Source organism: Variovorax sp. E3 (assembly GCF_016082275.1).
GTDB lineage: Bacteria > Pseudomonadota > Gammaproteobacteria > Burkholderiales > Burkholderiaceae_C > Variovorax.
In genome coordinates this window covers 1-55089 of sequence record NZ_MOWM01000006.1, presented here as the reverse complement: position 1 = coordinate 55089, position 55089 = coordinate 1, and the positions used below count along the sequence as shown (strand labels likewise).

The 55089-nt window shown below is 62.7% G+C and carries 62 protein-coding genes and 3 pseudogenes (1 of these 65 only partly in view); 37 read left to right on the top strand and 28 right to left on the bottom strand.

Annotated features, from left to right (window positions below; translation table 11 throughout):
• The 3 genes in view from BMG07_RS03770 to BMG07_RS03760 are tightly spaced (at most 41 nt apart) and all read right to left on the bottom strand, a layout consistent with a single transcriptional unit that may run on beyond the window.
• A protein-coding gene (locus tag BMG07_RS03770) for a Rieske 2Fe-2S domain-containing protein (protein ID WP_269758613.1) crosses the window boundary here: on the bottom strand, positions 1-333 show its start. The gene continues 978 nt to the left of window position 1, outside the view; only the first 333 of its 1311 coding nucleotides appear in the window; its start codon is at positions 331-333; the stop codon falls past the left edge of the window.
• 41 nt (positions 334-374) lie between these two features.
• Positions 375-692, bottom strand: a complete 318-nt coding sequence (locus tag BMG07_RS03765) for a non-heme iron oxygenase ferredoxin subunit (RefSeq protein ID WP_307866860.1) — start codon at positions 690-692, stop codon at positions 375-377.
• Positions 689-1513: an aspartate dehydrogenase gene (locus BMG07_RS03760; protein ID WP_198083418.1), complete on the bottom strand. Its 825-nt coding sequence runs from the start codon at positions 1511-1513 to the stop codon at positions 689-691. The genes BMG07_RS03765 and BMG07_RS03760 overlap by 4 nt, the downstream gene beginning before the upstream one ends.
• Before the next feature lie 310 nt (positions 1514-1823).
• On the opposite strand from BMG07_RS03760, the gene BMG07_RS03755 reads away from it, so the two are divergent.
• The 8 genes from BMG07_RS03755 (at position 1824) to BMG07_RS03720 (ending at position 8628) form a co-directional block, all read left to right on the top strand.
• Positions 1824-3101 carry an MFS transporter gene (locus tag BMG07_RS03755; protein ID WP_269758612.1) on the top strand — a complete coding sequence of 426 codons (1278 nt, stop codon included), beginning with the start codon at positions 1824-1826 and terminating at the stop codon, positions 3099-3101.
• 130 nt (positions 3102-3231) lie between these two features.
• Positions 3232-4317: a porin gene (locus BMG07_RS03750; protein WP_198083416.1), complete on the top strand. Its 1086-nt coding sequence runs from the start codon at positions 3232-3234 to the stop codon at positions 4315-4317.
• 142 nt (positions 4318-4459) lie between these two features.
• Positions 4460-4780 carry a non-heme iron oxygenase ferredoxin subunit gene (locus BMG07_RS03745; RefSeq protein WP_198083415.1) on the top strand — a complete coding sequence of 107 codons (321 nt, stop codon included), beginning with the start codon at positions 4460-4462 and terminating at the stop codon, positions 4778-4780.
• 32 nt (positions 4781-4812) lie between these two features.
• Positions 4813-5790 (top strand): LysR substrate-binding domain-containing protein, encoded by a 978-nt coding sequence (locus BMG07_RS03740; RefSeq protein WP_198083414.1) that lies wholly within the window; start codon positions 4813-4815, stop codon positions 5788-5790.
• Positions 5791-5825: 35 nt separating this feature from the next.
• Entirely contained in the window at positions 5826-6728 is a 903-nt protein-coding gene (locus tag BMG07_RS03735) for a hypothetical protein (RefSeq protein ID WP_198083413.1), read from the top strand.
• A 93-nt stretch (positions 6729-6821) separates the two neighbouring features.
• Entirely contained in the window at positions 6822-7163 is a 342-nt protein-coding gene (locus BMG07_RS03730; RefSeq protein ID WP_198083412.1) for an alpha/beta fold hydrolase, read from the top strand.
• Complete coding sequence (locus tag BMG07_RS03725) at positions 7115-7594, top strand: alpha/beta fold hydrolase (RefSeq protein WP_198083411.1); 480 nt, start codon at positions 7115-7117, stop codon at positions 7592-7594. Before BMG07_RS03730 ends, BMG07_RS03725 begins: the two co-directional genes overlap by 49 nt.
• A gap of 47 nt (positions 7595-7641) precedes the next feature.
• Positions 7642-8628, top strand: coding sequence for a tripartite tricarboxylate transporter substrate binding protein (locus tag BMG07_RS03720; protein ID WP_198083410.1), 987 nt, complete (start codon positions 7642-7644; stop codon positions 8626-8628).
• Positions 8629-8649: 21 nt separating this feature from the next.
• On the opposite strand, the gene BMG07_RS03715 is transcribed toward BMG07_RS03720, so the two are convergent.
• Positions 8650-9303, bottom strand: coding sequence for a GntR family transcriptional regulator (locus BMG07_RS03715; protein WP_198083409.1), 654 nt, complete (start codon positions 9301-9303; stop codon positions 8650-8652).
• Positions 9304-9522: 219 nt separating this feature from the next.
• On the opposite strand from BMG07_RS03715, the gene BMG07_RS03710 reads away from it, so the two are divergent.
• The 10 genes and pseudogenes from BMG07_RS03710 (at position 9523) to BMG07_RS03665 (ending at position 17406) form a co-directional block, all read left to right on the top strand.
• Positions 9523-10305, top strand: a complete 783-nt coding sequence (locus BMG07_RS03710) for a 2-keto-4-pentenoate hydratase (RefSeq protein WP_198083408.1) — start codon at positions 9523-9525, stop codon at positions 10303-10305.
• 50 nt (positions 10306-10355) lie between these two features.
• Complete coding sequence (locus BMG07_RS03705) at positions 10356-10628, top strand: hypothetical protein (RefSeq protein ID WP_198083407.1); 273 nt, start codon at positions 10356-10358, stop codon at positions 10626-10628.
• A complete protein-coding gene (locus tag BMG07_RS03700) occupies positions 10612-11424 on the top strand; it encodes a hypothetical protein (protein WP_198083406.1) in 813 nt (270 codons plus the stop codon). The genes BMG07_RS03705 and BMG07_RS03700 overlap by 17 nt, the downstream gene beginning before the upstream one ends.
• A gap of 33 nt (positions 11425-11457) precedes the next feature.
• On the top strand, positions 11458-12318 hold the full coding sequence (locus tag BMG07_RS03695; RefSeq protein ID WP_198083405.1) for an alpha/beta fold hydrolase: 861 nt from the start codon (positions 11458-11460) through the stop codon (positions 12316-12318).
• A 19-nt stretch (positions 12319-12337) separates the two neighbouring features.
• Positions 12338-13510 carry a Rieske 2Fe-2S domain-containing protein gene (locus BMG07_RS03690; RefSeq protein WP_269758610.1) on the top strand — a complete coding sequence of 391 codons (1173 nt, stop codon included), beginning with the start codon at positions 12338-12340 and terminating at the stop codon, positions 13508-13510.
• A gap of 37 nt (positions 13511-13547) precedes the next feature.
• Positions 13548-14492 (top strand): acetaldehyde dehydrogenase (acetylating), encoded by a 945-nt coding sequence (locus BMG07_RS03685; RefSeq protein WP_198083404.1) that lies wholly within the window; start codon positions 13548-13550, stop codon positions 14490-14492.
• A 47-nt stretch (positions 14493-14539) separates the two neighbouring features.
• Positions 14540-15528 (top strand): annotated as a pseudogene (gene dmpG, locus BMG07_RS03680) (4-hydroxy-2-oxovalerate aldolase).
• A gap of 280 nt (positions 15529-15808) precedes the next feature.
• Positions 15809-16756, top strand: a complete 948-nt coding sequence (locus BMG07_RS03675) for a glyoxylate/hydroxypyruvate reductase A (RefSeq protein ID WP_198083403.1) — start codon at positions 15809-15811, stop codon at positions 16754-16756.
• 35 nt (positions 16757-16791) lie between these two features.
• The gene (locus BMG07_RS03670) at positions 16792-17211 is read left to right on the top strand and encodes a VOC family protein (protein WP_374221228.1); all 420 of its coding nucleotides are present in this window, start codon (positions 16792-16794) and stop codon (positions 17209-17211) included.
• Between the two features lie 21 nt (positions 17212-17232).
• Positions 17233-17406, top strand: a complete 174-nt coding sequence (locus BMG07_RS03665) for a hypothetical protein (protein WP_198083481.1) — start codon at positions 17233-17235, stop codon at positions 17404-17406.
• A gap of 304 nt (positions 17407-17710) precedes the next feature.
• Here BMG07_RS03665 and BMG07_RS03660 read toward each other — a convergent pair whose 3' ends face one another.
• The gene (locus BMG07_RS03660) at positions 17711-17854 is read right to left on the bottom strand and encodes a hypothetical protein (RefSeq protein ID WP_198083401.1); all 144 of its coding nucleotides are present in this window, start codon (positions 17852-17854) and stop codon (positions 17711-17713) included.
• A gap of 301 nt (positions 17855-18155) precedes the next feature.
• Here BMG07_RS03660 and BMG07_RS03655 point away from each other — a divergent pair, with 301 nt between their 5' ends.
• On the top strand, positions 18156-19145 hold the full coding sequence (locus tag BMG07_RS03655; protein ID WP_198083400.1) for a tripartite tricarboxylate transporter substrate binding protein: 990 nt from the start codon (positions 18156-18158) through the stop codon (positions 19143-19145).
• Positions 19146-19155: 10 nt separating this feature from the next.
• Positions 19156-20184: an alpha/beta fold hydrolase gene (locus BMG07_RS03650; protein WP_198083399.1), complete on the top strand. Its 1029-nt coding sequence runs from the start codon at positions 19156-19158 to the stop codon at positions 20182-20184.
• A 31-nt stretch (positions 20185-20215) separates the two neighbouring features.
• Here BMG07_RS03650 and BMG07_RS03645 read toward each other — a convergent pair whose 3' ends face one another.
• Positions 20216-21151: a LysR family transcriptional regulator gene (locus BMG07_RS03645; RefSeq protein ID WP_198083398.1), complete on the bottom strand. Its 936-nt coding sequence runs from the start codon at positions 21149-21151 to the stop codon at positions 20216-20218.
• 325 nt (positions 21152-21476) lie between these two features.
• Here BMG07_RS03645 and BMG07_RS03640 point away from each other — a divergent pair, with 325 nt between their 5' ends.
• Genes BMG07_RS03640 through hpaI form a run of 3 tightly spaced genes read left to right on the top strand, consistent with a single transcriptional unit; the run spans position 21477 to position 25338 of the window.
• The gene (locus BMG07_RS03640) at positions 21477-23003 is read left to right on the top strand and encodes a UxaA family hydrolase (protein ID WP_198083397.1); all 1527 of its coding nucleotides are present in this window, start codon (positions 21477-21479) and stop codon (positions 23001-23003) included.
• Positions 23004-23036: 33 nt separating this feature from the next.
• Positions 23037-24506, top strand: coding sequence for an NAD-dependent succinate-semialdehyde dehydrogenase (locus BMG07_RS03635; protein ID WP_198083396.1), 1470 nt, complete (start codon positions 23037-23039; stop codon positions 24504-24506).
• Between the two features lie 28 nt (positions 24507-24534).
• A complete protein-coding gene (gene hpaI / locus BMG07_RS03630; protein ID WP_198083395.1) occupies positions 24535-25338 on the top strand; it encodes a 4-hydroxy-2-oxoheptanedioate aldolase in 804 nt (267 codons plus the stop codon).
• A 20-nt stretch (positions 25339-25358) separates the two neighbouring features.
• On the opposite strand, the gene BMG07_RS03625 is transcribed toward hpaI, so the two are convergent.
• The 4 genes from BMG07_RS03625 to BMG07_RS03610 form a co-directional block, all read right to left on the bottom strand.
• Positions 25359-25592 carry a 2-oxoadipate dioxygenase/decarboxylase family protein gene (locus BMG07_RS03625; RefSeq protein ID WP_269758620.1) on the bottom strand — a complete coding sequence of 78 codons (234 nt, stop codon included), beginning with the start codon at positions 25590-25592 and terminating at the stop codon, positions 25359-25361.
• A gap of 158 nt (positions 25593-25750) precedes the next feature.
• On the bottom strand, positions 25751-26218 hold the full coding sequence (locus BMG07_RS03620; protein WP_198083394.1) for a hypothetical protein: 468 nt from the start codon (positions 26216-26218) through the stop codon (positions 25751-25753).
• The gene (locus tag BMG07_RS44660) at positions 26215-26640 is read right to left on the bottom strand and encodes an alpha/beta fold hydrolase (RefSeq protein WP_198083393.1); all 426 of its coding nucleotides are present in this window, start codon (positions 26638-26640) and stop codon (positions 26215-26217) included. The genes BMG07_RS03620 and BMG07_RS44660 overlap by 4 nt, the downstream gene beginning before the upstream one ends.
• Positions 26641-26761: 121 nt before the next feature.
• Complete coding sequence (locus tag BMG07_RS03610; protein WP_198083392.1) at positions 26762-27733, bottom strand: tripartite tricarboxylate transporter substrate binding protein; 972 nt, start codon at positions 27731-27733, stop codon at positions 26762-26764.
• 71 nt (positions 27734-27804) lie between these two features.
• Here BMG07_RS03610 and BMG07_RS44655 point away from each other — a divergent pair, with 71 nt between their 5' ends.
• The gene (locus BMG07_RS44655; protein ID WP_374221227.1) at positions 27805-28761 is read left to right on the top strand and encodes a LysR family transcriptional regulator; all 957 of its coding nucleotides are present in this window, start codon (positions 27805-27807) and stop codon (positions 28759-28761) included.
• A 343-nt stretch (positions 28762-29104) separates the two neighbouring features.
• Here the strand turns inward: BMG07_RS44655 and BMG07_RS03600 are convergent.
• The 5 genes and pseudogenes from BMG07_RS03600 to BMG07_RS03580 all read right to left on the bottom strand — a co-directional run.
• Positions 29105-29305 (bottom strand): annotated as a pseudogene (locus BMG07_RS03600) (transporter substrate-binding protein); the annotation flags it as partial.
• A gap of 17 nt (positions 29306-29322) precedes the next feature.
• A complete protein-coding gene (locus BMG07_RS03595) occupies positions 29323-30189 on the bottom strand; it encodes a polysaccharide deacetylase family protein (protein WP_198083390.1) in 867 nt (288 codons plus the stop codon).
• A gap of 66 nt (positions 30190-30255) precedes the next feature.
• Positions 30256-30663 (bottom strand): VOC family protein, encoded by a 408-nt coding sequence (locus BMG07_RS03590; protein WP_198083389.1) that lies wholly within the window; start codon positions 30661-30663, stop codon positions 30256-30258.
• A gap of 2 nt (positions 30664-30665) precedes the next feature.
• Positions 30666-31382, bottom strand: a complete 717-nt coding sequence (locus BMG07_RS03585; protein WP_269758607.1) for an SDR family oxidoreductase — start codon at positions 31380-31382, stop codon at positions 30666-30668.
• A gap of 36 nt (positions 31383-31418) precedes the next feature.
• On the bottom strand, positions 31419-31973 hold the full coding sequence (locus BMG07_RS03580) for an ester cyclase (RefSeq protein ID WP_269758606.1): 555 nt from the start codon (positions 31971-31973) through the stop codon (positions 31419-31421).
• A gap of 112 nt (positions 31974-32085) precedes the next feature.
• Between BMG07_RS03580 and BMG07_RS03575 the strand changes: the two genes are divergently transcribed.
• Positions 32086-32997: a LysR family transcriptional regulator gene (locus tag BMG07_RS03575; RefSeq protein WP_198083386.1), complete on the top strand. Its 912-nt coding sequence runs from the start codon at positions 32086-32088 to the stop codon at positions 32995-32997.
• Positions 32998-33048: 51 nt separating this feature from the next.
• On the opposite strand, the gene BMG07_RS03570 is transcribed toward BMG07_RS03575, so the two are convergent.
• The 3 genes from BMG07_RS03570 to BMG07_RS03560 form a co-directional block, all read right to left on the bottom strand.
• Positions 33049-34050: a polysaccharide deacetylase family protein gene (locus BMG07_RS03570; protein WP_269758605.1), complete on the bottom strand. Its 1002-nt coding sequence runs from the start codon at positions 34048-34050 to the stop codon at positions 33049-33051.
• A gap of 63 nt (positions 34051-34113) precedes the next feature.
• A complete protein-coding gene (locus BMG07_RS03565; protein ID WP_198083385.1) occupies positions 34114-34497 on the bottom strand; it encodes a hypothetical protein in 384 nt (127 codons plus the stop codon).
• Entirely contained in the window at positions 34497-35474 is a 978-nt protein-coding gene (locus tag BMG07_RS03560) for a tripartite tricarboxylate transporter substrate binding protein (protein ID WP_198083384.1), read from the bottom strand. The genes BMG07_RS03565 and BMG07_RS03560 overlap by 1 nt, the downstream gene beginning before the upstream one ends.
• A gap of 100 nt (positions 35475-35574) precedes the next feature.
• Between BMG07_RS03560 and BMG07_RS03555 the strand changes: the two genes are divergently transcribed.
• Complete coding sequence (locus tag BMG07_RS03555; protein WP_269758604.1) at positions 35575-36531, top strand: LysR substrate-binding domain-containing protein; 957 nt, start codon at positions 35575-35577, stop codon at positions 36529-36531.
• A gap of 44 nt (positions 36532-36575) precedes the next feature.
• Here the strand turns inward: BMG07_RS03555 and BMG07_RS03550 are convergent, their stop codons facing one another.
• On the bottom strand, positions 36576-37475 hold the full coding sequence (locus BMG07_RS03550) for a LysR substrate-binding domain-containing protein (RefSeq protein WP_198083383.1): 900 nt from the start codon (positions 37473-37475) through the stop codon (positions 36576-36578).
• 263 nt (positions 37476-37738) lie between these two features.
• On the opposite strand from BMG07_RS03550, the pseudogene BMG07_RS03545 reads away from it, so the two are divergent.
• The 3 genes and pseudogenes from BMG07_RS03545 (at position 37739) to BMG07_RS43955 (ending at position 41599) form a co-directional block, all read left to right on the top strand.
• Positions 37739-40659: pseudogene (locus BMG07_RS03545) on the top strand (FAD-linked oxidase C-terminal domain-containing protein).
• A gap of 20 nt (positions 40660-40679) precedes the next feature.
• Positions 40680-41441 carry a dihydrodipicolinate synthase family protein gene (locus BMG07_RS03540; protein WP_307866859.1) on the top strand — a complete coding sequence of 254 codons (762 nt, stop codon included), beginning with the start codon at positions 40680-40682 and terminating at the stop codon, positions 41439-41441.
• The gene (locus BMG07_RS43955; RefSeq protein WP_307866858.1) at positions 41438-41599 is read left to right on the top strand and encodes a hypothetical protein; all 162 of its coding nucleotides are present in this window, start codon (positions 41438-41440) and stop codon (positions 41597-41599) included. The genes BMG07_RS03540 and BMG07_RS43955 overlap by 4 nt, the downstream gene beginning before the upstream one ends.
• A gap of 65 nt (positions 41600-41664) precedes the next feature.
• Here the strand turns inward: BMG07_RS43955 and BMG07_RS03535 are convergent, their stop codons facing one another.
• Positions 41665-42516, bottom strand: coding sequence for an AraC family transcriptional regulator (locus BMG07_RS03535; protein WP_198083382.1), 852 nt, complete (start codon positions 42514-42516; stop codon positions 41665-41667).
• Between the two features lie 168 nt (positions 42517-42684).
• On the opposite strand from BMG07_RS03535, the gene BMG07_RS03530 reads away from it, so the two are divergent.
• The 4 genes from BMG07_RS03530 to BMG07_RS03515 all read left to right on the top strand — a co-directional run bounded on the left by BMG07_RS03530 (position 42685) and on the right by BMG07_RS03515 (position 47846).
• The gene (locus tag BMG07_RS03530) at positions 42685-44235 is read left to right on the top strand and encodes a sugar ABC transporter ATP-binding protein (protein ID WP_198083381.1); all 1551 of its coding nucleotides are present in this window, start codon (positions 42685-42687) and stop codon (positions 44233-44235) included.
• 18 nt (positions 44236-44253) lie between these two features.
• Complete coding sequence (locus BMG07_RS03525; RefSeq protein ID WP_198083380.1) at positions 44254-45324, top strand: ABC transporter permease; 1071 nt, start codon at positions 44254-44256, stop codon at positions 45322-45324.
• 68 nt (positions 45325-45392) lie between these two features.
• Positions 45393-46499: a substrate-binding domain-containing protein gene (locus BMG07_RS03520; protein WP_198083379.1), complete on the top strand. Its 1107-nt coding sequence runs from the start codon at positions 45393-45395 to the stop codon at positions 46497-46499.
• A 96-nt stretch (positions 46500-46595) separates the two neighbouring features.
• A complete protein-coding gene (locus BMG07_RS03515; RefSeq protein WP_198083378.1) occupies positions 46596-47846 on the top strand; it encodes an LVIVD repeat-containing protein in 1251 nt (416 codons plus the stop codon).
• A gap of 76 nt (positions 47847-47922) precedes the next feature.
• Here the strand turns inward: BMG07_RS03515 and BMG07_RS43950 are convergent, their stop codons facing one another.
• The 6 genes from BMG07_RS43950 to BMG07_RS03485 all read right to left on the bottom strand — a co-directional run bounded on the left by BMG07_RS43950 (position 47923) and on the right by BMG07_RS03485 (position 51723).
• Positions 47923-48339: a hypothetical protein gene (locus BMG07_RS43950; protein ID WP_307866857.1), complete on the bottom strand. Its 417-nt coding sequence runs from the start codon at positions 48337-48339 to the stop codon at positions 47923-47925.
• Between the two features lie 145 nt (positions 48340-48484).
• The gene (locus BMG07_RS03505) at positions 48485-49378 is read right to left on the bottom strand and encodes an alpha/beta hydrolase (protein WP_198083377.1); all 894 of its coding nucleotides are present in this window, start codon (positions 49376-49378) and stop codon (positions 48485-48487) included.
• Positions 49379-49485: 107 nt separating this feature from the next.
• The gene (locus BMG07_RS03500) at positions 49486-49908 is read right to left on the bottom strand and encodes an SDR family NAD(P)-dependent oxidoreductase (protein WP_198083376.1); all 423 of its coding nucleotides are present in this window, start codon (positions 49906-49908) and stop codon (positions 49486-49488) included.
• Positions 49908-50234 carry an SDR family oxidoreductase gene (locus tag BMG07_RS03495; RefSeq protein ID WP_198083375.1) on the bottom strand — a complete coding sequence of 109 codons (327 nt, stop codon included), beginning with the start codon at positions 50232-50234 and terminating at the stop codon, positions 49908-49910. The genes BMG07_RS03500 and BMG07_RS03495 overlap by 1 nt, the downstream gene beginning before the upstream one ends.
• Before the next feature lie 29 nt (positions 50235-50263).
• On the bottom strand, positions 50264-51403 hold the full coding sequence (locus BMG07_RS03490; RefSeq protein ID WP_198083374.1) for an MFS transporter: 1140 nt from the start codon (positions 51401-51403) through the stop codon (positions 50264-50266).
• The gene (locus tag BMG07_RS03485) at positions 51391-51723 is read right to left on the bottom strand and encodes an MFS transporter (RefSeq protein ID WP_198083373.1); all 333 of its coding nucleotides are present in this window, start codon (positions 51721-51723) and stop codon (positions 51391-51393) included. The genes BMG07_RS03490 and BMG07_RS03485 overlap by 13 nt, the downstream gene beginning before the upstream one ends.
• Before the next feature lie 102 nt (positions 51724-51825).
• Here BMG07_RS03485 and BMG07_RS03480 point away from each other — a divergent pair, with 102 nt between their 5' ends.
• From BMG07_RS03480 to BMG07_RS03470, 4 genes are all read left to right on the top strand, one after another.
• Complete coding sequence (locus tag BMG07_RS03480; protein ID WP_198083372.1) at positions 51826-52419, top strand: TetR family transcriptional regulator; 594 nt, start codon at positions 51826-51828, stop codon at positions 52417-52419.
• 102 nt (positions 52420-52521) lie between these two features.
• Positions 52522-52758, top strand: a complete 237-nt coding sequence (locus tag BMG07_RS41400; RefSeq protein ID WP_269758603.1) for a hypothetical protein — start codon at positions 52522-52524, stop codon at positions 52756-52758.
• A 348-nt stretch (positions 52759-53106) separates the two neighbouring features.
• The gene (locus BMG07_RS03475) at positions 53107-53271 is read left to right on the top strand and encodes a hypothetical protein (protein WP_198083371.1); all 165 of its coding nucleotides are present in this window, start codon (positions 53107-53109) and stop codon (positions 53269-53271) included.
• Positions 53272-53880: 609 nt separating this feature from the next.
• Positions 53881-54153, top strand: coding sequence for a hypothetical protein (locus tag BMG07_RS03470; protein WP_198083370.1), 273 nt, complete (start codon positions 53881-53883; stop codon positions 54151-54153).
• Positions 54154-54392: 239 nt separating this feature from the next.
• Here BMG07_RS03470 and BMG07_RS03465 read toward each other — a convergent pair whose 3' ends face one another.
• Both BMG07_RS03465 and BMG07_RS03460 read right to left on the bottom strand, forming a co-directional pair.
• Complete coding sequence (locus BMG07_RS03465) at positions 54393-54740, bottom strand: hypothetical protein (protein ID WP_198083369.1); 348 nt, start codon at positions 54738-54740, stop codon at positions 54393-54395.
• 63 nt (positions 54741-54803) lie between these two features.
• The coding region (locus BMG07_RS03460; RefSeq protein ID WP_198083368.1) for an ABC transporter permease at positions 54804-55089 on the bottom strand (286 nt) is incomplete at its 5' end.

Below are 55089 nucleotides of genomic sequence, written 5' to 3'. Positions count from 1 at the left end.
GTTCGCCGGCTCGGCAGGCATGTCGACGATGTTTCCTTGGACGTCGAATTTCCAACCGTGGTACACGCAGCGCAATCCGCACTGCTCATTGCGTCCGAAATACAGGTCGACCCGCCGGTGGGGGCAATAGCGTTCGAGCAGCCCCAGGCGACCTTCGGTGTCCCGAAATGCAATCAGGTCTTCACCGAGCAAACGCACGCGCAGGGGCGTCCCGTCGCGTTCGGACAGCTCCTCTGGCATCAGAAAAGGAATCCAAAAACGACGCAAAGCCTTCCCCATCGCGGTACCAGGGCCCACGCGGGTCAGTTTTTCATTGTCTTCTTTGGTGAACATAAGCGTTTCCGAGAGATTGGTTAGATAGAAATCAACATGGCCTATTCGAAGAACCCGAAGACCGCGCCGTCCGCCACTTCGACCCGATGCGTTCGGATGGGTTGCTTGCACGGAAATTCGGTCGCCATCCCGGTGCGAATATCGAACGCACCCCCATGCAAGGGACATTGAATCTGGTGCCCATGCAATTCACCCGTCAACAGCGACACCTGGGCGTGCGTGCACAGCTCGTCCGTCATGAAGAGCGCACCATCGACCTTGTACAAAAGGTAGGCACTGCCGCGCTTCGCAGGACAGATCCGATGAGGTGAATTGGGCGGGATCTCAATGTCCGCGCAGAGAAAAATCCGCTGCGTCACGAGCCGACGCGCAGCGGTGAGCAGATCTTTTTCAACAGCGTCAGCACGCTCAAAGCAGTGATGCGCCCGGTTTTCGGGTTCTCCGAAGGAATGTTTTCTATCGTCATCGAAAAGGATGCCGAGTCCGCATCAACGACGATCGTGTGTGTATTTCTCTTCAGCGCGGGGTCCGCCCAGATGTCAAGTCGTGTCCTGTCGGGTCCGATTCCCGCCAACGACAGCGCAACGGCCACGTTCAAGTTGGCCGGAAAGCCCAGCGCTGCCTCGCGGGCACTGCCCGAAAACACTTTCATGGGCTCGGAGATATCTTCGATCGAGATGTTGTGTCGAGCCAGGTAGGGGGCGCCCAGCAGCCCTTTCACAGGCTTGCGCGTCGTCATGGTGACCGAATGAATGGTGCCCTCGGCGGCCGCCGTTACAGCGTCCAGGCCGATCAGGGCTCCGGTGGGAACAAGGATCTGGCCGCCGCACTCCTTTGCCAAGTCCAGCAGATGCATCTGCGAGAGCAAGGCCCCCGAGCTCAGGACCACCACCTTGCGGCCGGCCTTGAGTGCCGGCGTCGCGATGGCTGACACCAACTCGGCAGGGGCGCATTCGATGACGATGTCGCAATCTCGTGCCAGCCCTTCGAAGTCCGTGGTGACAGGGCGCACCGAAAGCCCGTCGATGAATTCTGCGTATTTGGAGGCGTCGCGTACCGCGACAGCGTACAGACGCAGCCCCGGGACCCCCTTGTCCAGCAGTCCGGCAAGGGACTTGCCAATCGCACCAAGTCCCGCGATCCCAACCTTCAAAGGGGTCGTAGCAAACAAAGAAGTCATTTGGATTTCCGAGCGAAGACCCGCCCTGTTCAAGTTGGGCAAATCGTAGGTCTGCAGGACGCGGGAGAACAAACGATTTTCCCGCCCTCGATGCATGACGGCCGCTCATGCATCGCATGGGGTCGTCAACAGCGTTGGCGCTGACGCGACGCCGCACCTGGCTGGTGCGGCAATGTGGACCTTCGGGTTAAACCCGATCCCGGCCGCTCAAATTTGCTGGCCCACTCTTTGCATTCTGCACGCTGGATACTGCATACAACGATCCGAGAGGGCCGTTGTTCCGTTTGCTTTCAAGAAGAAGGATCACCTCATGACTTACGGTACTCACATCTCCCCCGCGCGGGCGACGCCCGCGAATCACCTCCTGCACCCGAGTTGGCGAATGGCGGCCATCGCCTTCATCGGCATGGCTTTCGGCCAGACTTCGATGACGTTCCTCACATTCGGAACATTCATGAAGCCGCTGGGAGAGGAGTTCGGCTGGAGCCGCGGACAGGCTGCCGTTGCGCTGTCGATCATCTCCGTCGTCCTGCTGATCTTCACCCCGTTTGCAGGACGTCTGATAGACCGGCTCGGGGCCAGACGCGTGCTGCTGCCTTCGATGGCTGGGCTCGGGCTGGTGCTCTGCACCATGTACTTCCTGACCGACTCGCTCGCGCACTTCTATTTGATGTTTGCGATTCTTGGCATCGTGGGCGTTGCTGCGAACAACGTGTCGTACGTCAGGGTGCTCACCGCGTGGTTCACCACCCGCCGCGGCCTGGCGATCGGGATCGCGTCGGCTGGCACCGCAGCGGGCCAGTCGATCGGAATCGGCCTTGCCCAGTACCTGATCGGCGACTACGGCTGGCGCATTGCTTACGTCGGACTCGGCCTCGCGGTCCTGCTGGTGGGGCTGCCGATCGTCGCCCTGTTCTTGCGCGACCTGCCCAAAAACGTGGGCCTGACTCCCTACGCCAAACCAACGCACGGCGGCGCGGTGATCGACGCCGGCTTCTCGATCGAACGCAAGGACGCATTGCGCATGCCCGTCTTCTGGGCCCTGCTTGCCATCTCATTCCTGATGGCCTCAGCACTGCATGGAATTCAGATTCATTTCGTTCCGATGCTGCTGGATGCCGGCATCAACCCCGGCCAGGTCGCTGGAGTGATCGTGTCGCTCTTGACGTTCGGCGCCGTGATCGGTCGCATCGTCACAGGCATGCTGTTCGACCGCTTCTTTGCACCCCGCGTTGCAATGTTCGTTTTCATGCTGCCGCTCATTGGCTTGTTCTTCGTGCTTGAGAACGTTGGCCTCTGGGGCCTCTATGCAGGTGCATTGTTCTTCGGCATCGGTTTGGGCAGCGAATCCGATGTGCTGGGTTATTTCACGAGTCGATATTTCGGACTGAAGTCCATGGGTGAACTCTATGGCCTCGTCTTCGGTGCGTTCATGGGTGGCACGGCATTGGGGCCCGTGCTCTATGGCGTCATGCAGTCCCACTACGGCAACTATCGAGTTGCACTGTTTTGCTCGATCGGAATGCTGGCGGCCGTGTGCTTGCTGTGCGCCATGCTGCCCCGCTTCAAAGATCAGCAGCGCGTCTGATCCCGGCCGCCCAAAGCATTTCGCAGCGGCTTGGCCCCGGCTGCTTCGCCCCTTCCCAGCCCGCCGTCACTTCAGAGAACCGGTCGACGGCGCTTCACTTCGGTTTGCCCCAGCCTCGTCGGAAACATCCATGAAACAAGCAATGAAAACCTCCTTCGCCGCCGCATTGTTCGCGTGCTGCGCACCCGCCTTCGCGCAGTCCTCGGTGACCATCTACGGCATCGTCGATACCGCTGTCGCCTACATTGACAACACAAGCCGCGCTGGATTCACGATCAAGAAGCTGACGTCCAATGGCTCCACGCCATCAAGAATCGGTTTTCGTGGGACCGAGGACCTCGGCGGCGGTTACCGCGCGAATTTTGTGTTGGAAACGGGCTTCGCCCCTGACACGGGCACCCTCTCTCAGGGCGGTCGATCTTTTGGCCGCCAATCCACGGTCGGGCTTGAGACGCCCTACGGCGAAGTGATGTTCGGCCGGATGTACACATTTCGCTATGCGCTCTACGGCTCCGACTACATGGGCGACAACCTCTTCGGTGTCGGCTCCATCGATCCCTACATTCCCAATGATCGCGCCGACAATTCCATCGGCTATCGATTCACCTATGGGAAGTTCAATTACCGCGCCGTCTACAGCTTGGGGCGCGATGCAGCGGCGACTGGCGGGCCGGCCGCCACCAACTGCCCCGGTGAACTCGCCGGCGATCACAAGGCGTGTACGCAGCTTTCCATGCTCGGCACGTACGACGGCGATGGCTGGGGAGTGGCCGCCGCCTACGACAAGTTGCGCGGCGGGCCCGGCATCCGCTTCGAAGACCTGAACGCGAGCAAATACTACGACCTTCGAACCACGCTGAACGGTTACGTCAACGTGTTCAACGGCCGAATCGGCATCGGCTGGATCGGGCGCAAGCACGAGAGCGCAACGCCGTACCGACAGTCCATCAGCTGGGTCTCGTTGACGCAGGAACTGGCCCCGTTGATCCATCTGGATGCAACACTCTATCGGGTCAACCGGCGCCACAGCAACGACGACGCCTGGTTCCCGGTCGCGCGATTGCGCTACCTCCTGTCTGCGCGCACCAACCTCTACGCCACGGCTGGCTACATGGACAACCAGGGGAGCTCCGCGCTCTCCGTCGACGGGCAGTCGCCCTCGGTCGCTGGAACGAAGCAACTCGGGATTGCCCTGGGCATCCGCCACAACTTTTGACCAGATGCCGTCGGCAGCTGCTGGACATTCGTTCAATTTCTATGCATACTGCATACATAGAACATTGATGCGACCGGTGTGCACGTCTCGCGTAGCAGCGGACGCGCCGGCCGCGTTGCCCATCCCACCTCGAAATCAGCCCATGAGCACCTCTCCCATCTGGCTATGCAAGGCCGCCGATGTCGGCACCGAAAGACCGCGTCAAGTCTGCCCAAAGGGCAGCGATGAAGCCCTTGCTGTCTCGCGCATCGGCGATGACTTCTTCCTGACCGAGGACACCTGCACGCACGCGCTTGTATCGCTCTCCGACGGGCACATCGAAGACGGCGTGCTGTACTGCCCGCTGCATGGCGGCGCCTTCGATATCCGCAGCGGCAAGGCGCTGGAGTTCCCGTGCACGAAGGCACTCAAGACCTATGCGATCGAGCGCCGGGGCGACGATCTCTACGGCGTTCTTTCGTAGTTGATTCAGCCCGCCTCAGAACGTGAGTGGTCGTGAGCCAATCTCTTCGACTTCCGCCGCTTCCTGCATTGCGCGCCTTCGAGTCCGCTGCACGCCAGCTGTCGTTCACCGAGGCTGCGCATGAGCTGCACATCACGCAGGGTGCCGTCAGCCGGCAGGTGCGAACGCTCGAGCAATTCCTTGGAGTGCGTCTTTTCGACAGATTCACCAGGCGCATTGAACTGACCGAGAAGGGCCGCAACTACTTCTGTGTCGTCCAGGACTCTCTGTGCAACATAGAACAAGCCACAAAGCTGACCATGGGCGATGCGCACCGGCGCATTACCTTGGATGTGTTGCCGACGCTTTGCACCCTTTGGCTCATGCCGCTGCTGCAAGAGTTCACGGAGGCGCATCCGCAGATCGAACTTCGGATTGACTCTTCACTGGACCCCGTCGACTTCCGCTCCCACCAGGCAGACGTCGCGATTCGCGTGGGCCGGCTGCCTGGGCGGCAATACCCGGCCGATGCGCCGCGCATCGACCTCGACCTCGCGCAGAGCTGGAAGGATGTGCAGGCGGACTTTCTCTTCCCCGATGTCCTCGTTCCCGTGATGTCGCGCAAGTTGCTCTCGCAGGGCCGACCGGTGGAATCCGCCGCCGACGTCTTGCACTACCGGCTTATCCATACGGCGAATCGCAAACATGCCTGGGCGGACTGGCTGGCCCAGCATCGGTTGGGATCGCCCGCCAGAGCACCCTCTTTGGATTTCGGCCATTTCTTCATGGCCATCCGAGCGGCCAAGGACTGCAAAGGCATCGCCATCGTGCCCAAGATATTTCTTGAAAGCATTCTGGTGGACGCCGAGATGGTCTGTCCGTTCGACTCGCAGCTCGAGAGCGCCGGTGCCTATTACATGCTGACCCGGCAGTCGTGCGCGAACGATCTGGCCGTGCAACAAACCAGGCGATGGATCTTGTCCGTTGCCAACCGCTTTTCCGATCGCGCCGAAGCCGTCCCGGGCGCGTGAACATCTCCTGAACCTCTATCAACCAAAGGAATCCTATGGCCAAAGTCACAATGGGAATTGCGTCTTCTCACAGCCCAGCGCTGCTGATGGAGCCGTCCGCATGGCTCGCGCGCGCGGCGCAAGACGACCAGAACATCTTTGCGCTGCATGATTTCGAGGGCAAGCGCGTCTCCTACCAGGAACTGCTTTCGAAGGCAGACCCCGCGCTGAAGGAGCAGATCGTTCCAGAGCTCATGCAGCAGCGCCATCATGCGAATCAAGCGGCAATGGCTGAACTGACCCGCCGCCTTGATGCGGCGGCACCGGACCTTCTGATCGTGCTCGGGGATGATCACAAGGAAGTGTTCGACGAAGACAACATGCCCTCCATTTCCGTGTTCTGCGGCGATGCCCTCCCCTACAAAGCGCAGGGCATCATGAAATGGAAGTACGACCCGCGACTGAACCAGGAGCTGTGGTATCCGCAAGAGGAGAAGAACTATCCGGTGGATGCGGCGCGGGCGTTCAGACTCATCGAAGACCTGATGGCTGCTGGTTTCGATCCGGCACATTCTCGCTACATGGCGCCCGGCCAGGGCATGAGCCACTCCTTCGGATACGTCTACTACAAGATCATGTCCGAGCGCACCTATCCTGTGATTCCGATCAGCATCAACACATACTATCCGCCGACCCAGATCACGCCGCGGCGCGCCTACCAGCTCGGCCAAGCCATTCGCAAGCTCGTCGAGTCTTGGCCGGACGACCTGCGCGTGGCGATCGTGTCCACCGGCGGGTTGAGTCATTTTGTTGTGGACGAACAGTTCGACCGCGATTTCCTGCGCGTGATGGCATCCGAAGACATCGAGCAGCACGCGGCATTGCAGCTGGAAAAGCTCCAATCAGGGAATTCCGAGTTTCGCTGCTGGTCGCGCTCGCCGGCGCGGTGGAGGGAATGAAGATGGATCTCATCGATTACATCCCCTGCTATCGCAGCCCGGCCGGTACGGGATGCGCCATGGCGTTCGCCACCTGGGAATGAGGCTCTCCACGTGCCCTACCTGACCATCGGTGAAAGCCGAATCTATTACGAGCAACACGGCGAAGGTCCGAACCTTGTGCTGCTTCATGGTGTCGGCGGCAATCACGCCAGCTGGTTTGCACAGATCGCCGGCCTGAGCCATCGATACCGCCTGACCACCGTTGATTTCCGCGGATTCGGCAATTCAAGCGATGTGGAGCAGGCGGGCCGGGAGGGTTTCGCGGGCGATCTGGTCACCATCTGGCGCGAATTGCAGCTCGACGGTGCGGTGCTCGTCGGCAGTCGATGGGCGGTGGTGCCGCCATGGCTTTTGCAGCCGAGCACGGGGCGCGCCTGCGCGCATTGGTGGTAGCCGATTCGCTGGTTGGTCTTGAGTTGCCGCTTGCCGCACGCGACCGAATGGACATTGCAGAGCGTGCCACGGCCGCGCTCTCTCAGGTCGAGCGGGTCCTTGGCGCGCGCGCGCGCCGAGACCATCCCGAACGCGTCGCGCTCTATCAGCAGATTGCAAGCTTCAACAGCGTCGCCTTGCGAACACTCAAGGGCGCACCACGCCGCGTGACCCTCCAGGGCCTCGAAGACAGCGGACTGCCCATCCTGTTCATCGTCGGCCAGGATGATGTGCTCTTCCCGCCGCAAGCCGTGCGTGCTACCCACGAGCAGCTGACCCACTCGACGTACGCAGAGATCGAAGGTGCGGGCCACTCGGCGCACTTTGAAAAACCGGACGCCTTCAATCAGGTGCTCATCGACTGGCTCGATCGGCTTGCGCTCCCACGGTAGCGGTGGAGCAAAAGCTTGTCCTTTTCGCAACCTGGGCTGACAAACCGATGAGCCGCCCCTTGAACTGCCATCCCAGGCGCAGAAGGATTCTTGCCGGGACTGCGCTGATTGCCGTGACTGGCGCGGCATACGGCCTCACAGCCGCGCCGCTGCGCCTGGTCATTCCCCACAGCGCTGGAACCACCCCGGACCTGGTGGCGCGTCTACTTGCCAGCAAGCTTTCGGCACAGCTCGAACAGCCGGTCTTCGTGGACAACCGAGCGGGCGCCTCCGGCCTGATTGGCTATGAGGCCGTCGCGCGCTCCGCACCCGACGGCAACACCTTGATGCTGACGGCGTCCTCGCTGTCGACCATCGGGCTGCTCTACCCTTCAACCCGCATCGATGTCCTGACAGACTTCACACCCATCTGCCTGGTGTGCTCCACCAGCTTCGCACTGTGTGTCCACCCGCAACTGCCAGCACAAGATTTCCAACAATTTCTGGCCCATGCCAGACGCCGGGGCGAAGGCCTGGACTACGGTTCGCCGGGCAAGGGGACTCTCCAGCATCTGTGGATGGCGCAACTCGCCGCGATGTCAGGCGCCGATCTCAGACACGTGCCGTACAAGGGTGCCAGCCAAGCGATCAATGACCTGCTGGCAGGCGTCATCAAGGCCATGTTCGTGCCACTTCATGCGGCCGTTCCGCTTCGCAAGGAGGGCCGCATCAGGATACTGGGAGTCATCAGTGCTTCGCGCGATCCCTACCTGTCGGAGGTTCCCACCCTGGCAGAGTCTGGTCTGCCTGGATTCACGGGCGATGCTTGGTACGGCGTCCTGGGCCCCAAAGATATCTCGGCATCCCGCGTGGATGAATTGCACCGTGCCTTGATGTCCGGCCTCGGCGATCCCGACATCAGGTCCGGCTTCGCCAGGCAGGGGCTGCTGCCACGCCAAGACAGTCCTCAAGAGATGCGGGAGATCGTAAGAACGGAGCAGGCCAAGTGGATGAGGATTGCAGAGGCGAACCATCTGCAACTGAAGCTGGACTGAGCTACGCGCCCGACCTTCCCGTCATGACGCGACCGTGAATTTTTCGATCAGTTCCTGCATATAGACGCGCGTGCACTCCTCCGCCCCGTCTGCGTCGCAGCGCTCGATCGCGGCAAACACACGCTCATCGTGGAAGACGGCCAATGCGCGATTGGCAGGGTCTCGGTAGAACTCGTTTCGAACTGCCAGGAACTGGTCTTCGAGCATCAGTGCGCAACGAAGCAAAGGAACGTTCCCGCACATCTTTCGCCAGGTGAGTCGGAACTGATAACTGCTTTCTGCGAACGCGGCAAATCGATTGGCCTGCTGCGCCTGCTGTTCCTTCTCAAGCGCTTTTCCCAACAACTTGATGTCCTCCGCGCTTGCATTCGTTGCGGCGTGGCGCGCCACGCGGGGGTCGATCAACAAATGCGCCTCCAGTCGATGAGCGATGTCGCGCGGCGTGTCCGCCGGCAGCATGAAACCCCGCTCGCTGGTCACGATCAGCCCGTCACGAGCCAGCTGAAAGAGCGCTTCTCGCACGGGGGTGCGTGACACGCCGAAGCGTGCAGCCACCTCGACCTCGAGAAGTCTGGCGCCCGGAGTGATCGTGCCGTTGCGAAGCTCAAGCCTCAGCGCGTCGTAAACCTGTTCGCGCAAGGGAGCGCTTTGGACTATGAGAGAAGCACGTGCCATGGGAAGAACTCGTTGGAAAAGCAAAAAAATGGATGCGACACCCTGGGTAAACCCGTGCTCGCTCGCACAAACGACGAAAACGCGCGCTCATTCCATTGACAACGGAATGTTCACTGCATACAGTACACAGAGCGCGAAATTCAGAACATCGCGGACACAGCAGTTTACCTTGATGTAGTTGGTCGGGCTCCCGAAGGAATCCGGCAGAAAGCAAATGCTATGAACAAATTGGCCGTCTTTGCAGATGTCGCTCAGCGGATCCGGCAGGCGTACGAAGGTGACCCGATCGCCCCTGTGAGCGCCGAGATCGGGTCTGCGGACCTGGACGGCGCCTACAAGGTCCAGCAGTTGAACACCGCCTTTCGCCTGCGCTCGGGCGAGGTGATTGCCGGGCGCAAGATCGGCCTGACATCGCCGGCGGTTCAAAAGCAGCTGGGCGTGGACCAGCCCGACTACGGCGTCCTCTTCGAGAGCATGCGTGTGGCAAGCGGCGCCACCGTGGACCGGTCGACGCTGCTGCAGCCGCGCATCGAAGGCGAGATCGCCTTGGCCTTTCGCACCGACATGCGGGTTGCGCCGACCTCGCTGCAGGCGCTTGTGGACGCGGTCGACTGGCTGTCCCCGGCCCTGGAGATTGTGGACAGCCGGATCCACAACTGGCAGATCGGCATCGTGGACACGATCGCGGACAACGCCTCTTCGGGGCTGTTCGTCATCGGCAATCAACGCCTGCGTCCCCACGAGGTCGACACCATCGGCTGCACGATGCAGTTGTACGCAAACGGAGAAGTCGTCTCGCAGGGAACCGGTGCCGCCTGCTTGGGCGACCCCTATTTGTCGGCGCTTTGGCTGGTGCGCAAGATGATCGCCTTGAACGATCCGCTCAAGGCCGGCGAAGTCGTGATGACAGGGGCGCTCGGCCCCATGGTCCCGGTGCAGTCCGCCACGCACTACCAGCTCCAGGTCGAGGGGTTTGGCGCGTGCGACGTGACTTTCTCCTGAGCCAACCGGGAGCGAATGTGACACACCACAGCCCTGCCTCGCGCCCGCCGGTGGAATTGCACCGCCTGATCTCGGCCACCGTCGGCAACCCACGCCTTGCGGCGCGCCTGGCGCAAGACGCCGAGACGGTCTACGGCGAGTTCGAAGTACCGCAGGCGCAAGCGCAAGCGCTGCTCGCCAACCCCCGGCACGCGCTCACCCAGCTCGACGTGCACCCCAATTTGCAGTTCAAGCTGCTCGCCGCGTTGGGCTTGCTGAGCCTGCCGCCGGCGTCGATTCAACCTTATCTTCAGGACCCGCACCGAGATGGCAAAGATCGTTAGTGGCGCCGCCACGTCCCATACGTTCGGGCTTCCCGGCAACGCCGCGGACGCGGCACAACGCATTGCCGACGGAATGCTCGAAATCGGACGCCGGGTGCGCGCAAGCAAGCCGGACCTGCTGCTGATCGTCTCCAGTGATCACCTGACCAACTTCAACTTGGATTTCCAGATTCCGTGGGCCGTGGGGCTGGCTGACTCGTACCTTCCGCTGGGCGACCTAGGGACTCGTCGCGTGGCATACCGCGGTCATCGCGAATTTGCCACCGGCTTGATGCATTTCGCTGCCGCCAGTGGCTTTTCCCTGATCGGTGCCGAACGCCTCGCGCCCGACCACGGGATCACCGTGCCCAACGAGATGATCAATGGCGACGGCCGCATTCCCATCGTCCCGATCTATGTCAACACGGTCATGCAGCCGATTCCGACGTGTGCGCGCAGCTACGAGCTGGGCCGACTCATCGCCGACTACGTGGCCGGCATGGATGACATGACACGCGTCGCCATTGTTGCGACCGGGGGGCTGTCCCACTGGGTGTGCATGCCGGACTCAGGCCGGGTCAATGCGGAATGGGATCGGGAAATCATCGAGCTGTTGATCTCTGGCCAGGGCGAGAAGCTGGCCGAGTGGACCCCCGAACGAATCACGGAACGGGGCGGCAACGGCGGCTTGGAAATAGCCGCTTGGGCCTGCATGGCCGGAGCGCTGGGAAACGCCCGCGGAGAAGCCATCTACTACGAAGCCATGACGCCCTGGTGGACAGGCATGGGCGGCATCTTTATGACGCCGCAGGCCTGAATGTTCAAGCAAGTATCAAAACTGGAGCCAACTATGCTTTCTGCGCGTGCAAGCGACATCAGCAAGGACGTCGCCTCGATCGGCGCTCAATCCAGATTCGTCGAGCTCGACGGATTGACAACGCACTACATCGAGGCTGGCGAAGGCCCTCTGCTGGTGCTTGTTCATGGAGGCGGAGCAGGTGCCGATGCCTGGGGAAACTGGCAAAGCTGTTTGGCGGCGTATGCGCAAAAGTTTCGCGTGATTGCCCCCGACATGCCTGGATTCGGCTACACGGCCAAACCGGACCCGTCGAATTACGACTATAGCCAAGAGGCGAGAAACCGCCACCTGACGGCACTGATTCGGCATTTCAATCACGGCGCGCCGGCACACGTCATTGGAAACTCGATGGGTGGCGCCACCGCCCTGGGGGTGGCCATGAACGCGCCTGATCTGATTCGCAAACTGGTTCTCATGGGCAGTGCCGGCCTTGGGATCTCGAATCCCGACCCCGAGGCGATGCGTCCGTTTGCTGCCTACGACTATTCGATCGAGGCCATGCGAACGATCATGGAGCATCTCGGTGGTCCGCGGTTCAAGTTCGACGAGAGCCTTCTGCAATATCGGCACGGGCTGATGCAGGACCCAGCGGCAAGGGCCGCCATCGATGTGATCAAGCGCAGCAAGCTGACCTATACCGCCGAGCAGATCTCGTCGGTCAAGACGCCCACCCTGGTGGTCGGCGGCAAAGCCGACAAGGTCGCCATCCTGGCTCGTACCTACGGGTATCTCGAACTGCTCGAGAACTCGTGGGGATTTGTTCTTCCTCATGTCGGGCACTGGGCAATGATGGAATCGCCTCGCGCGTTCGTGGCGATCACGGCAGCCTTCTTCGACGAAGACCTTTTCTAAAACAAACCACGACTGAGAAATGAAAATGGAAGCCCCCATCACGTTCGTCGACGACAGCTTGCTGCGCAAGGTTCCGTCCTGGCGCACGTACTTGGCCGCAAAGCTTGGGTTTCGCAATCATTGGTATCCGATCAAGCTGTCCCGCGAGATCGGCGAATCCCAAATTGTGAAAGCCACCTTGTGCGGCGAGAACATTTTGCTCAAGCGCATTGACGGAAAAGTCCATGCGCTGCGAGACCGCTGCATTCATCGCGGTGTTCCGTTCTCGGAGAAGTTGGAGTGCTACTCGAAGGGCACGATCACTTGTTGGTACCACGGGTTTACCTACAAGTGGGAAACCGGGGAGCTCTGCGACATTCTTGCTTCACCCGACAGCAAGGCAATCGGCAGGCAGGGCGTCAAGTCCTACCCGGTCCAGGAGGCCAAAGGCGTGGTGTTCGTGTTCATGGGTGATGACGACATCGCACCACATCCGCTTTCCGAAGACGTCCCTCCGATGTTCCTCGACGAGGATCTGGCGCTGGAGGGCGACTCCTACATGGTCAAGTCCAACTGGCGCGTGGGCTGCGAGAACGGTTTCGATGGATTGCACGTCTACATCCACCGTACCTCGCCGTTGGTCAATGACACGCAGCGCTCTCTGCCTGTGGGGCACACCGCGAACTCTGGACAGATCGTCCTTCACGAGGTGGACGGTCAACCCAAAGGCGTCTATGACGAATTCGCGCATCACGTCAGCCTGTGGGAAGGTCAGGTCGAGGGAGACGTCGTGGTCCGCGGGGTGCGCAACACACGAACCGATGGCGTGCCCACTCGAACCACCGCTGCATCGCTGTGGTTGCCAGGCGTTCTGCGCGTCGACGATTTCCCTGATGCAGGGCGTCACCAGTTCGAGTGGTACGTCCCTGTCAGCGAGGATGAGCACTACTACCTGATCATGATCGGCAAACGGGTGACGACGCCGCAGGAAGCGCTCGAACATGAGCAGGAGTTCTGGAATCGCTGGAAACCCGTGTCTCTCGACGGCTTCAACAATCAAGACATCGAAGCTCGTCTCGCGCTGCAAAAGTTTTACAACCGCGACCGCGCTTGGCTCCAGGAGATGCTGATCGAGGGCGACCACCCCATTGTCAAATGGCGCGAGCTGTGCCATCGGCACAACCGCGGCGTGCAGCGGCCCGATCACCTTTGACGCCACCATCGGCTGCAAGAACCTTCATCGCAATCCAATGCAAAAATTGAAAGTCGCCGTTATCGGCTCGGGAAATATCGGCACGGACCTCATGATCAAGATCATGAGGAACTCCAGGCATCTGGAGATCGTTGCCATGGCCGGCATCGACCCGGAGTCCGATGGCCTCGCGCGCGCGGCCCGACTCGGCGTCGCGGTCACCGCCCAGGGCATCGATGGACTCATCGCCATGGCCGAGTTCAAGGACGTCTCGATCGTCTTCGATGCAACCTCGGCGCAGGCGCATCTCGTCAACGCGGCGCGTCTGGCGCCAAGCGGCTGCCGGATCATCGATCTGACTCCGGCAGCTGTCGGGCCGTTCGTCGTGCCCGTGGTGAACCTGGACACCCACCTGGACGCAGTCAACCTGAACATGGTGACCTGCGGAGGACAAGCAACGATTCCCATCGTTGCCGCAATCAATCGCGTGACGCCAGTGCGGTACGCCGAAATCGTCGCCTCGATCGCCTCCAAATCCGCGGGGCCGGGGACTCGCGCCAACATCGACGAGTTCACCGAGACGACCACCCAGGCGCTGCGCGACGTCGGCGGCGCCGAGGTCGCCAAGGCGATCATCATTCTGAATCCCGCGGATCCGCCCATGATGATGCGCGACACCGTCTACACGCTCACCGCACAGGCGGACACCGCCCGGATCGAAGACTCGGTTGCCGCCATGGTCAGCGCGGTACAGGCCTACGTGCCTGGCTACCGCATGAAGCAGGCGGTCCAGTTTGAAGAGGTCGGGGCTGACGGCCGATTGAATGTCCCGGGCGGCGGCGTCATGGCCGGCCTCAAGACCACGGTCTTCCTGGAGGTTCAAGGCGCAGCCCACTACCTTCCGGCCTATGCCGGCAATCTGGACATCATGACATCGGCCGCGATGGCCACCGCCGATCGTCTTGCCTCGCGAATGCTCGAAGAAATGGAGGCCACGTCGTGAGCCAAAGTACCCCTCTGTATATTCAAGACGTGACATTGCGAGACGGCATGCACGCCATCGGCCACCAGTACACACTGGCGCAGGCCCGTGACATCGCGACCGTGCTCGACAAGGCGGGCGTCAGTGCAATCGAGGTCGCGCATGGCGACGGCCTGGCCGGCGCGAGCTTCAACTACGGCTTCGGGCGCCACAGTGACCGCGAGTGGATCGGGGAAGTCGCCGCTTCGGTTCGCAAGGCGCGCGTCACGACGCTCCTGATACCCGGCATCGGTACGTTGCACGACCTGCGCGACGCACATGCGGTCGGCGTCCGCTCGGTGCGAGTCGCGACCCACTGCACCGAAGCCGACGTATCGCGTCAGCACATCGGCGCCGCGCGGGACCTCGGACTGGACACGGTCGGCTTTTTGATGATGTCTCACATGATCGCGCCTGACGCCCTTGCGGCCCAGGCAAAGCTGATGGAGTCCTACGGTGCCGAGTGTGTTTATGTCGTGGACTCGGGTGGCGCACTGGACATGACGGGTGTACGCGAACGACTGCAGGCATTCGACCGCGTGCTCAAGCCTGAAACTCAGCGCGGCATCCACGCCCACCACAACCTGAGTCTTGGTGTCGCGAATTCGATGGTGGCGGTCGAATTCGGTGCGCTTCGCGTGGATGCGTCGCTGGCCGGCATGGGCGCCGGGGCCGGCAATGCACCGCTGGAGGTATTCATCGCCGCCGCGGATCGCGCCGGTCTGAACCACGGGTGTGATCTGCTTGCACTGATGGATGCTGCTGAAGATGTGGTGCGCCCCCTTCAAGACCGGCCCGTGCGAGTGGACCGGGAGACGCTCTCATTGGGGTACGCGGGCGCTATTCGAGCTTTCTGCGACATGCAGAACGCGCAGCAAAGACGTACGACTTGGATACGCGTTCGATTCTCATCGAGTTGGGCAAACGCAAAATGGTCGGCGGCCAGGAAGACATGATCGTCGACGTCGCTCTGGACCTCGTCAACTCCAGGTCGTCAACCGCCGAAGCGGCCTCTTAGGAATTGTGGGCCGCTGGGGAAGTGCGGTGGGGATCGAGCACCTGTCTCGCGATACAGACGCATTTTTTCGACTTCGCGCCCAAGAGCCGTACCTCCCCTTTTTCGCATCTCGGATGGCAGTGCACGCTTTCCACCCGAACACTGCCGCGCGAGCCGGCGCATGACGCGTGCAGGACGGCATCCACGTGATCACAAACGAGCAAGGCGTGGACGGCACGCTTGGCCGAATTCACCCTGCCGTCGCCCCCAAAACATCTAGCAGAAGCGCCATGGAGCAAACATGAACGATTCGAATCGGAAGCCGACTGGCTCTATTGCGCTGTGCTGCAGCCACGTCGAAGGCACCACGTGGGAATCCCGGCTGCGCGCTGCGCTGCCGCAGGCCTCCTTTACCGTCTGGCCGGCCGTAGCCGCAGAGGCCGAATGCGCGATCGTCTGGTCGCCGACACAGGCCTTCATGGACGCGCATCCGCGCTTGCGGGTGATCTTCAATATGGGTGCAGGCGTCGACGCGCTGATGCGGCTGCGCCTTCCGACTCGCGCGCGCGTGGTGCGCATCGAAGACGGCGGCATGGCTGTTCAGATGGCCGACTACGTCTGCCACGCCGTCCTGCGGCACTTCCGCGAGTTTGACGCCTATGCCGACGAAGCCGCTGCGCACAACTGGATTCCGCGCAAGCCTCGTGTGCGCGCAGATTTCCCCATCGGTGTCATGGGCCTTGGCGCGCTCGGCCTGCGGGTGACCGAGGCACTTGTGAAGTTTGAATTCCCAGTGTTCGGCTGGAGCCAGTCGGCCAAACACGTCAAAGGTGCCACTTGCCTCGCAGGCGCCGACGCGTTCGACGAATTCCTCTCGCGCACGCGCATTCTGGTATGCATGCTGCCTCTCACACCGTTCACGCGTGACATCGTGTGCAGCGCCACTTTGTCGCGACTGCTGCCGGGCGGATACTTGATCAACGTGGCGCGGGGCGCCCACGTGGTCGAGTCCGATTTGCTGGCCCTGATCCAGAACGGTCACCTCGCCGGCGCCACGCTCGACGTGACACGCGAGGAGCCCCTGCCCCCTGGCCATCCATTCTGGACGTGCCCGCAGATCGTGTTGACGCCTCACATCGCGGCGCAGACGGTGATAGACGAAGCGATCGCTCAGATCGCTGCAAAGATAAACGCCGGCCTTCATGGCTCAAGCCTTTCCGGTTTCGTTGACCCCGAGCGTGGCTATTGACGATGACCCATCCGACAAAGAATAGGACTGCAACCGTGCCAACCACTTCGATCTTTCACCTTGCCTTCAACGTCACCGACCTCGAAAGCGCGCGGCGGTTCTACGGCGGCGTGCTCGGCTGCCGCGAGGGCCGGAGTACCGAGACTTGGGTCGACTTCGACTTCTTCGGCCATCAGATCTCGCTGCATCTGGGTATCCCCTTCGCCACCTGCGCAACGGGGCGCGTCGGCGACAAGCTCGTGCCGATGCCACACTTCGGCCTTATCTTGGAGCTCGCCCAGTGGAACCTTCTGGCCGCACGTCTGCAAGAGGCCGCCACGGAATTTGTGTTGGTGCCACAGTTGCGATTCGAGGGGCAGCCCGGCGAGCAATGGACCATGTTCTTCCTTGACCCATTTGGCAATCCGATCGAGATCAAGGGGTTCCGCGACCTTGATTCTGTGTATTCGGCTTGAGCAGCCGAGCCCACAAAGGAAATGAACGCCGTCAACCGTTTGCCCACGCAGTCGGGCAGCAGCATCGATGAACTGCTTCCTCACCATGCTTTCCTCTTGTTTGAAGCCCATGCTGCACGAGCACTGCGCAGCATCCGTTTCAGTGCGGCCGCAGCGCGCGCGCCTTCGCCGCTGGGGCCGATCTCGCCAAGGTAAGGCGCAGACCTGCGCCGCCTGGGTGTTGCCACGGCCTGGCTTTCTTGCTTCATCAACTGCTGCACCACCTTTTCGGAGATTGCAACATCCTGCCTGGTCAGAGGTGCGCCTGCAGCCTGCGACAACGTTCATCTCTGTACCTCTGCGGCGTTTGGGCTGCCCGCAGCAGGGAGACGTCCATGACATCTCGGGGTAGTTCCAGTTTTCGTCCGCCCCCCGAGGGTCGGATTTCGGTCGGCGACAGCAGTCCTGGCTACAAGATCGGCAGCGCGTGAAGTCGTTGACGTGTTTGGTGCGGGCGTAGTCACCACCAGGCAGCGATGCCTTTGAAGAATCTGTTGGCATCGTTGGGTTCGAGGTGGTCGGCGAGCTCCAGGCGTACCGCTTCGACGCGGGCAAGCGTGACCGGCGCGACGATGAACCAGGCAGATGACATGGCCACGCTCACCACATTGAAGTCAATTTCTTTCAGTTCTTGCTAAGCCCATTCAAGGTGAATCGACAAGAACCAAACACGTGCGAACCCGACCCAGGTCACAGCGCCAACCAACGCAAACAACCACATCGACGCGGATAAGCAGAAGGTTATGAAGGCAGTCGCGTAATTCATCCGCAGTTGATGAAATAGGCGCGAGTATTCAAGCTACCTCGCGTTTCGAGCCGTCCAAATGCATAAGTCGCCGAAGGCGCGGTGGGAGCCGAAGAGCCGTCCGCTCTTCAGGTCGGGAAACACACGATGGAGACCAACGTTGAAAAAAATCGCACTGAGCCGACGCGCTTTTTCCCTCGGCCTGGGAGCATCTGCGGTTGCGCTGCCGTTCGGCAGCTTCGCGCAGGGCTCGGACTGGCCAACCCGCCCCGTGCGCCTCGTTGCCCCGGCCCCGGCCGGCGGCTCCCTCGATCGCCTTGCACGCACCTTGGGCGATGAGTATGCGAAGGCTTTAGGACAACCGTTCATTGTGGACAACAGACCCGGCGCCGGCAGCACTATCGGTACCAACGCGGTTGTAGCGGCGCCTGCTGATGGTTACACACTGCTGATGAGCGGCGTTTTCAACGTCATCAGTCCCTCGCTCTACGCCAGGCTGCCTTACGACTATCTGAAAGACTTTGTCCATGTGGCGCCCACAGTGGCGGGCTCGAACGTGCTGGTCGTTCGTCCCGATTTTCCTGCAAACACGTTGGCCGAGCTTGTGCGGCAGGCCAAAGCCGCGCCAGACACGCTGGCCTATGCCAGCGCTGGCAGCGGCACCTCCGGCCACTTGACCATGGAATTGTTCCAGCGCGTGGCGGGCATCCAACTCATGCACGTGCCCTACAAGGGCGCTGCCCCCGCCATGACCGACGTGCTCGGCGGCATCGCGCCGATGATCGCAACCAACCAGGATGCGGTACTGCCCTTTCTACGGAGTGGCAAGCTGAAAGCGCTGGCTATCACGACCGCACAGCGAATTCCAGCCATGGCTGAAGTACCGACGTTCGCCGAATCCGGCTTCGCCGACATGGTGGTCTCATCCTGGGGCGCCGTTGCCGTACGCCGCGCCACCCCTTCAACGATCGTCGAACGACTGCGCGCAACGACGCACAATGTGCTCCGCGAAGCCAGCGTTCGGAAGCCCCTGGAGGCGGACGGCTGGGAATTGATGGACATGCCCCCAGCCGATCTCGAAGCGTTCGCGCGAAAAGAAACGGCTCGGTGGGCCCAAGTGATCAAGGCGGCCGGCATCCAGCTAGGTTGATCGGCCGACCATGTTCTCTCATCCTTCGCACAACCTATCCGTCGGCCCGCTTGAACTGGTGAAGGGAGGCTACCTTTGCGAGACGGTGGTGGCATACACCGCATATGGCCAGCTCGCTCCGGATGGTCGCAATGCCATCCTCGCCACGCATGGCTACACCGCCAGCCACCAGATGCTCGCAAGTGGCACAGGCACTGCCGAGGGCTCATGGGCGCCCTTGATCGGGCCTGGGAAGCCTCTGGATACCGATAAATACTTCATCGTGTGTTCCAACATGCTCGGGTCGTCGTACGGAAGCACCGGGCCGGGCAGCATCAGCCCGGCCACCGGCGTGCCCTACGGAGCGGATTTTCCGGCGATCACACTCACAGACATCGTCGAGGTGCAGTACCGCTTGCTGAAGCAGCTCGGCGTGCAGCACCTGCGCTGCGTCGTCGGCCCTTCGTTCGGGGGGTTTCAGGCGCTCCAATGGGCGCTCGACCATCCCGACTGGGTTGATGCGATCGGCGTCGTTGTGTCCGCCCCTTTCATGCCGCCCCATGACTACAGCAGCCTTGCGGGCTTGCAGGCTGAACTGGCAGGCAACCCTCAATGGAACGGCGGCCGCTGCCCCTCACTCGATGCGATGGCCGCAACGCTGGAACGCATGCGCCTGTCCACCATGGAGCTTTACGGCATGAATGCGGTACTGACCGCACGCGGCTACGGCGTCGAAGAATGTGCAGCGCGCAGTCGGGCGATGGCGGCAAGCTGGGCCCGCGAATTCAACCCGCACTCGCTGGTCGTTCTGCTGAAAGCGGCGCTGGCCTTTGACGTTCGCAACCGACTGAACGAAATTCGCGCCGATGTGCTCTATGTCGTTGCAGACACAGACGTGCTGTTTCCGCCGGATCCTGCCGCGCAGGCGGCGATGGCGCGTACGCGGGGTGCGCGCCCGATGCGGTACGTGCAAATGCGTACCGATTTCGGCCATTCAGCCTCAGGCGCCGGACACGCGCTGTGGGGCGACTCGCTGCGAGACCTCCTCGAGGGCTGCTGAGAGCGCAGAACAAACCTTCCGGCAGTACGCATCACGCACGACTTGCAGCTGTCTCGCGCAGACAAGTGATCAGCAACTCGCTGGCCGGTGTTTGTGTACGCCCACGCAACGTGATCAGACCAACGGGGGGCAGTTCGATCGGCACCTTGACCTTGAGGATGCGCAGCAGGCCCTGTCGGGCATAGTGCTGCGCCACGCCTTGCGCGAGGAAGGCAACAGCCGGTCGCTGATGCATGGCCGACAAAGTCACCAAGAATGATGCGGTTTCAATGATGTCAGTTGGCGGTAGCAACCGATGCTTGTAGAACATCTGTTCAAGCTTTGTCCGCGATGACGCCCATGGGGGCGGAACGACCCATGGCACATCGGCCAGCATCGCCCAATCGACGCCGCTCGCCTCCGCCATCGGGTGCGAAGGACTCACAACGATGCGCATCGGCTCCCGGTAAAGCGCCTCGGTATCGAGATCCGGGGAAGCATAGCCAGGTTCCAAGCGACCGACGATCAGGTCCAATTCGCTGACACGCAAGCGTGGCAGCAAACGTGTGAGATCACCCTCCTCCACCATCACCGTGGTGAGTTTGGACTGACTCTTGAGCCGCTGGATTGCTTGCATCAGCAGCGTAGGCGTACCCACCACCATGGCGCCGACGGTGATCCGCCCGGCACCGCCGCTGGCCACTGCATCGATTTCGTCGCGCGTGCGCTGGTAGTCGGCCAGCACCGCACGGGCAAAGCGCACGACGGAAGCGCCGTAGGGGGTGGGCTCCGAACCACGCGTCGAGCGAACAAAAAGCTGCAGCTCGAACATCTTCTCGATCTCAGCCAGCATCTTCGAGACAGCCGGCTGCGTGATCGACATGAATTCAGATACCCGGCCCAAGTGCCGCAGCTCGTCAAGGAGCACCAGCAACTGCAGGTGACGAAGCTTGAGGTTGGAGCGCAGGACGCGATCGATCTGGGTCATCTCAGGTGCACAGCAAAGCGGCTTATCACTGGTGTGCAGTAATTCATGTGGAAGGGAACTCGCCTGGTGGTCACAAATGGATGTTCCGAGCACGCCTTAGTCGCGGCCAAACGAACCGCCTCCCCGAAACGCGGCCTGGTTGTGGGGTCGACCGGCGCGGTCGTGAAGTCGAGAAGGAGGACGCGACCATCGAAAGCACGTCACGTGCCTTCATTATCTATAGCTCATGAAGTAAGTCATCTATTTCATTGGATTGCAATGAGGGTCTTGGTAAGAATCGCTTCGACACCGCCCGCACACCCTTGGATCGCCGCCCGTCATCCTCATGAAGAACGACAGCCCACTTCTCTGCCTGCACCCCAATGACAACGTTCTGGTCGCCAGGACCGCCATTGCATTGGGCGAAACCATCGCCGAGTTCAACGTGCGTGCTCGCGCACAGGTCCCGCCCGGCCACAAGATCGCCGCCCGCGTCATCGCGGCTGGCGAAGAGGTCAGGAAGTACGACACGGTGATCGGGGTGGCCTCTCGAGACCTTGAGGCCGGCGACTACGTGCATAGCCACAATCTCACGCTGGTTGACAGCTACCGCGACCCGGGCTTCTGTCAGGACGTACGGCCTGTTGCTTACGTACCCGAAGTCGAGCGCGCCACGTTCATGGGCTTCTTGCGAGCCGACGGCCGTGTCGGTACGCGCAACTTCATTGGCGTCCTGTCCTCGGTGAATTGCTCGTCGACAGTGATCAAGCGCATCGCTGCGCACTTCACGCCCGAACGGCTCGCGGCATATCCCAACATCGACGGCGTGACAGCCTTCGCACAGACCAGCGGCTGCGGCATGTCCTCTCCCAGCGAGCATTTCGACGTACTGCGGCGCACCCTGGCCGGTTATGCACGCCATCCGAACCTGGCCGGCGTGCTGATCGTCGGCCTGGGATGCGAGCGCAACCAGGTCGACTCGCTCGTTGATTCGCAGGGCCTGAAGCAGGGCCGCCTGATGCGCACGCTGGTGATGCAAGAGGCCGGCGGCACGCGCGCAACCATCGAGGCCGGTGTGCGCGCCATAGAGGAAATGCTGGAAGAAGCCAACGCGGCGCAGCGCCAGCCGGTCAGCGCGAGCCACTTGAAGATCGGCCTCGAATGCGGCGGCTCTGACGGCTTCTCCGCCATCTCGGCCAATCCCGCGCTGGGTGCGGCGATGGACATCCTTGTGCAGCATGGCGGGACCGCAATCCTCTCGGAAACGCCCGAGATCCACGGTGTGGAGTTCATGCTCACGCGCCGCGCCATCACGCCCGAGGTGGGACAGAAGCTGCTCGACCGGCTGGCATGGTGGGAGCGCTATACCGCCGGCGAGAACGCGCAGTTCAACGGCGTGGTCGGCCACGGAAACCAGGCCGGTGGCTTGGCCAACATTTTCGAGAAGTCACTGGGCTCGGCGATGAAGGGCGGCACCACGCCGCTGCAGGCGGTGTACGAATACGCCGAACCGATCGACCAGGCCGGCTTCGTTTTCATGGACTCGCCCGGCTACGACCCTGTCGCAGCCACCGGTCAGATCGCCAGTGGCGCGCAGTTGATCTGCTTCACCACCGGCCGTGGCTCCATGTTCGGCAGCAAGCCCGCACCCACCATCAAGTTGGCGAGCAACACGCCCATGTACCGGCGACTTGAAGAAGACATGGACATCAACTGCGGTGTGGTGATCGACGGTGAGATGAGCGTGCACGAGCTCGGCCGCGCGATCTTCGAGCAAATCCTTCGCCATGCCTCAGGCGAGGCGACCAAAAGCGAGGCGCTTGGTCTGGGCGACCACGAGTTCGTGCCATGGCAGCTCGGCATCGTGAGCTGAGATCGCTTCCCAATCTTCCCCTACTTCGACCCCATGCCCCTGACCCTTGCCCATCCCGAACTTCTGCGCAACGCCAACTTCATCGGCGGCCGGTGGCTGGCCGCCACCGACCGCACGCTCGCCGTGACCGATCCCGCTACCGGTGCGCTGATTGCACAGGTGCCGGACTCTGGTGCCAACGAGGCACGCGCAGCCACCGATGCCGCGCACGCGGCATTCCCTGCTTGGCGCCGCACCCCTGCCAAGCAGCGCGCGCAGATCATCAAGCGCTGGAACGATCTGGTGACGGCAAACCAAGACGATCTGGGCCGGTTGATCTCGCGCGAACAAGGCAAGCCATTGGCCGAGGGCAAGGGCGAGGTCGCTTACGCTGCGAGCTATATCGAGTGGTTCGCCGAGCAGGCGACGCGCATCAACGGCGAGGTGATCCCCGCACCGGCGCCGGGACGGCGCATGTTCGCGCTCAAGGAGCCGGTCGGCATCGTGGCCGCGATCACGCCCTGGAACTTCCCCGCCGCGATGATCGCGCGCAAGATCGCGCCCGCGCTGGCTGCGGGCTGCACCGTGGTGTGCAAGCCGGCCGAGGACACACCGCTGACTTCGCTCGCGCTAGTGGCGCTGGCCGAACAGGCGGGCGTACCGCCGGGCGTGCTCAACATCGTCACCGCTTCGCGCGAACGAACGCCCGAGGTGGTCGACAGCTGGCTGGACGATCCGCGTGTCCGCAAGATCACTTTCACCGGCTCGACGCCTGTCGGCAAGCACCTGGCGCGCCGCTCGGCCGACACCTTGAAGAAGCTATCGCTGGAACTGGGCGGCAACGCACCATTCATCGTGTTCGAGGACGCTGATCTCGATGCGGCGATCGATGGCCTGATGGCAGCCAAGTTCCGCAACGGTGGTCAGACTTGCGTGTGCCCCAACCGCGTGTTCATCCAAGATGCCGTGCACGACGCTTTTGCCGAACGCCTGGTGGCGCGCGTCGCCGCGCTGCAGGTGGGACCGGCCACCGAAGCCAGCTCCCAGATAGGTCCGATGATCAACGAACGCGCGGTCGAGAAGATCGAGCGCCATGTGCAGGACGCGGTTGCGCGTGGGGCACGGATCCTGACCGGCGGCGTTCGCCTGCCTGCGCTGGGTCCGAACTACTTCGCCCCCACGGTGCTGACCAACGCCGATGCCACCATGGCCTGTGCCTGCGAAGAGACCTTCGGCCCGATCACGCCGCTCACGCGATTCCAAGACGAAGGCGAGGTCATTGCGCAAGCCAACAACACGCCCTTCGGTCTCGCCGCTTACTTCTACTCGCAGGACATACGACGCGTCTGGCGCATCGCAGATGCCCTTGAGACCGGCATCGTCGCCATCAACGAAGGTGCGATCGCCGCCGAAGCTGCGCCCTTCGGGGGCGTCAAGGATTCGGGCTACGGACGCGAAGGCTCGGTACATGGCCTGGAGGACTACCTGCACACCAAATATGTGTGCCAGGGCCAGTTGGACTGATTCTTTTATTTCGACCACGAGACACCCTATGCCCGCAGACAACGCATTCAAAGCCGCTTTGGTCTCTGGCCGGGCCCAGGTGGGCTTCTGGCTTTCCATGGCCGACCCCTACATGGCCGAGGTCAGTGCCACCGCGCACTTCGACTGGCTTCTGATCGATGGCGAGCACGCGCCCAACGACCTGCGTTCGACGCTCGCGTCGTTGCAGGCCGTTGCGGCCCACCGCTCGCAGCCGGTCGTGCGCGTTGTGCAGGGAGACGCTGCATTGATCAAGCAACTACTGGACATTGGCGCCAAGAACCTGCTCGTGCCGATGGTCGACACCCCCGAGCAGGCCCACGCAGTGGTGAGCGCGACCCGCTACCCGCCACTGGGCGTTCGAGGCGTGGGCAGCGCGGTCGGGCGTGCCTCGCAATGGAGTGCGCGCACCGACTACCTGCAGATTGCTGACGACGAGATATGCCTGCTGCTGCAGGCCGAGACGGTCACGGCGCTGGACAACCTCGACGCGATCTGCGCAGTCGACGGCGTCGACGGCGTGTTCATCGGCCCGGCTGATCTGGCGGCCTCTATGGGCCATCGCGGCGACCCGGGCCATCCGGAAGTGCAGGCGGCTATCGAGCAGGCGATTCACGCCATCGTCGCTTCAGGCAAGGCGGCGGGCACACTGACTTCCGACCCAAAGCTGGCGCGCCGGTATCTCGACTTGGGCTGCACCTTCGTCGCGGTCGGCGTGGACCTGCTGCTGTTCGCCTCGGCTGCACGCAAGCTTGCAGCCGCCTTTATCGACACTGCGCAGGTCCCCGGGCCTGCGTCGCGTACCGCTTACTGAGCAACAGGGACCCGACGTGATCACCACCGATGCGATCCAGGCCGCGCCGCGACGGTGGTACAGCCAACGTCGGCCGTGAAAGTAACCCAGCGCAACCCCTCGAGCAGCGCGTTATACGCCTGCCGTCCTTTCGGGTTCAACGCGGTGCCACGTTGCTCGATCTCTCCGAAACGAGCCGTGTACGCCCCCACCTTCTCGTTCGGTGCGCAGACGCGCACGGGCTCTTCCAAGGTCTTTAATCTTGTCTGACGCAACAAAAGAATGTCGCCAGCAACTCGCGTGCGAGTTTGTATGCCGCTTCGCTTGTGAGCGCCCCCAATGTCTCAAACTTGGTCCTGGTTGCGACGCGGCGTTGGTGAACACCTTGCCCGTACGCTGCGGCATTTCGCGCAGGTTTCCAAGTTTTTGCGCATCACGCGAGCATCCCCCGCAGGTGGTCCTCCCACTTCCGATAGTCCGCCCCCGATGCCGCGTGTCCGTACTCGCTTTGCAGATTCAGGTACACAGGCTGGGCTGGCGAGTCATTCGACATCACCAGCGCCTCGACCTGTGCATCAGGAGGGAAAATCTTGTCGCTCGACGAAATCACCCACAGCATCCTCGCTTTCAGGTGCGGAATGGCTGCCCGAGCGTCAAAGCGCTGCCCGGCCTTGCACAACGCGATGAGGGAATTCGGATCGAATCTTTGCGCCCAACTTCTGGCCATTGATTCGACCGCCTCATTGACTTCAGCGTCCGACATGCCGCGAGCCCGAAGCACCTCCGATATTCCGTAGTGACGAAGCGTATCGCCACGGATGCGCCCCAGGGTCTCGGAAATCCCGCCGTTCTCGTAAACCCAGCCTGAGTTCCACTTCGGGTCCGCGGTGAGCGAGTTCAAAAGTCGTTCCGGTGTGATTTGCTTCGGAAACTCAGGACCCGAGACTGCACGATGATCGCGTCCACCAACTCTGGGTGATCCATCGCCCACTGCAGGGCCTGTATCCCCCCATACGACGGCCCACCCACCGCCCTCAGCCGAGTAACGCCGAGCTTTTTCAGCAATACGTGTTGCGAGACCATGTCTGCCACGGAGTACTCGGGAAAATCTGGCCCCCAAGGCTTGCCCGTCGCCGGGTTAACCGTACTCGGCCCCGTGGATCCATAGCATGACCCCAGCATGTTCGGGCACACGACGAAGTACTTGTCAGTGTCGATCGCGGCGCCAGATCCGACCAAGTCGGACCAACTACCCTCGCCAGCGATGACGTCATTACGCTGAAACGTCGCCGGGCTGCTCGTGAATCCGTGGGTCAAGAGCACCGCGTTGTCCCCGGCCGCGTTGAGCGTTCCACGTGTGAGGTACGCCACTTCGACATCCCGCAGGACTTCGCCCCCGAGAGACGCAGATCGCCCACCTTCATCTTCTCAAATTCGTGTGCCATCAGTTCACCTGGACTCCAGCGTCTTTGACCACTTCCGGCCACTTGGCAAGTTCGTCCTGCACCCGCTTTCTGAGGTCGTCGGGCGTCCCACCTATGGGTGTCGAGGAAATTGCCATGAGGCTCGCAATCAGGGACGCGTCCTTTAAGGCTGTGTTTGCGGCTTCGTTCACCTGCCTGATGAAGGCGGCCGAAGTCTTCGCGGGAGCGAACAGGCCGCACCATGCGGTCACCGTGTAGCCAGGGAACCCTGCTTCGATCATGGTGGGCACATCTGGGAGCTTTGCTTCGCGGACGGGGGACGTCACTGCCAGTGCGTTCACCCTGTCGGTCTTGACGAACTCCACTGCAACGGGCGTGGACAGGAAGGCGTAGTCGACGCGGCCGGCGATAACCTCAAGGCCCGGGTTAGTCTTGATGGGTACGTGAAGCGACTTCATGCCCGCCATCTTGTCCAGGATCGCACCGGACAAGTGTGGAGTTGTGCCCTCGCCAGGAGAACCCATCGTGAGGTTCTCAGGCTTCTTGCGGCCCGCTGCCACGAGCTGTGCCATCGTCTTCAAACCGGATTGCTTGCTCGTGACAAGCACGTTCGACGAATAGGTAAGCGGGACAATTGGCTCAAAGTCCCGCACGGGGTCGTAAGGCAGGGTTTTATGCAAGCTTGAAAGAATCCCGTGAGTGGCCGCGAAACCAAAGAACAGCGTATTGCCGTCAGGAGCGCTGCGCGCGGCCACTTGCGCCGCGACGATGCCGCCCGCGCCGACACGGTTTTCCACAACGACGGGACGCTTGAGGAGAACCGCGAGCTTGCCAGCGAAGATGCGCGCCAGCAGGTCCAGTCCTTGTCCTGCCGCGCCAGGGACGATGATGCGCAGCGGCTGCGAATATTCTTGCGAGAAAGTGATCGACGAGGCCAGAGCCATCCCAAGGCCGAGTACGCCGGTCAGTGCCGTCCTCCGTTTCATCGCCATCGTGTCTCCTAGTGATTGATTTGACAGCAATGTAGAAGCTTCGACTGAGAAGCACAAAACGTATAATCAGAATGATTATGCGTCCAGCAACGAACAATCTTACTTTACGGCACCTTCGGGCATTTATGGCCGTTGCGCGCAATCGCTCGTTCGTGGCGGCAGCCAAAGAGTTGTTTGTCTCTCCTTCTGCACTGTCCGAAACGATTCGTCAGGTCGAAGAGGATTTGGATATCCGACTTCTCGATCGCACGACCCGCAGCGTCGAGCCGACTGCTGCCGGTGAGGAGTTCTATGCGGACATCGCAGCGGTCCTGGAGTCGCTCGATGCGTGCGTCGCCCGGATGGGCAATCTCCGGTCTGCGCGTCTTGGAAGGGTCCGGATCACCGGCGTGGCATCCGTCATGTCGAAGCTGGCTGCGCCATGCATCGCCCAGCTCCTGGGGACAAACCCGGGAATCTCTTTCGAGGTGGCCGCAGACGGGACGGAGAACATCATGTCGACGGTGCTGGCCGGTACCGCTGACATAGGGTTCGGTGTAGTTCCGGCGCATGTTCCTGCGGGCCTGCACGTTCTCCCGCTCTTGAAGGACAGGTACGTCCTTCTAGCAAGAAAAGACCACGAAGCACACCAACTCAAGCGAGTCACGTTGAAGTCGGTCGAAGGATGGACCTACGCCGCCATTTCATTCGGCGAAGAGACGGCGAGGTCATTCGACCAGTCGCTTCATCCGACCATCCAGGTGGATAACTTTGCAGCGCTCGTTCCACTTCTTGACGCTGGCGCTTGCGTCACCGTACTGCCGTACTTGGCTGCCGAATCAACGATGACCGAGAAGCTGGCGTTGAGAGCGATCGAGGCACCGGCGTATACCAGAAGCGTGTCGCTGATACGCCGAGAGAGTCGGTCGCTATCACCAGCTGCCCAGCTGCTCTGGGATCTTATGGTCTCCGCCGCACCGAAGCTCGTGACCCGCGGCACCCCGCCTGCCGGCAGACACCTGGTCCAAGTATTGACTTCCATGTCGTAATAACGCCCATGGCCCGTTCTAGGACGTGCCTGTAACCGACGCGCGATGCGATCCACGCGGTGTTCGAGGATCGCACCCACGAACTCGTGCGAGAACTCCAGCCCCTTCACACTGTGCGCCGTCAGGATCCGAACGGCATCGTCGCCCCAGCGCAGGTCGCGCGGTTTCAGCGTGCGAAGCGACTGGAACGCGATGTCGTGCACCCGCAGCGCCTCCTCCAGCGCTTCCATCGCGGCCTTGAATCGGAAGACCACCGCGATCTGTCCCAGCTTCACGCCCTCGGCGCGCGATTCGAAATGCACCCCGTGCGACGCCCTGACGAGCTTGCGCGTGTCCAGGCGCGCATGACCTCCTGCAGTTCGGCTTCACTCGCTTCCAGGGGCAAATAGACCTCGTCGAGAATTTCTCCGCCGTGCTGCTCGACCATCTCGCGCATGACGCGGTTCGACTCGCGCGGATAGATGCGGTCGGCACCCACGAGGAAGAAGCGCGAGCCCCTGTTCTTGAGCAGGTACGACCACCGGGGCTGGATCCGTCGATTCGGTCCGTCCGCGCGGATGATCAGAGGTCCTTGACCGGCACGTCCGGCATGCTCAGCGCCAGTTGCGCGATCCGGTCCTTGCGCATGAACACCACACCCGGATGCTGCTTCGCATAACGCAGGAAATCGCCCAGCACCTTCACGCGCGCCGGCGTGCCGCCGATGCGGTCGTGGGTCGAGATCGACATCATCCGGCGACGGTACCCCGCTTCTTCGTAGAGCTGGTCGAACTCGTCCTTCAGTTCCTGCCCGAAGGCCGACGCCGTGAGTGGCCCTTCGGCGCCGTAGCGCGCGATGTCGTTGTTGCGCAGCGTGTAGGGCACGATCGCAAAGGGCTTGCCGTTGACCATCGTGGTCATCGGCTGGTCGCTCGACAGGTCGTCGATGTGGTACGTGAAGCCCAGGCCTTGCAGCACGCTCAGCGTATTCGGCGTGCCGCGCAGCCAGAACGCGTTGAAGCCGACCGGGCGTGTGCCAGTGGCCTGTTCGATGGCCACGATGTTGGCTGCATAGGAGGCGCGCTCTTCGGCTTCGCTCAAGGTCCAGTGCGGTGTCCACGTCTGCCCATGCGCAGCGGCTTCATGGCCGCGAGAGACGATTTCGCGCGCAAGTGCCGGATTGCGCTCGACCGCTTGGCCGGTCATGTGCGATGTCACCTGCACGCCGTGCTTCTCCCACAGGTCGAGCATGCGCGGAATGCCCTCGCGCACGCCATAGTCGAACCAGGTGCGGGCCGGCAGATCGGGCACGTTCTCGGCGAGTGGCGGGAACGGCGCGCCGTTGTTGTGTTCGCTCTGTGCGCCGGCTTCGAACTGCATGGAGACGGAGAGCACGAGGCGGATGCCATCGGGCCAGAAGTTGCGGTTGGGTGCATGGGATGAAGTCATGGTGAACCTTTCGTCGAAGTGAAATGAAGGGGAAAAAGAAAGGGAAAAAATGCCGTGGTCCGTCTTTCAGCTCGTGGCCGTCACGAGCTCGACCACCGGGCCTTGGGGAATCGCAATGAAGAATTGACGCTCGCCCGTCTCGGGCACGACGGCCTCATGGAACGGCCAGTTGCCGTCAATGAGTCGTCGGCGGATCGCCTGCGCATCCGGGATGCGGAAGGCGACGTGATCGACCACGCCACCGCCCGGCCCGCGCTGCGCGCCCACCTGCTCTGCAAGCGCCGCACCGTTGTCGCGCAACGCCATGTGCACCGCCGCTTGCTCGCCCGCGTAAAGCCACCAGCCGGGAAAGCGAAAGGGTGGCCGGGGGCCAACACGCAGGCCGACCACGTCCGTGAGAAACGAGAGCGTCGGTTGCGCCTCGCTCACGACAAGCAGCACATGATCGAGCTGCGCAAACGCAGATGCCGTCATGTTCAGGCCACCAGCGCGCCGCTGTCGAGATCGATCACCGCGCCCGTGAGCGCGCGCGCCTGCATCGCGAACAGATAGCCTGCGGCGGTGTCGTCGTCGCTGGCAGCGAAGCCCACGGGCAACGTGCCGCCGAGCCTGTCGAACATGGCGGTGCGGCTTGCGTCGTCCATCAGCCGCCAGCTCGGCGTATTCACCGGGCCAGGGCTGATCGCGTACACGCGCAACGGGGCGAGCTCGCGCGCCAGTTGCCGGGCCGCGGCCTCCAGTGCCGCATTGACGGCTGTCTTCACGACCGCGTGGGGCGAGGGCTTGCGCGCCAGCACGCCGGAGGTGAAACCGATCGAGCCGCCCGGGCGCAGATGCTGCGCCGCGTGCTTGGCCGCGATGAGGCTGCCAGTCAGCTTGACGTCGAAGGCGTCGCGCATCACGGCGACGTCGAGTGCGCGCAGCGGTGAAGATCCGATCAACGCGCCCGCCGTCACCACAAGGTGGTCGAGCGCGCCGATGCGCTCGAAGAAGGCGGCGACCTCGTCTTCACGCGTGATGTCGAGGGTTGCTGTCTCGAGGCCGGGATTGGGCGCCGCAGCAGCGGCAAGCCGTTCGGCATCGCGTCCGCCGACGATGACGCGAGCACCGAGCCGCAGCGCACCGCGCGCAACGGCCAGGCCGATGCCCGAGCTGCCGCCGATCACGACCACGGTTTGATTGGAAAGGGACATGAGAATGACTCCTTGAAAAATGGGCGGACGGGGCGATCAGGGATGCACGGCGCCGAGCTGCTGCAGCAGCGTCAGGTTGTCTTCGAGGTGCCAGTTCTCGGCGATCCGGCCGTTGGCGACGCGGTAGATGTCCGTTGCGATGAAGTCCACGGGCTGGCCATCGCCGGCCTTGCCCTGGAAGCTGCCGGTGTAGTGGCCGGTGAAGCGCAGGCGTCCCACCACGCGGTCACCGACGAGCATCATTTCCTGCACCTCGAGCTTCAGGTCCGGCACAGCGGCGCGGAAGTTCTTCGAAGCGAACAGCGGCCCGTCCAGCCCCTGTGGTCTTCCCGGCGGCAGAGTGCGGTCGATGAACTCGGGCGACAGGGCGAGCCGCGCGAAGCTTTCGTCGCCGGTGTTCCAGAAAGCGAAATAGCGGCGTGCCGCCAGCGTCATCGCGGCGCTTTGTGCCTTGCCGATGGAGCGGTCCGCGACCGTGTGGTCCGCTTCAGGCAAGGACGTGCTTGCCTGCGCAAATGCAAGGCCCGGCAGCGCGAGGGCCATGGAGGCGGCGACAGCGAGGCTGCGGCCGAACGGCTGAATTGCAAACATCATCAAACTCCTTTGTGGCCGGAATGGTCACGACAGGGTTGACTTTCCATCTTTCTCGAATTCGTGAAAATGGCATAAATTGCCAAACCATCTATTCTCGAAAGTTGAAGATATGCCAGAGCTCGCCGACATGCGGCTTTTCGTGCAGACAGTGGCGACGGGCAGCCTCTCCGCCGCGGGGCGGGAACTGGGGTTTTCGCCGGCCGTTGGGAGCAAGCGCCTCGCGCGGCTCGAAGCGGCGCTGGGCACGCGGCTCTTGCAGCGCAGTTCCCGGCGGTTGTCGCTGACCGACGAGGGCGCCATCTATTTCGAGCGCTGCCAGGCCATCCTGGCGGATGTGGAAGAGGCGGAAGCGGCGATCGGCCGAGGCTCCCTCGGACCGCGCGGTGTCCTGCGCGTGTCCTCGCCGGTGGCACTGGGGCGGCGCTGGATCGGCCCTGTGATGGCGCGCTTCGCACTCGACAACCCCGGGGTGTCCGTGCACCTGTCGCTGTCGGATTCGGTGGTGGACCTGATCGAAGGCGGCTTCGACTGTGCCGTGCGCATCGGCGGCGCCGAGGATTCGCGCCTGGTGGTGCGAACGCTGGCGCCAAACCGGCGCGTGGTGTGCTCGGCGCCGGCCTACCTCGCGGATCGCGAGCCGCCACGTACGCCGGCAGACCTGTCGACCCACGACTGCATCGTCATGACCCACAACCTCTCCGGAAACGCGGATTGGCGCTTCCGGCCAGTGAGCAGCCCCGCCAGCGCATGGACCACCGTGCGCATCCGCGGCCGCATGGTTGCCGACAACGGCGAGCAGGCGCATGACTGGGCACTTGCCGGACTCGGACTGGTTCGGCGCTCCATCTGGGATGTGATGACCGAGCTGGGTGATGGACGACTGGTCGAAGTCCTGCCGGAATGGACCGGCGAAAGCAGCCCGATCCAGGTCGTCTACACATCGCGTCGCTTCCTGCCCACCCGGACCCGACAGTTCATCGATTTGCTGGTGTCGCAGTTCGCCTCGCAGCCGGAGCCTTGAACGAAGGCCAGCGCCACCGGAAATACCGATGCGGCCGGTCGGGGTCGGCGCTCAGCCGTATGTCTTGCTGGGCACCTGCGGCATCGACAGCGCCCAACGCGCGATCTGGTCCTTGCGCACGAAGGCCACGCCGGCGTGCTTCTTCGCATAGGCAAGGAATTCCCCCAGCACCTTCACGCGAGCTGGCGTACCCCCGATGCGGTCATGGGTCGAGACCGACATCATCCGGCGGCGGCTCGCGGACTCGAGATAGAGCTGATCGAACTCGTCCTTCAACTCCTGGCCGAAGGCCGAGGCCGTGAGCGGCCCCTCGGCGCCGAACCGGCCGATGTCGTTCATGCGCAGCGTGTAGGGCACGATCGCGAAGGGCTTGCCGTTGATGGGTGTCGTCATGGGTTCATCGCTCGACAGATCGTCGATGTGGTACGTGAAGCCCAGACTTTGAAGAATCTCCAGGGTCTTTGGCGTGCCGCGCAGCCAGAACGCGTTGAAGCCGACCGGGCGCGTGCCGGTAGCCTTCAGCACGGCATCGACATTGGCCTGGTAAGAAGCGCGCTCTTCTTCGGGCGACATGGTCCAGTGCGGCGTCCAGGTCTGGCCATGCGCCGCTGCCTCGTGACCGCGCGCGACGATCTCCTTGGCGAGCGTTGGATTGCGCTCGACCGCTTGGCCGGTCATGTGAGAGGTGACCTTGACCCCGTGCCTGTCCCACAAGTCCAGCAGGCGCGGGATGCCTTCCCGCACACCGTACTCGAACCAGGTGCGTGCGGGCAGATCCGGATACTTCTCGTCCATGGCAGGGAAAGGCGAGCCGTTGTTGTGCTCGCTCTGCGCGCCGGACTCGAACTGCATCGACACCGACATCACCATCCGGATGCCGTCCGGCCAGAACTTTCCCTTGGCTGCGGACATCGCGGGCGCCGCGGTGGCACCTGTCGCCTGCGTGCCCAACAAACCGGTGCCAGCGGCAGCCGCCACCATTGCCGCACCGCGCAACACAGCACGCCTGGAATTTCCGGTCCCAGTGGCATCGCCTGAAATCTTCTCGGTCATGAAAGTCTCCTTGGATAGTTGGTCGACATGGATCGGCGGAAATGAGAGCTGCCGTATAGGCGGTCAGGGCGAGGGCGAAACCGGCGCATTCCATTGCCATTTCGCATAGTCATCCCTGCGAGTGGCCTGCATGAAAACGCAGCACTGGACCCAGTGCACCGGCTGCAGCGCGCGCACAGCGCCTTCGAGGTGTGCCATCACCCGCTCTGTCATGGCGCGTTGCATGTCGGGCGGCCGTGGATTGGTGATGATCAAGGTCGCCACCAGTTGCTGCGCACCGTGATCCTGACCCGCCAACGCATCGGCACAGACCAAGACGCGCGTCTTCAGGTCATCGAGGGCGGCCCACTTGGCAGCAGCCAGGTCAAGGTGAATGTCGTGGGCCAGTTGTTTCCAGTCCAGCGCGGCGGCCAGTTCGGCGCTGACTTCGATGCGAAGGTGTGGCATCAGTCGAGCTTTATTCCGCGATCGCGAATCAACTTGCCCCAGCGCGCGCGTTCCGATTCGATCAAGCGGGCAAAGGCCTGGGGAGAGCTGTCGACTTTCTGCGACCCCAGATCGGCCAGGCGCGTCTGCATGAGCGGATCGGCCAGGGCACGGCGCATCTGCTCCGACAGCCAGGCCACGCGATCGGCCGGCGTCGCGGCGGGCGCAAGAAAACCGTACCAGCCACCAATGTCGGCGTCGATGCCGGACTCCTTGAGCGTCGGCACCTGCGGCAGACCCGCGATGCGCTCGCGGGTCGTGACGGCCACGGCCTTCAGCCGTCCCGACTTGATGTGCTGCAGCACCGCCGGCGAAGCCTCGAACAGCAACTGCACCTGACCGCCCATCACGTCATTCAGCGCGGGGCCGGACCCTCGGTACGGAACATGCACGACGCTCGTTCCGGTGAGCTGCTTGAACAGCTCCCCCGCAAGATGCTGCGGCGTGCCGTTGCCGGCCGAGGCATACGAATACTTCCCGGGGTTTGCGCGCAGCAGCTTGACGGCGTCGGCCGGCGTGTCGGCGGGAAACGAAGGATGCGCCACCATGATCAGGGGCACCACCGCGGCCAGCGCCAGCGGCGTGAAGTCCCGCGCGGGATTGAAGCCCAGCTTGGGATACAGGGCCTCGTTGGCGCTCAAGGGGCCCAGCGCACCGAGGAGCAAGGTGTAGCCGTCGGCGTCGCCGCGCGCCACGACTTCGGTCCCGATGTTGCCGCCCGCGCCGCCCCGGTTGTCCACCAGCACTGTCGCGCCGCTCGTGGTTTGCAGCGCGGTGGCCATCAGGCGGGAGATCGCATCCGTGGTTGCGCCGGGCGGATAGGGACAGACGATACGGATCGGCTTGGCGGGAAAGCCCTGCGCAAGCGCGGTCGTCCACGCGCTGCTGGCGGCTGCCAGTGCTCCAATTCTTTGGATGAGTTGTCGTCGTGTCTGCATGATTTTTGGAGGTCTTCTTGGGTAAAGCCCAATGTCATCGATAGGGGGAAATTGATCCAATCGGTTATTGGCCCCCTATAAATCGGAAAAACCTATCGATATGTCCCGACAACTGCGCGACCCGCTCGAGCTCGTCTCGCTGCGCCAACTGCGTTACTTCAACGCCGTCATACGGGCGGACAGCTTCAGCATGGCCGCGCGCGACTGCTCGATCTCGCAGCCGGCGCTGTCGGAGCAGATTGCCGCCTTCGAAGCGGCCCTGGGCCTTCGCCTCTTCGACCGCGTGGGCAGGCGCGCCATACCCACGCATCAGGCGATGCAGTTGCACCGGCGCATCACCGCGAGCATGGGAGACCTGCAGGCGGCATTGCGCGCGGGGAGCGATCGCTCGGTTGCCGTCTCAGGGACCGTGCGTATCGGACTCGCGCAGTCCTACGGCAATTGCTGGGTTGCGCCGGTCGTTCATGCGGCGCAGGCGCGCTGGCCCGAGCTTTCCATCTCGATGTCGCGTCGCACGGCGCCGGCACTGGCTGAAGGGGTCGCGCGCGGAGATCTGGATTTCGCGGTCACTTTCGATGCGTCGGACCGATCGGACATGGACGTCCAGGCATGTTTCACCGAGCCGTACGTCGCGGTGCGCTCGGGCAGGCGACGGCGCCCCATGACGCTGTCGGAACTGGCTGGCGAGCGCCTGGCACTGCTGCCGACCGAGTACGCCATGCGACGCCGGATCGAAAGCCTGTTTGCGGCACAGAACCTCAAGCCGCAGGTGCATTTCGAATCCGATGCACAAGAAGACCTGGTGCACGCCGCGCGTCATCACGGCATGACGGCGGTGGTGAATGCCGCCACGGCATTGAGCCTGAACGTGCGCGGCGCCATCACCATCGATGCGCCCGCGCTGGCGCGCAGGGCTTGCCTGATCCGTTCGCTCAACCGGTATCACACGCGGGCAGCGATCTTTGTCTGGGAGGCGATGCGCACTGCGGCCACCGACCTCCAAGCCCGGATCGAGGCATATCTACCAGGCGCGCAAACCGACGTGGCCGGGATCTGACCAGCAGACGCGCTCGGCCCTTGCCACCATGCGCGATGCGCCGCTCAGCCGGCGTTGTCGCGCTGTTCCAGGAGCCAATTCCGAAACGCCGTGACCGGTGGCAGCGAGAGCTTCTCCGGAGGAACGAACAAGTAGTAGCCGGCGTTCGTCTTCAAGGGCAGATCGAAGGCCGTTTCGAGCACCCCGCTGCGAAGCTCGTCTTCGACAAGAAACGTTGGAAGCAACCCTACGCCGATGCCGGATGCAACTGCCTGGATCAGATGCGAGGTCAGCTCGAACTGAGGGCCGAGTCTCATCTTGCTCACGGGCAGTCCCTGCGCCGAGAACCAATCCTTCCAGACATACGGGCGGGCGGCGACCACCAGCAGCAAGTGCTGCGAGATGTCCGCCGGCGACATCATGGGATGCGCCCTTCGCAGCGCCGGACTGATCACGGGGACCACGACCTCGTCGATCAGGTGGTGCGAGAGCAGCCCCGGCCAGACACCGTCGCCCACGCCGATCACCGCATCGATGCCCGCGAGCTCGAGATCGAACTGCTTCAGCCGCGAATGGATGTGCACGAGGATGCCCGGGTGAGTGCCGTAGAACGATTTCATCCTCGGCATGAGCCACTTCGCAGTGAATGCAGGCAGGGAGGCGAGATGCAATGAACCGCCACCCGTCCGGTACGCAATGGCCTGCAATGACGCGCTGCTGATGCGTTGCAACGCGCCACTGACCTCCCTCTGATACATCGCGCCAGTGTCTGTCAGCGCGATCTTCCGGCCTTCACGACGGAAGAGCGGAATTTCCAGCAGTTCTTCAAGCGCCTGCACCTGTCGGCTCACTGCGCTTTGCGTCAACGACAGTTCGACCGCGGCGCGAGTGAAGCTGAGATGGCGCGCAGCGGCCTCGAAGGCCACCAGCAACGACATGGATGGTGTGAGGCGTCTCGGGTTCATTCAGGAAACTCATGCATTAGCTGCAGAACATACGTTTTTCCTCGGCGCGGGTAAAGGGGAAACTCATCGGCAATCCGACACAGGGGCAGTCAATTCATTCAATCCATGAATGCTGACCGACAAAGGAACCCGATGAAACGAAGCCGACGAACCATCTTTTTTCTGGTGACCCTCGTTCCTGGCCCGATGGGAGGCCAGGCCGACATGCCGATGACGACGGCGCTCGTCCAGGCGCAGCGTGCCCTGCTCGACGAGTGACACAGATGTCTCATCTTCAACAAGACTGGAGCGCGCTCGAAAGCGAGTTGTCCGTCTCGCTCGGCGCCTCGGTGCGCTTCGATGACGGACATCGGGCGGTGTATGCCTCCGATGCATCCAATTACCGCCAAGTGCCCATCGGGGTGGTGGTACCCAGGTCGGTCGACGACTTCATCAAGGGCGTGGAGATCTGCCGCCGGCACAACGCGCCAGTGCTCATGCGTGGTGGGGGCACCTCCATGAACGGACAGACCGTCAATGTCGCCGTAGTGTTCGACATGTCGGCCTTCTGCGATGAGATTCTTTCACTCGATCCGGTCGCCGGTACCGCGCTGGTGGAGCCTGGTGTGGTCTGCGACAAGCTCATCGGCGCCGCGGAGAAATACGGACTGACTTTCGCGCCCGATCCTTCGACCCACAGTCGCTGCACGCTGGGCGGAATGATCGCGAACAACTCTTGTGGGCCGCACTCCGTGATGGCCGGCAAGACGCTGGAGAACATCGAGGCGCTGGAGGTCATGACTTATGACGGAGCGCGGTTCTGGACCGGCCCCACGCCAGAAGACGAACTGTCCCGGATCATCGCCGCCGGCGGACGCCAGGGCGAGATCTACGCGAAGCTGCGCGACTTGCGCGACCGCTACGCCGACTTGATCCGCGGCAAGTTCCCGGACATCAAGCGCCGCGTTTCCGGCTACAACCTTGACCAGTTGCTGCCCGAGAACGGCTTCAACGTGGCGCGTGCGCTGGTCGGTACCGAGGGCACGTGTGCGCTCACGCTGCGCGCCAAGGTACGGCTGGTGCAAAGTCCACCGAACCGCGTGGTGCTGGTGCTCGGTTTTCCGGACATTTACCTGGCCGCCGACGCCGTCCCGGAATACCAGCGCTTCTCCCCCATTGCCATCGAAGGCCTGGATCGCGCCATCATTCGCGGGCTGCAGGCGCGAAACCTCGCGCAAGCCGAGATCGATCTGCTGCCCGAGGGCGACGCGTGGGTGATGGTTGAATTCGGTGCGAACTCGCTGGAGGACGCTACCGCGCAGGCAGACAAGGCAGCCGCCTATTTCAGGGAGCGCCCCACGGGGCCGCGCCCTTCGAGCTGGGTCATCACCGACCCTGCGATGCAACGGCGCATGTGGTCGATCCGCGAGAACGGGGCCTCGGCCACGCAGTTGTCGATCGATCCCTCCATTCCAGACCCCCAGGTCGGATGGGAGGACGCTGCTGTCGATCCATTGCGGCTGGGCGACTATCTTCGATCGTTCCAGGCCCTGGTCGACCGCTACGGCTACCAGACCTCCTTGTTCGGTCATTTCGGCGACGGTTGCGTGCATGCGCGCATTACCTTCGACCTTCGCACCGTCGAAGGGGTTGCGCGGTTCCGCGCCTTCATCCGCGAGGCCGCGCAACTCGTCGTCGATTGCGGCGGATCGCTCACTGGCGAGCATGGCGACGGGCAGGCCAAGGCCGAATTCCTGCCGATCATGTTCGGGGAGGAACTCATGGAGGCCCTGCGTGAATTCAAGCGCATCTGGGATCCGCTGAACCGGCTCAACCCCGGCAAGGTGGTCGATGCCTACCGTGTCGACGACAACCTTCGCATGGGGCCGCAGTACAAGGTGGTCAAGCTCCACACGCGCATGGACTTTCGCAGCGCGGAAGGCGACGGCTTCCAGCGGGCCGTGGAGCACTGCGTCGGCATGGGGCGCTGCCGCAGCACGCAGGCCAGCACCATGTGCCCGAGCTACAGGGCCACGAAGGAAGAGCGTTTCTCGACGCGCGGGCGTCACGGCTGTTCTGGGAAATGTTGCAGGGCGACGTCGTCAAGGACGGCTGGAACAGCGAGCCGCTGAAGGAAGCCCTGGACACCTGCCTCGCATGCAAGGGCTGCAAGAGCGACTGCCCGACACACACCGACATGGCGTCGTACAAGGCCGAGTTCCTGTCCCACTACTACGAGAAGAACACGCGCCCGCGCCAAGCGTTGACCATGGGGCGCATCGGGGACTGGGCGCCGCTGGCTGGCAAGCTGCCCTGGCTGGCGAACCTGATGACACAGACCCCGGGCCTGTCGTCTATCGCCAAGCGCATGGGTGGCGTCGCCGCGGATCGCGACATGCCGAAGTTCGCGGCCAAGACGTTTCGCCAACTCGCGAAGAAGACCGCCACCAAGCCTTCGGGCAATCCCAAGGTCATTCTCTGGGTGGACACTTTCTGCGAGCACTTCCATCCCGAAGTGGCGAGCGCCGCCGTCGAGGTTCTGGGGCACGCCGGGTTCGAGGCGGTACTTCCGGCCACGCCTCTGTGTTGTGGTCGGCCGCTATACGATTTCGGCTACCTGGACCTCGCGCGCGAGAAGCTGCGCAAGACGCTCGAGGTGATCGGACAGCAGATGGACGAAGTCAATGGCGGCCCCCTCGCGGTGGTCGGGCTAGAGCCGGGATGCATGTCGGTCTTCAAGGACGAATTGCTCAAGATGTTCCCGGAGGATGCTCGGGCCAAACGACTCGCCGCCAGCGTCTCGTTGCTGGGCGATTTTCTTCATGAACACGGCTACAAGCCTGCGCGCATGGAGATCGATGTGCTGGTGCATGCGCACTGCCATCAGAAATCCTTGTTCGGAACGAAGGGGGACATTGCCCTTCTGAAGGCGATGGGCGCGCGAGCGGTTCATCTGGACAGCGGGTGCTGCGGCATGGCCGGTTCTTTCGGGTTCAACCCGGCGCACGTCGAGATTTCGAAGGCCGTCGGGGAGCTTGTGCTGCTGCCGGCGGTCCGCGCCGTCAGTGCCGACACCGTCATCCTCACAAACGGCTTCAGCTGCCGAGAGCAAATCAGGCAGGGCACGGGCCGCGAGGTCCAGCACCTTGCCGAATTCCTCCAGATGGCGCATCGACGAAGCGCCGCCGAGACGCCAATCATTTGAAACGAAGGCTGAACCCAACCATGACCAACAAGATCCGCGGCGTACTCGCGCCAGTGCTGACTCCCTTCAATGCATCGCTTGAAGCCGACGTAGCGCGTTTCATCGCGCACTGCCGCTGGCTCGTCGACAACAGCGCCGGCCTTGCAATCTTCGGAACCAATTCCGAGGCTGCATCGATCACCACGCCCGAACGCATCGCATTGACCGACGCCTTGCTCGAAGCAGGCATACCCGCAGGCAGGATGATGCCGGGCACAGGCGCGTGCGCACTGCCCGACGCCGTCGAGCTTTCGCGGCACGCCAGCAAGGCCGGCGCCGCCGGCTTGCTGACGCTGCCGCCCTTCTTCTTCAAGGGTGTGTCCGAGGACGGCGTGTTCGCCTACTACGCGGAGATCATCGAGCGCGTGGGCGCTGGTTGCGCACCGATCTACCTGTATCACATTCCCCAGTTCACGCACGTTCCGATCACGCTCACGTTGATCGAGCGGCTGCTCCAGCGTTACCCCACCGTGATTGCCGGCGCGAAGGATTCAGCCGGTGACTGGCGCCATACCAAGGCCATGATCGACACCTTCGCGGCGGATGGTTTTGATGTCTTTCCGGCCAGCGAATCGTTTCTCTCGGCGGCCATGCCCATAGGCGCCGCCGGCTGCATCAGTGCCACCGTCAACATGAACCCCGCGGGCATCCACCGGATGTTCGAAGGCTGGAACAGCACGGAAGCCCCCGGCCTGCAGGCAACGTCGATGCGGTTCGCCAAGTGTTCCAAGGCAGCTACATGATTCCGGCGATGAAGCATGCCGTCGCCAGTTGGTCTGGCGATGCGCAATGGCGCAAGGTACGCCCTCCGCTGACCGAACTCGACAAGGCCACCGGCGACAAGGTCATTGCAGACCTGAACGCCATCGGGTTCGACATGCCGGGCTACCCGAATCCCTGATCCCTCCAGCAGGGCAACACAACGCCCGCGGCCCGACACACCCGGATCACCGGGCCGTGGATCGCTCAATGCGAACCGACTGCCAACGCGCTGCCGCTGCTGACAAAGTCTTTCGTGTACGCGCTGGGTGTCTTGCCGGTGAATGAAGTGAACGCGAGCGTGAATGCCGCCACGCTGTTGAAGCCGACTTCCAGTGCCGTCTGGGTCACGGACAGTCGCTTGAGGGTCAACAGCTCGATGGCTCGCGCCATGCGCAACTCCTTGAGAAACCGGCGCCAACTCATGCCGAGTTCATCCTGGAAATACCGCCGCAAGGTGCGCACGGAGGTGCCAGCGGCTTCGGCCGCGAGTTCGATCGTCACGGATTCGAGTCGCGTTCGGCTGTAGGCGATGGCGCGCTTCAGTTCGATGGACTCGCCGAACGGAATCCACATCATCCGCGAGCACTGGAACCATTCCTTGCAGAGCAGGCCAAGGGCGTTGAAGTAGGCATTGGCAACCGGGTCGTCACTGGCGCGGTCCCGCCCCCAACGAAGCGCATAGCCGAGCATTTCCTTGGCGAGGCTGTTGGTCGGCGCTGCCCAACATCCCTCGTGCTCCCAGACGGTGTGCTGCTCGCTCAGATGCACCACGCCAACCACCGCGTCGGCGCTCGTGCAGATGCGATACGGCCTGCCGTGCGGCACAAAGATCATGTGTGCAGGCAGCAGCGTCCACTGGCCGTGCGGTCCTTCGATTTTCACGGAGCCCTGCTCGATGCAGAGGATCTTGTTCTTGGGATCCCCCAGCGAGCCAAACCGGTGCTTGCCTGGCTTCAGCTTCTCCATGCACTCCGCAAATTCGTGGGTGCACTTGAACGGATTACCAGGCTCGTCCTTCGGCATTTGCCAGTCGGCCCGGGCGCAGTCAGCAGTCATTGCGATCGTCTCCAGCGCGTTTCACTCGCGCGGTTAGTGGCCGAATTTCGATGATTGAGTGGCCGTTTTTAGATTGAAGCCTCTGCGGGCATCGCCGAATAATACAAAAAATAAAAATACCGGGCGAAAGCACTGAATTCGGCCAAAGAGCCTTCAACGGACTGAGACATGACCACACCCCGACCCCGCGAAAGGGATCACGCCCTTTCGCGATCCGCACCCATCCTCGCGGTGCAGAACATCCACAAGAATTTCAACGGCGTGCCGGTGCTCAAGGGCATCAGCTTCGACGTCCATCCGGGCGAGATCGTCGCGCTCCTGGGGGAGAACGGCGCCGGCAAATCGACTTTGATCAAGATCCTTGCCGGTGTTCACGCGCCCTCTTCCGGCCATCTGCTGTTCCGGGGCGAACCGATCGATGCGCGGGCCATGCACGGCCGGATCGCGTTCGTTCACCAGGACCTGGGACTGGTCGACTGGATGACGGTCGCGGAGAACATCGCGCTCGCGACGACGTTCAGCAAGCGGCACGGTCTGATCGCATGGGGGCAAGTCCGAGAACGGGCGCGCGAAGCGCTGGCACTGGTGGGTGGAGACATCGACCCCGATCAGCGCGTGGCGTCACTGTCCCGGGCTGAGCGATCGCTCGTCGCCATTGCGCGCGGCCTGTCGAGTCGCGCCGATCTGATGGTGCTCGACGAGCCGACCGCAAGCCTGCCGGAGAGCGAGGTGCAGCAGCTGCACGAGGTATTGCGCAAGCTGCGGGCGCAGGGCGTTGCCATGATCTACGTGTCGCACCGGCTCGACGAAGTGTTCGCATTGTCGGACCGGATCGTGGTGCTGCGCGACGGCAGCCGGGTGGCCGAGCAGGCCACCGCCGCGACGCAACCTGCCGAACTGATCCGCCACATCGTCGGCAGGGAACCCGACTCCGTTTTCGTGCGGCCACCGACAACGGCTGTCGCTCCCATCGCGCTGTCGGTGCGCCGCCTGTGCACGGACGATGCGGGTCCGTTGAACTTCGACGTGCGGCGCGGCGAGATCCTGGGTCTGGTCGGGTTGCGCGGCGCGGGCCACGACAACGTGGGCAAGGCGCTGTTCGGCGCGCAGGCGATCCTGTCCGGCACGGTGCTGCTCGACGGCCAGCGCGCCGACCTTTCCACGCCGAGCGCCGCGTTGCGCAGCGGCCTGTGCCTCGTCGCGGGCGACCGCTACGGCGAGTCCATTGCGCCGGGACTCAATATCCGCGAGAACCTCTTCCTGAATCCGAAGGCGACGGGTCGCACGCCGTTCGCGTTGCGTTCGGCGGCGAGCGAGGCCGACGAAGCGCTGGAGTTGGGGCGGCGCGTCGCGCTCAGGCCCAACGATCCCAACGCACTGATCGAAACTCTGTCAGGCGGCAACCAGCAGAAGGTGGTGATCGCGCGATGGCTGCGCATCGGAGCGCAAGTGCTCGTGCTCGAGGACCCGACCGCCGGTGTCGACATCGGCGCCAAAGCCGAGATCTACCGATTGCTGGGCGATGCCGTGCGCACCGGCATGGCCGTCATTCTGATTTCGTCGGACTTCGAGGAAACCGCGCAGATCTGTCATCGCGCGCTGGTGTTTCGCAACGGAACCATCGCGCGCGAGCTGCCGCTCGAGCAACTGAGCGTTTCAGAGCTGCTGCATTGCGCGTCGCTCGACCACGTCGACGCGCCATCCGCCCCCATTCATTGAACGCTTTCAGGCAACACCATGCAATCACTCAAATCCAACGCGCTCGAGCCGACGCGCCGCGAGCTGGCAGCCCTTTCTCCCTTCTCGCGCTTCATGCGACTGCTCCCCGTGTTCGGCTTGCCGATCCTTACGCTCCTGCTGATCGTCGTGTTCTCGGTGACGCTGCCGGACACCTTCCCGACCCTGCTCAATGCGCGCTCCATCACCGGCGACAAATCCATCATCGCCATTCTTGCGCTCGCCGCCATGATTCCCATGGCCACGGGTCGCATCGACCTGACCGTGGGTTACGGCATCGTGATGTGGCATATCCTGGCCATCAGCCTGCAGACCATGTACGGCTTCGACTGGCCTGTCGCCGTGCTGGTTGTGCTCGTGCTCGGCGCGTTGCTGGGGCTGGTCAATGGCCTGCTCGTGGAGATCGCACAGATCGACTCGTTCATTGCGACGCTCGGCACCGGCACGGTGCTGTACGCGCTTGCCATGTGGCACACCGGAGGCAGGCAGGTGATCGGCGCGCTGCCGGACCCGTTCACCTCGATATTCTCAACCTCGCTCTTCGGCCTGCCGATTGCGACGACCTATGTGCTCGTCCTCGCGATCGTGTTGTGGATTGCGGCCGACTACCTTCCGATCGGCCGCTACTTCTACGCGATCGGGGCCAATCCACGGGCCGCCGCGCTCAACGGCATTCCGACGCGGCGCTACGTGATCCTGGCGTTCGTCGGCTCGGGTGTGATGACAGCATTCGCCGGCGTGGTGCTCGCCGCAAAGCTGCGCATCGGTCAGGCGAGCGTCGGTCTCGACTATCTGCTGCCCGCGCTCGTCGGCGCCTTCCTCGGCTCGACCACCATCAAGCCCGGCCGCGTCAATGTCTGGGGCACGGTGTTCGGCGTGTCGATCCTGGCCGTCGGCATTGCGGGCATCCAGCAGATGGGCGGCGACTTCTACGTCGAGCCGCTCTTCAATGGCGCCACGCTTCTTGTCGCGATCGGCATCGCCGGATACGCCCAGCGCCGCCGGCGCAGCCCGCGCAGGAGCGCGGCAGCAAGCCCTCCCATCGCACCGCAGACCGCGAAGGACAGCTGACGCTTCCGCGCGTCGGCCCTGTGCCTGAGATCAATCAATCCCCAAACCAAAGCAAGACCGGAGACATCATGAAACGTGCCCATATTCTCTCTGCTGCCGCCATTCTGTTGGCCTGCTTGTCAGCAGACATTCATGCCGCGGACGACATCGTCGCGCAGGCCAAGGCCTACACAGCGCAGGCCACACGGTCCAGCCTGCCATGGTCCGGCCCCACCACGGGACCCGCGGCTCAACAGGGCAAGACCATCGTTTTCGTGTCCGCGGATCAACGGGACAGCGGCCCTCGTGGCGTCGCACAGGCGGTTCAGCAAGCGGCGAAAGCCATTGGATGGACCTACCGGATCATTGACGGTCAAGGCTCGATCTCCGGCCGCTCTGCCGCCTTGAACCAGGCCATCGCACTGAAACCGAATGGCATCGTGCTGGGCAGCGTCGACGCGAAGGAGCAGTCGGCGCTGATCCAGCAGGCCGCATCGAGCGGCATCAAGATCGTGGGCTGGCATTCGTCGGCCAAGCCAGGGCCGGCGTCTCAACAAGGCATCTTCACCAACCTGACCACGGACCCGCTCGACGTCGCGAAGGCTGCGGTGATGTATGTGATTGCGGCTTCGAACGGCAAGGCCGGCGTGGTCATCCTCACCGACTCGACCTACGAGGTCGCCACGGCCAAGGCCGATGCGATGGCCGCATTGGTGAAGCAGTGCGCGAGCTGCCAGTTGCTGAAGGTCGAGGACACGCCGTTGTCGGATACCGCGACGCGCATTCCGCAGTTGTCGGCCACCTTGCTTCAGCGCTACGGAGCGAAGTGGACGTGGACGCTGACCATCAATGACATGCCGTTCGACTTCATGGCGCCCACCCTGCAGCAAGCGGGCTACAAGGGAACAGGACCATTGCTCGGCGTGTCGGCCGGCAACGGCAGCGAGTCCGCCTTTCAGCGCATCCGCAACAACGACTACCAGGTCGCCACCGTGGCGGAACCCGTTTCGCAGCAAGGCTGGCAGGCCGTCGACGAGCTGAATCGCGCATTCGCGGGTGCTCCCGCGACCAGCTACACGTCGCCCGTGCATCTCGTCACGAACGCCAACATCGGCACAGAGGGCGGCAAGGACAACGTCTACGACCCGGACAACAACTACCGCGACATCTACCGCCAGATCTGGAAGACGAAGTAAGCGTCTTCACGCGAAGGTCGTCGGGAATCCAGTTCATTCCCGAGACATGCAGCAAACACCTCCCATCAAAACTCGCAGATGACACAGACACCAGCCATGACACCCGACTTCGCGCGCAACATGCGGCTCATCGGACACAGCGACCAAGGGGGGCGCGCTGACGGCGTGCAATTGATGGTCGACCGCGGATACGCGTACATCGGGCACATGTTCTCGAAGGGGTTCAGCGTGGTCGATGTCCGCGATCCGGCCCGCCCCGCCGCGGTCGCCTATGTGCCCGCGCCACCCAACACCTGGAACATCCACCTGCAGACGCATGATGACTTGCTGCTGGTGATCAACGCCAAGGACATGTTCGCGGCCACCGAGTTCCAGGACGAGCGCGAGTACTACCAAGGCGCACTCGGGCGCAAGGTGGGCACCGCACAGGCCGCGGCGAGCAACACCAGGAACTGGCGCGCCGGCCTCGCCGTCTACGACATCTCGAAGGGCGACAGCCCGCGAGAGATCGGTTTCATGCCGATCGAAGGCGGGGGCGTACACAGGGTCTGGTACGTGGGCGGCCGCTGGGCCTATGCATCGGCATTGATCGACGGCTTCTCCGACTACGTGTTCATCACCATCGACATGTCGGATCCGACACACCCGCGCGAGGCCGGCCGGTTCTGGCTGCCCGGCATGAACGTGGCCGCTGGCGAAACACCGCCGTGGGACGCATCCCGGCGCAATGGCCTGCATCACCCGATCGTGCATGGCGACATTGCGTACTGCGCCTGGCGCGACGCGGGCCTGGTGGTGCTCGACGTGGCAGACCGCGCGCAGCCGCGCTTGCTCGCGCACCGCAACTGGTCACCGCCCTTCGGCGGTGGCACGCACAACTGCCTCCCCTTGCCGGATCGCGACCTGCTCGTGGTATTGGACGAAGCCGTGCTCGATCACCAGGAAGACGGCGAGAAGCCTATCTGGATGTTCGACGTGCGCGAGCCGTCGAACCCCGTGAGCATCTCCACTTTCCCTAGCCCTTCGGAATCGGACTTCAAGCGCAAGGCTGGGCATTTTGGTCCCCACAACCTTCACGAGAACCGGCCCGGCAGCTTCGTGAGTTCGGACCTGATCTTCACGACGTACCAGAACGCCGGTGTGCGCGTTTTCGATATTCGAGACCCTTTCCGGCCGAACGAAGTCGGCGCGTTCGTTCCGCCGCAACCGGATCGGCTGATGGACCGTCGGCCCAACCGGCCGAAGGTGATCCAGTCGTGTGACGTGTTCGTGGACGCTGGTGGGCTGGTTTACTCGACGGATTACAACGGGGGGCTCTGCATTCTCGAATTCGGAGGATTGCGCTAGGTGCTGTGGCAGCCATTTCCTCGCTCTGCCCTTCCTGCGCCGATGTTGCGCAGTTCGTCTGCTTCGGCCGCCTGGATCAACGGCTGCCCGACAGCGCAGGCCGCATTGCCACGCGCAGGTCGGTCCGGCCCAGCTCGCGCCTCACCGCCGCCACCACGTGCATGCACGCGTCGATCACATGGCCGACCGCGCCCTCCCCGTTCGTGCACCCGGACGGCGGCGAGCGGTCGCGGATGCCGAAGCTGATCTGGCCGGACTGGGCGATCTTTTCGAGCGTGGAAATGACCGGCTCTTCGCCGGCATCGGGTGCACGTGCCGCGATGTACACGAGGCTTTTCACCTTCGGGTCGGTGCCGGCCTCCGTGATGACCATGCCGCCGCAAGAGTCTGCGACCAGCAAGGTCGGTCGATCCTGCAGCGCGATCGCGCGGCGCGTCGCATCAACGTCGTCAACGAAGGACGTGAGCGGGTTCTGAACCGCGGCGACGTTCAAGCCGGCCTTTGCAGCAGGGGTGTGACCTTGCCCCAGCTCGAACCCTCGGCGAACAGACCATGAACGAGGACCACGTTTCGCACAGGCGTTGGCGCTTGTGTCTGTACCTGAGTTTGAGCTGTCGCCGAGATTGAAACGGCTGCAATCAGCACGACGAACGCAGTGGAAAAGGTGCGACGGTCGAGCATGATTGAATTGCTTTCCGATGGGCGAACGACGGTGAGGAAGGTGTCGTGGCAAATGCCTGGGAGACGTGTTCCGCGATCAATTCGAGCGCTTCCCTTGCGACGTCGGCAGGCATGTTGTGCGTCATGCCGTGGTCGCTGTTGGGGAACTGTCTGTGCCGCACATCGACACCATGCGCCGCGAGCGAGGCCGCAAAACGTTCAGCTTCGGCGCTCACAGAATCGAGAGCGCCCGTCACGATCAAGGTCGCGGGAAAGCTCGCGAGATCGGTGTCGAGTTCCGGTGATGCGAGCGCTTCGGCGCGCCGCTTCACATTGACGAAGTAGGTGTCGTACATCAGCCTGATCAGCCATGGCGCCACAGCAGGCTTGGGTTGGCCTGGTGCGCGCGCCTTCAAGGCGGATTCCGAACGAGCCGCCACGGGCAACGTCATGTTCAGTGCGGGGTAGCACGCCACGACGCCCAGAGGCATCCGCGTCCCAGTGTCTCGCGCTTGCTGGCACACGTTGATCGCCAACTTGGCTCCTGCGCTGAATCCTCCGACGACGACCTCGTCGGAGTTCCAGCCGAGCTCATCCCCGTGCTGTCCAATCCAGTTGAAGACGTCCATCGCCTGCTCTTCAGCAACGGGGTATTGAACCTTCGGCGCGGTGTCGTAGTCGACGTTGACGACGACGGCACCCGTCGTTGCGGCGATGAAGCGACAAGCATGCGCATCTTGTTGCGGCTCCCGAACGATGAACGCGCCGCCATGAAAGTTCAAATAGACGGGCGGTCGGGTACCGCCGTCGCCCACGCGATCCGACCGATAGACATCACAGCGAACCTCTCCGTGGCGCGTGGAGGCGAGCATCGGCGTCGGCTCGATCGCTGCGCCTTGAAACGTCAACTGCCGAGGGGTTGACGGGAACAAGCGAAAGGCAAGTTGCAGAGCTCTCGCAGTCCATTGCGCGGTGAGCCTCATATTTGCCCCAGTCCGCCGTCGACGGCAATCTCTCCACCGGTCAGGTAACTGGCGTCGGCGGAAGCGAGAAACAGAACGGCCTTGGCGACCTCTTCGGCCCGCCCCCAGCGCCCCATCGGCACCTGACCCTCGACCCAGGCGCGAACGTCGGCGTCCGCAGTCGCTGTGGCGGTGAGCGGCGTCTCGATGGCACCGGGGCTGACCACATTGACACGAACATGCCTGGCCAACACGCGTTCGTCGGCGGCGAGGGTTCGGGCAAGGCTGCGCACTGCCGCTTTCGAGGCTGCATACAGCACGTCTCCCGGCCGGCCGCGCTGTTGTACGACGGAGCTGGTGAAGACGGCGGCCGCGCCATCGGACATCAGTTCGAAGGCCTCGGTGAAGGCATAGAAGACACCCTTCACGTTGATGCTCATCAACTCGTCAAAAAAGATTCCCCTGTGTCGAAGATGTCGGGGCACTCCGAAATTCCCGCGTTTGCAAAGAGCACGTCGATCGGACCCAGCGCATCGTGCGCAGTTCGCATCAGCAATTTGAGCTCGGCGGGACGACTGACGTCTGCGCGCACCGTGAACACATTGCCGCCCAGGTCTCGCTTTGCGGATTGAAGCGCCGCCTCATTGCGCCCCGCGATGACGACGTGGGCGCCGTGTGCGATGAAGAGTCGAGCAGTCGCCAACCCGATGCCGCTGCTGCCGCCGGTAATGACGGCCACCTTGCCGTCGAGTTTTCGATCAGTCATTTCTGACTCCTTGGTGATCAATGGTTGGTTCAATACTCGGGAACATCGACGCGGCCCTCGGCAATCGCGACCACCTCCGCCGACAGAGGCTTCTCTCGAAGCAACACAGCCAGCAGCAAAGCCACGCCCATCAGTGCAGCGGTGTCCAGGAAGACATGGCGAAACGCAGCGAGTGCCTGCACGGGCGCACTTGCTCCCGCCAGTCCCGCTGCCAGGATCGCGCCAAGTACGGCAGCGCCTGAGGCACCACCCATCGTCTTGAAGAAGTTGAGCGTGCCCGTTGCAACGCCGAGGTTTCGATGCGCGACCGCGTTCTGGCCTGCGAGCACGGCGACCTGGATGAAAAGCCCCAGCCCGCTGCCGAGGCCGATCAGCGCAGCAACGACGGTCCACAGCGATGTGTCGAGCGTGGTGAATCCGAGCACGCCGAGCCCCGCTCCGCAGAGCAATGCACCGAAGATCGGAAAAGCCTTGTACCGCGCCCCCTTGGAGATCAACGTACCACTCACCATGCTTGCAGCGATCAGCCCGAGCAACAGCGGAACGATGCTGGCGCCGGCGACGAATGCCGAATGTCCGAAGATCGTTTGAAGCATCAGCGGCACGAACAGCAAGCCCACGAAAAGCGCCGCAGTCGCCAGAAAGAACAGCAATGCGGAGATCACGAAGATGCTGTTCGAGAACAACGAAAGTGGCGTGATCGGTTCTACCGCGCGATGCTCGACCAGAAGGTATGCCGGCAAGGCAACGAACGTGGTCACTGCAAGGCCGATGATCGGCCAGGAGGTCCAGGCAAATGCCTGTCCGGCGAGCGACGTGATCAGCAATGCGCAGGTTGTGAACACGACTGCCAGCAACGCGCCTGCGATGTCCAACCGATGAGGCGAACTGGGCGCGCTCAAGTGCAAGCGTGACGAGATCATCCACAGCGCCAAGCCGCCAAGCGGAACGTTGATCAGGAAAATCCACGTCCAATTCCAGTGGTCGACGATGAGGCCGCCAAGCACAGGTCCGATCACGATCGCGATCGCCGGGACGATCCCCAGCGTCGCCTGATGGCGAGCCCGGTCGCGAGGAGCAACCACGTCACCGACGATCGCCATCACCAGCGAATTGAGGCCACCGCCCCCGACACCTTGCAGCGCCCGCGCGGCGATCAACCAGACCATGGAGGGCGAGACGCGCAAAGCGCCGAGCCGATCACGAAGACGGCGATGGACCACTGCAACACGACCTTGCGCCCGATCATGTCGCCGAGCTTTCCGAAGATCAGTGTCGTAACGGCGCTCGTCAGCAAGTAAGACGTGGCGATCCACGGTGCGTTGATGGCGTCGCCGAGCACCGACCCGATGCGGCCGAGCGCTGTGGCGACGATCGTCTGATCGAGCGTCGAGATGAAGAGAACCATCATCAAAGGCAAAAGGAGCGACCGGATGGCGGTACCCGAAGGTGTCTGCAGGGGCGATTCGGTGGTTGCAGGAGCGGACATGGCGTTAAGTCAACAGTCGATGACAAGAAGTATGCGCGCAACAAATCACGATGTCAACAGACGATGACATAATGCCAAAGCCGCAAGAACGGAGAACATGAAATGCCGAAGCAAGCAGTCAAAGAGACAGAGACGCCCCTTACACGCAACGCAACCAACACGCGCTCTCGCATCCTTGCGGCAGCGAGGGATTGCTTCTCGCGGCGCAGCTATGAAAACGTCGGAGTGCGTGAAATCAGCAGTGCTGCCGGTGTCGATGCGGCGTTGGTCAACCGCTATTTCGGCAACAAGGAGAAGCTATTTGCCGAAGTGGTGCAGGGTGCGTTTCATGTCGATGAACATCTTCCCGAATCTCTGGACACCTTGGGCGCTTTCCTGGTGAAAGGCGTGATGGGCGGTGACGAACCGGAGGATGCGGGGTTCAACCCGCTGCGGCTGTTGATCCTCGCCGCAGCGAGTCCGGAGACCGCGCAAGTGGTCAGCGCCCAGTTTCATGCGGAGTTCGTTGCGCCGTTGGCCGTAAAGATGGGCGGTCGTGATGCCGAACTGCGGGCAGCGCTCATCGCGTCCTATGTGATTGGACTGGCAACAATGCGGCATCTGCTCGGCTCATCGGTGCTGGCTTCCGCCTCACAACGGAAGCTCGCCGCCATGGCGGGCGATGCTATTCAGAAGTGTGTGTCGCCTGGGCCATGAGCCTCACTGACCATGCCTCGATCCTGCGTACAGAAAGTTGATAGTTTCTGGAGTACGGAGAAACGAGAGATCGCAATATGCTCAAGACGGTAGTTTCTTGACGTGCCCGCCTCCCTTCACACACTCGCGTTCGACGACGTTCAGCGATTGCGGCTCGCAGCACGACGCATGAGTCGCTCGCTTCAACGACAGGAGGCGCTGGAGCTCTGGCCGGCGGAAGTGGGCCGTCTCCACGTCGGGAAGCTCAAGGCCGGTGGACACGCCGCCCCCGCGTCGACGATCGTCCAGACCGTCGGCGCCCACCTCATTCCGTCCATCGTCCTTTCTCTGTGCGGTTGAGGACGTTCGGGCACGACGTCCTTCCTACGCGCACGAACCTCTATTGAAAAGTCAGACAGCCGGTTTTTTTCTGGCGCTTGGAGAAATAGAGGGCCAGACCAACAATCCGTCTCACCAACAATCAGCCGTACTCACCATGAAACAGGCGTCAGTTCTCTCCGCCGCATTCGTGTTGACGGCTCTCTTCAGCAGCGCGTCCATTGCGGCGGAAAAGCAAAGCTGGGACTACGTGATGGGAGGGGCCAGTCCGGCCAGTGGAACCCAGCGGCCAACTTCCGTATTCGTGGAAACACGGCACCCGCCTGTTATGCACGCGAGAAGCCCGCCCAGGTCGAACAGGGTGAAAAGGTGATTGCGATCACACCCGAACCGCTTTTCGCGAACTGTCAAAAGATTCGACTGGTCATCCACAAGGATGGTTCCAGCGGACTGCAGCAGTTGAATGTAGGGAAGAAAGGAGCGATCGAGTGGCAGGAAGAGGAAGGTCAGAATTACGCGCTCACGCCGCAATAGCGAAAGCCCGGGCAACGTTCCGACCTCCCTGGATTCCAGATTCGCAGCATGCGCGTTGGCCCGGCGGACGCTTCGAGCTTGACTGGGGTCGAGCCGTGCATCTCAAGCGGCTTCTTCGTTTCTTCGCTGCACTGTCGCTTCGCCGACGACCTTGAAAAGCGCCGGTCGAGATCGATCGCGAGTTCAGAACAACGTAGCGCGTGATCGAAAATGCAGTCGAGTACACTTCCTGCACGCTCAATGGTTCTGAGCGCTGTCCCGCGGGGCAAGCTGAACCCCATACCAGCGCGTCGAAGTCATGACGACGAAGAAAACAAGAATGACTTCATGCAAACGAATTTGCCGTAGCGTGGACCGCGTAAGAGTTCACGACCACATTCTTGAAGCCCGCCTTGTGCGGGCTTTTTCATGAGTGTGTGGTCTGCACCCTGCTGAAAAGCCAGATGGTCCCCCTTGCAGACCCCTGCTCGGCCTCTTCTTCCAGTCACCGCCCCGATGGCAAGGCAGACAAAAGCAACAGCAGCGGACGGGGGACGCATGCACCGCTGCGGCCGGCCATGAGAGTAGAGTGATAAGTCCTCAACACGGAGCCCGCAAGGGAAGGACGCAATGACCACACCGCAAGAGGCAACGGAAAAGGCTTCGGCCGCGAACTCTCTCGGAACAGAGATGGCGCTGACGGCGGCGCTGAGAGCGCTCATCAAGACGCATCCCAACCCCGACCTGCTGGCCCAAGAACTGGTGCAACAGCGGCAGTTTTCTCAGGCTCACCTCGAAGCAAGTCCAGTCCCGGATCAAGCACTCATGGGCTTCGAATTAACCTGGGCACTGATCCTTCATCAGGATCCCGCGCAAGACGTACGGCTTGTGCCGGCGTCCTAGATACAGGCCTGGCGGGACATTTGGCCGCCTTGGCACTGGGTGGCGGTGGGAGACGGTCCGGGACCGGATCGATCTGCTCGACCTTGCCGGCCGAGAGCACCGGCTGGTGCGACAGCACCATGCCGAGTGCTGTGGCTGCGCCATGGCCGCCGATGGTTTCCATCGCGCGCAATCAGGGTGACGTCGGCGACCAGGCGGATGCGGAGCTCGGCAACGGCCAGCAGGAGAGGCAGGATTGATCAAAGGCACTGGTATCGAAGCTCAAAGGTCACAGGACCGACGACCGTTTCAGATGGATCGCTGCTGACCAACTTCATCGATCTGCCTTGCTTGCGGCAAATCTCCTTTGCTTCTCGCAGCACAACAGCTTCCATCCAAAACGTTTCCTGCGTGGGCCAAGGTCCAGGTCCGGCGAGCAGCGTTTGCGTGGCGTCGAAGACCGGGTTCCCTGCCGCATCGAGCGGGGGGCCGCGCAACTCTCCTCGATAAGTGATGCTTCGAACCTCGGGAGGCGAAACCGTTCCGGCATGCGCGGACATACATGCCGCAGCCGAAACTGCCGTGAGCACGAGCTTCTTGATCGTCATGAGGTGGAAGGTTTCCACCCGAGCATAGTCCCGGCGGGAGAGCGTCGCCGGGCAAGCACCCGATCAGGTCTTGAGCCTGTACCCCGTCTTGAAGATCCAGCGCACGGTGATCAGGCACAGCGCCAGAAACCCCAGCGTCACCCCCATGCTGGTCGGCAGGCTGACGTCGGAAATGCCATAGAAGCTCCAGCGGAACCCGCTGATCAGGTAGACCACCGGATTGAACAGCGACACCTTCTGCCAGAACGGCGGCAGCATGTGGATCGAATAGAAACTCCCGCCCAGGAAGGTCAGCGGCGTGACGATCATCAAGGGGATGATCTGCAGCTTCTCGAAGCCGTCGGCCCAC

Bases quoted from the DNA above. Each gene is read 5' to 3' on its own strand.
- BMG07_RS03760 (WP_198083418.1), bottom strand. From the start codon at position 1,513: ATGACTTCTTTGTTTGCTACGACCCCTTTGAAGGTTGGGATCGCGGGA.
- BMG07_RS03755 (WP_269758612.1), top strand. From the start codon at position 1,824: ATGACTTACGGTACTCACATCTCCCCCGCGCGGGCGACGCCCGCGAAT.
- BMG07_RS03750 (WP_198083416.1), top strand. From the start codon at position 3,232: ATGAAACAAGCAATGAAAACCTCCTTCGCCGCCGCATTGTTCGCGTGC.
- BMG07_RS03745 (WP_198083415.1), top strand. From the start codon at position 4,460: ATGAGCACCTCTCCCATCTGGCTATGCAAGGCCGCCGATGTCGGCACC.
- BMG07_RS03735 (WP_198083413.1), top strand. From the start codon at position 5,826: ATGGCCAAAGTCACAATGGGAATTGCGTCTTCTCACAGCCCAGCGCTG.
- BMG07_RS03725 (WP_198083411.1), top strand. From the start codon at position 7,115: ATGGCTTTTGCAGCCGAGCACGGGGCGCGCCTGCGCGCATTGGTGGTA.
- BMG07_RS03720 (WP_198083410.1), top strand. From the start codon at position 7,642: ATGAGCCGCCCCTTGAACTGCCATCCCAGGCGCAGAAGGATTCTTGCC.
- BMG07_RS03715 (WP_198083409.1), bottom strand. From the start codon at position 9,303: ATGGCACGTGCTTCTCTCATAGTCCAAAGCGCTCCCTTGCGCGAACAG.
- BMG07_RS03710 (WP_198083408.1), top strand. From the start codon at position 9,523: ATGAACAAATTGGCCGTCTTTGCAGATGTCGCTCAGCGGATCCGGCAG.
- BMG07_RS03700 (WP_198083406.1), top strand. From the start codon at position 10,612: ATGGCAAAGATCGTTAGTGGCGCCGCCACGTCCCATACGTTCGGGCTT.
- BMG07_RS03695 (WP_198083405.1), top strand. From the start codon at position 11,458: ATGCTTTCTGCGCGTGCAAGCGACATCAGCAAGGACGTCGCCTCGATC.
- BMG07_RS03690 (WP_269758610.1), top strand. From the start codon at position 12,338: ATGAAAATGGAAGCCCCCATCACGTTCGTCGACGACAGCTTGCTGCGC.
- BMG07_RS03685 (WP_198083404.1), top strand. From the start codon at position 13,548: ATGCAAAAATTGAAAGTCGCCGTTATCGGCTCGGGAAATATCGGCACG.
- BMG07_RS03675 (WP_198083403.1), top strand. From the start codon at position 15,809: ATGAACGATTCGAATCGGAAGCCGACTGGCTCTATTGCGCTGTGCTGC.
- BMG07_RS03665 (WP_198083481.1), top strand. From the start codon at position 17,233: ATGAACGCCGTCAACCGTTTGCCCACGCAGTCGGGCAGCAGCATCGAT.
- BMG07_RS03650 (WP_198083399.1), top strand. From the start codon at position 19,156: ATGTTCTCTCATCCTTCGCACAACCTATCCGTCGGCCCGCTTGAACTG.
- BMG07_RS03645 (WP_198083398.1), bottom strand. From the start codon at position 21,151: ATGACCCAGATCGATCGCGTCCTGCGCTCCAACCTCAAGCTTCGTCAC.
- BMG07_RS03640 (WP_198083397.1), top strand. From the start codon at position 21,477: ATGAAGAACGACAGCCCACTTCTCTGCCTGCACCCCAATGACAACGTT.
- BMG07_RS03635 (WP_198083396.1), top strand. From the start codon at position 23,037: ATGCCCCTGACCCTTGCCCATCCCGAACTTCTGCGCAACGCCAACTTC.
- hpaI (WP_198083395.1), top strand. From the start codon at position 24,535: ATGCCCGCAGACAACGCATTCAAAGCCGCTTTGGTCTCTGGCCGGGCC.
- BMG07_RS03610 (WP_198083392.1), bottom strand. From the start codon at position 27,733: ATGGCGATGAAACGGAGGACGGCACTGACCGGCGTACTCGGCCTTGGG.
- BMG07_RS44655 (WP_374221227.1), top strand. From the start codon at position 27,805: ATGATTATGCGTCCAGCAACGAACAATCTTACTTTACGGCACCTTCGG.
- BMG07_RS03595 (WP_198083390.1), bottom strand. From the start codon at position 30,189: ATGACTTCATCCCATGCACCCAACCGCAACTTCTGGCCCGATGGCATC.
- BMG07_RS03590 (WP_198083389.1), bottom strand. From the start codon at position 30,663: ATGACGGCATCTGCGTTTGCGCAGCTCGATCATGTGCTGCTTGTCGTG.
- BMG07_RS03585 (WP_269758607.1), bottom strand. From the start codon at position 31,382: ATGTCCCTTTCCAATCAAACCGTGGTCGTGATCGGCGGCAGCTCGGGC.
- BMG07_RS03580 (WP_269758606.1), bottom strand. From the start codon at position 31,973: ATGTTTGCAATTCAGCCGTTCGGCCGCAGCCTCGCTGTCGCCGCCTCC.
- BMG07_RS03575 (WP_198083386.1), top strand. From the start codon at position 32,086: ATGCCAGAGCTCGCCGACATGCGGCTTTTCGTGCAGACAGTGGCGACG.
- BMG07_RS03570 (WP_269758605.1), bottom strand. From the start codon at position 34,050: ATGACCGAGAAGATTTCAGGCGATGCCACTGGGACCGGAAATTCCAGG.
- BMG07_RS03565 (WP_198083385.1), bottom strand. From the start codon at position 34,497: ATGCCACACCTTCGCATCGAAGTCAGCGCCGAACTGGCCGCCGCGCTG.
- BMG07_RS03560 (WP_198083384.1), bottom strand. From the start codon at position 35,474: ATGCAGACACGACGACAACTCATCCAAAGAATTGGAGCACTGGCAGCC.
- BMG07_RS03555 (WP_269758604.1), top strand. From the start codon at position 35,575: ATGTCCCGACAACTGCGCGACCCGCTCGAGCTCGTCTCGCTGCGCCAA.
- BMG07_RS03550 (WP_198083383.1), bottom strand. From the start codon at position 37,475: ATGAACCCGAGACGCCTCACACCATCCATGTCGTTGCTGGTGGCCTTC.
- BMG07_RS03540 (WP_307866859.1), top strand. From the start codon at position 40,680: ATGACCAACAAGATCCGCGGCGTACTCGCGCCAGTGCTGACTCCCTTC.
- BMG07_RS43955 (WP_307866858.1), top strand. From the start codon at position 41,438: ATGATTCCGGCGATGAAGCATGCCGTCGCCAGTTGGTCTGGCGATGCG.
- BMG07_RS03535 (WP_198083382.1), bottom strand. From the start codon at position 42,516: ATGACTGCTGACTGCGCCCGGGCCGACTGGCAAATGCCGAAGGACGAG.
- BMG07_RS03530 (WP_198083381.1), top strand. From the start codon at position 42,685: ATGACCACACCCCGACCCCGCGAAAGGGATCACGCCCTTTCGCGATCC.
- BMG07_RS03525 (WP_198083380.1), top strand. From the start codon at position 44,254: ATGCAATCACTCAAATCCAACGCGCTCGAGCCGACGCGCCGCGAGCTG.
- BMG07_RS03520 (WP_198083379.1), top strand. From the start codon at position 45,393: ATGAAACGTGCCCATATTCTCTCTGCTGCCGCCATTCTGTTGGCCTGC.
- BMG07_RS03515 (WP_198083378.1), top strand. From the start codon at position 46,596: ATGACACCCGACTTCGCGCGCAACATGCGGCTCATCGGACACAGCGAC.
- BMG07_RS03505 (WP_198083377.1), bottom strand. From the start codon at position 49,378: ATGCTCGCCTCCACGCGCCACGGAGAGGTTCGCTGTGATGTCTATCGG.
- BMG07_RS03500 (WP_198083376.1), bottom strand. From the start codon at position 49,908: ATGAGCATCAACGTGAAGGGTGTCTTCTATGCCTTCACCGAGGCCTTC.
- BMG07_RS03495 (WP_198083375.1), bottom strand. From the start codon at position 50,234: ATGACTGATCGAAAACTCGACGGCAAGGTGGCCGTCATTACCGGCGGC.
- BMG07_RS03490 (WP_198083374.1), bottom strand. From the start codon at position 51,403: ATGGTCTGGTTGATCGCCGCGCGGGCGCTGCAAGGTGTCGGGGGCGGT.
- BMG07_RS03485 (WP_198083373.1), bottom strand. From the start codon at position 51,723: ATGTCCGCTCCTGCAACCACCGAATCGCCCCTGCAGACACCTTCGGGT.
- BMG07_RS03480 (WP_198083372.1), top strand. From the start codon at position 51,826: ATGCCGAAGCAAGCAGTCAAAGAGACAGAGACGCCCCTTACACGCAAC.
- BMG07_RS03470 (WP_198083370.1), top strand. From the start codon at position 53,881: ATGACCACACCGCAAGAGGCAACGGAAAAGGCTTCGGCCGCGAACTCT.
- BMG07_RS03465 (WP_198083369.1), bottom strand. From the start codon at position 54,740: ATGACGATCAAGAAGCTCGTGCTCACGGCAGTTTCGGCTGCGGCATGT.